Origin of the sequence: Schlegelella aquatica (genome assembly GCF_026013905.1) — a bacterium.
Lineage (GTDB): Bacteria > Pseudomonadota > Gammaproteobacteria > Burkholderiales > Burkholderiaceae_C > Caldimonas > Caldimonas aquatica.
In genome coordinates this window covers 1,524,850-1,582,056 of sequence record NZ_CP110257.1, presented here as the reverse complement: position 1 = coordinate 1,582,056, position 57,207 = coordinate 1,524,850, and the positions used below count along the sequence as shown (strand labels likewise).

Below are 57,207 nucleotides of genomic sequence, written 5' to 3'. Positions count from 1 at the left end.
CCTCCGCGGGTGTGTTCACCGTGCTGCTGCCGGTGAGCACCGCGCTCGTCGGTGTCGGGCTCCTCGGCGAGCGATTCACCGGGCTGCACGCCGTGGCCTTCGGCCTGGCACTCGCCGGCGTCATCCTCGCCACGTGGTCCGGCCGCCGGGCCTCTTGAAGAGGCCGCCCTGCCCGGCCGCCTCACCGTGCCCGGTCACTCCACGAGGGCACGGGCCCCGCGGAGGGCCTCCTGCGCCCGCTGCCAGACCTCGGCGGGCTTGTGGTGCTTGAGGGAGTGGTCCGACCACACCTGGCGCCAACGCCTGGCGCCCGGCTGTCCGTTGCGCAACCCCAGCACATGGCGCATCACGTGGGGCCAGGGCACGCCCAGGCTCTGCTGCCGCTCGCAGTAGCGCACCATGGCCTCCTCGACCTCGTCTTTGTCGACGGGAGGCCGCGACTCGCCGAAGAAGCGCTGATCCCATACCGCGAGCGCATAGGGCTCGTGGTAGGCGTGGCGGCCAACCATGGCGCCGTCCACGCGGGCGAGTTCGGCCTCGATCTGGTCGCCGCTCACCAACCCGCCGTTGAGAACGATCGTCAGCTGCGGGAAGTCCTCCTTGAGCCGCCGCACGATCTCGTAACGCAAGGGCGGTATCTCGCGGTTCTCCTTCGGGCTCAAGCCCTGCAACCAGGCGTTGCGCGCGTGGACGATGAAAACCTCGCACCCTGCATCGGCGACGGTGCCGACGAAATCTCGCACGAACTCATAGCTCTCCACACGGTCGATGCCGATGCGGTGCTTGACGGTCACGGGCAGGCTGACCGCATCGCGCATGGCCTTCACGCAATCGGCCACGAGCTGCGGCTCTCTCATCAGGCAGGCCCCGAAGGCTCCGCGCTGCACCCGCTCACTGGGGCAACCGCAGTTGAGGTTGATCTCGTCGTAGCCCCACCGCTGCGCGAGCCGCGCACAGACGGCGAGGTCGGCCGGCTCACTGCCGCCGAGCTGCAGCGCCACGGGGTGCTCACTCGCATCGAACCCGAGGTGTCGCGGCACGTCGCCATGCAGCAGCGCACCCGTGGTGACCATCTCGGTGTACAGGCGCGTGCGCTGAGTCAGCAGGCGGTGGAAGTAGCGGCAATGCCTGTCAGTCCAATCGAGCATGGGCGCCACGCTCAGGCGCCAGGGGTTGATCGGACGATGAGTAGGTGGGGGCGACACGAGGCGTATCCGTGAGGCTTTCCATGAGGGAAACCCCAGATTGTCGCCTGGAGCCCGGCAGGGCGGGCGATGTCGCCTGGATACCCCTGCCCTCCCGTGCCGGATCGCCGTGCAGCGTCGCGCGGCGCAGAAGGATCAGCACCGCGTCACGGCTGGTCGTCATGGCGAACAAGGTCCAGAACACGATGCCGGCCAGCTTTTGCACTTCTTCGACGAGCACGACATCCCGGTGGTCCATCCCGGGGGCCAGCTTCATGCCCGCAAGATCGACCAGGGTGCTCCCGCCGAAGAAGGCCAGGCTGAGGCCGAGGAAGAGCCACCGGTAGTTCCGGATGCGAGGCAAGGTGCTCGCGACGAACACGACGAGCCACAGCGCGTGCAGGCCGAAGACGACCTTCTCGCCTGACTGCAAGCCGAGTTGGCCGGCATGCTCGTGGATCATGAAAAGATCGTCGAGGCAGGCGAAGGCCGAGTAGCTGCCACCGAGCCACAAGCATCTGAGCAAGGCAGGCGGCGCCAGGGGCCGTGCCAAGGCGTAGGCGAACCAGTACCAGGCCGCGGCCACCGCCCAGGAAAGGATGCCAAGATTCGAGATCGCGCCGAACCAGGGAGGCTGCCCGGCAATGGCATTGGTGTCGCGGACCAAGTCGAAACTGTGGACGACCTGATGAGCCTGCAGCAGGAGCATGACGGCCGTCACCGCACCGAGTACGGCCATCACGATGAGAGAGGCGGTCAGGTCGTCCTTCAACTGGCGCACAGCGATCCTCGGTCCGTCGACCCTCCCCGGCTCGCGCCCAGTCCCCCTCCCTCATCCCTTCACGGATGTGTCCATGACGGCAACGTAAAGCACCGAGCAAGCGCCCGGAGTTTCAGGATGTTGCAGCGATCGAGTCGGTCGAACGGCCGTCTTCGCGGAGGGCGGCCTACGCCAAGTCCTTCAGAGGATGCGCGTGGACGGGCCAGGGGCTGCGGAAGAACTCCTGCACGGTCTGCGTCGTCACCCCCTCGATGGTGGCGGGGTTCCAGCGCGGGGCATGATCCTTGTCCACGGCGAGTGCGCGAATGCCTTCCACCGTCTCGCTGGCCGCGCCCGGCCGCAGGTGGAAACAATGACGGACGAGGTCGCGTTCCATGCGCAGGTCTTCGGCGAGCGACATACCGCGGGCGCGGCGGACTTGTTCGAGCGTCACCGCCTGCATCAGGGGTGAACGCTTCTGCAGTGCCGCCAGCACCGACAGGGCCCACTCGGAACCTTCGGCCTCGAGCGCCCGGTAGATCGATGGCACGTCCGCCTCGGCGAAGCACCGGTCGATCGCTTCGCGGTGCAGGGCGACCGCCCGCTGCGCGTCTGTGTGCAGGAGAGCCCGGCCTTGCCGAAGCAGCGCGTCGGCGCCTTCACGAGAGGCCTCGACGAGGGCGGCCAGGAAGCTCTCACGCTCGGTGCTGGGCAGATGGCCGTCGGCCAGCCCCCACTCCACCGCATCGCCAGCACCGAGCACTTGCCCGGTCAAGGCGAGGAACTCGCCCACCCGTCCCGGGCACCGGGCGAGGAACCAACCCCCGCCCACGTCGGGGAACAGGCCGATGTTGGTCTCTGGCATCGCCATCTTCGTGCGCTCGGTGACGACGCGAAGGCGCGCGCCCTGGCTGATCCCCATGCCCCCGCCCATCACCACGCCATCCATCCACGCGATGTAGGGCTTGGGGTAACGGTGGATGAGGTGGTTCAGCCAGTACTCCTCGGTGAAGAAGTCCTCCAGGCGGGGGTCGCCGGCGAGCGCGGCCTGGTGAAAGAAGCGGATGTCGCCGCCTGCGCAGAACGCCACGCTCTTGCCCTCTTCCAATGCACCCTGAACGAACACCCCGGCGATGGAGGGATCGTCCCGCCACGCGAGCAGTGCCGTGGTGAGGTCGCGGATCATGCCCAGCGACAATGCGTTCAGAGCCTGCGGTCGCCGAAGCGTGAGCACGCCGACCCGTTCGCGAACGTCGGCCTCCACATGGCCGCCGGAATGCACCAGAGCAAGAGTCATGGAGTCTCCTTCATGGTCCCAAGGTGTCGTCAGGAAAGGTCGGGGCGCAAGGCCCGGCGTCGCAGTCCCAGCCACTCGTTGAAGGCCAGGGCCCCCAGCACGAGCGCGCCGCCGCCGACCACGTGCACCGAGGGCGCTTCGTGGGCCCCCAGCCAAGCCCAGGCGACGCCGAACACCACTTCCAGCAACCCGAGCAGCGCCACCTCGGCGGCGGGCAGGATGCGAGCGACCTGCACCGCGAGCAAGCACGGCACCGCGAGCTGGAACACACCCAGCGTGGCGAGCCACCCCAGATCGCGGCCCGACGCCTGGAACGGCAGGGCCAGCGGCAAGGTCGCCGCGGCGGAGAGCACGGCGCCGATGAACACCGCGGGCAGCATGTCCTGCCCGGCGCCACTCGTCCGGTGCGAGGCTCGCTGGATCACCGTCCAGTTGACCGCCGCCGCGAGGGGCACGCCGAGCGCCACCACGGTGCCGAGCAGGTGACGCGCATCGGCGCTGCTGAACTCCTGACCGTACATCCAGGCAATGCCGGCGCCGGCGACCGCGATCGCCCACCAGGTGCGCACAGACAGCCGGGCCCCCAGGGTCAGCCGCGCCAGCAGAGCGGTCATGAGCGGACCGAGGGCCATCGTGACGAGCACGTTCGCCACAGTGGTCAGCGTCAGCGCCACCATGAAGCAGGTGTACATGACGGCCCACATGACGCCCGACAGCCACAGGCCCCAGCCGCCCTGGCGCAGCGACAAGAACAGGCCTCGCCCCCGCCAGACGAGCATCACCACCGCCATGCAGCAGGCGTTGAAGAAGCTGCGCCAGAAGGTGACCTCGAACGAGCGCGCGGCCTCGAGCTGCCGCGTGACCACCCCCGCGATGCTCCACAGCAGCGTGACCACGATCATCACCGCGGCCGCCTGGCCGTGGCTCAAGCGCCAGGGCTCGACGGGCGCACCGTCAAGCCGCTTCGCGCTGGGCCCGGCGCCGCTCATGTTCCTTCAGGAAGCGTTTGCGGATGCGGATCGACTTCGGGGTGATCTCCACCAACTCGTCGTCGTCGATGAACTCGACCGCGTACTCGAGCGTGAGCTCGATCGGCGGCGTGAGCCGGATCGCCTCGTCCTTGCCCGAGGCGCGGAAGTTGGTGAGCTGCTTGGTGCGCACGGGATTGACGACGAGATCGTTCTCACGGCTGTGAATGCCGATCACCATGCCCTCGTAGAGCGGGTCGCCCGGCTTGACGAACATACGGCCCCGGTCGTCGAGCTTGCCGAGCGCATAGGTCACCGCCTCGCCGTCGTCTTGGCTGATGAGCACGCCGTTCTTGCGCCCGGCCAGCTCGCCCTTGTAGGGCTCGTAGCCGTCGAAGATGTGGCTCATGAGACCCGTGCCGCGCGTGAGGTTCAAGAACTCGGTCTGGAAGCCGATCAGGCCCCGGGCCGGCACTCGGTATTCGAGCCGCACCCGGCCTCGACCGTCCGACTCCATGTTGACCAATTCGCCCTTGCGTTCGCCGAGCGCCTGCATCACGCCGCCCTGATGCTGCTCCTCGATGTCCACGGTGAGCAGTTCGATCGGCTCGTGACGCACGCCGTCGATCTCCTGGAACACGACCCGCGGGCGCGAGACGGCCAGCTCGTAGCCCTCGCGACGCATGTTCTCGAGGAGGATGGTCAGATGCAACTCGCCGCGGCCCGAAACTTCGAACACGCCGTCCTCCTCCGTCTCGCGCACACGCAACGCGACGTTGGATTGCAACTCGCGGTCGAGCCGGTCCTTGATCTGGCGGCTCGTCACGTACTTGCCCTCCCGCCCGGCCAAGGGCGACGTGTTCACGCAGAAGTTCATCGTCAGCGTCGGCTCGTCCACCTTCAGCATGGGCAGCGGACGCGGTTCGTCCGGTGACGTGAGGGTCTCGCCGATGCCGACGTCCTCGATGCCGTTGATGAGGACGATGTCACCCGGCCCGGCGCTGTCGGCCAACCGGCGTTCGAGGCCTTCGAACTTCAGCACCTGGTTGACCCTCGCCCGACGAGGCTCGCTGTCGGGCCCGGCATAGACGGCCACCTCCTGGAGCGGCTTCAGCGTTCCGCTGTTGATGCGGCCGATGCCGATGCGGCCCACATAACTCGAATAATCGAGCGAGCAGATCTGGAGCTGCAAAGGTGCCTGGGCGTCGCCCTCGTGCGGCGGCACGTGCTTCAGGATGGCATCGAAGAGGGGTGCCATGTCGGTGCCGACCTCGCCCTGCGTCAGCGTCGCCCAGCCGTTCAGCCCGGAGGCGTACACCACCGGGAAGTCGAGTTGCTCCTCGTTGGCGCCCAGCTTGTCGAACAAGTCGAACGTGGCGTTGATGACGAAATCCGGGCGCGCGCCCGGGCGGTCGACCTTGTTCACGACGACGATGGGCTTCAGGCCCAGGCCCAGTGCCTTCTTCGTGACGAAGCGCGTCTGGGGCATGGGCCCCTCGACGGCATCGACCAGCAACAGCACGCCGTCCACCATCGAAAGAACCCGCTCGACCTCGCCGCCGAAGTCGGCGTGGCCCGGCGTGTCGACGATGTTGATGTGCGTGTCCTTCCAGCGCACGGCACAGTTCTTGGCGAGGATGGTGATGCCGCGCTCTCGTTCGAGGTCGTTGCTGTCCATCACCCGCTCGGCCACTTGCTGGTTCTCACGGAAGGTGCCGGACTGCCTCAGCAGTTGGTCGACCAGGGTGGTCTTGCCGTGGTCGACGTGGGCGATGATGGCGATGTTGCGTATCGGTCTGCTCATGATGGGGGGGCCGGCGGTCACCGGCTCGTTCGGGTGTGGAGGATGGCTTCCACCTCCACGGGACTCAAAAGGCGCAGCGGGATCAGATCGCCCGCCTTCACGCGAGCGGTGCCGAGGAACGCCGCCGGCTGCGGTCCGTACACCCGGACGAGCTCGTCGTCCGGATGGTCGATCTTGCGGCGCATGCCGCTGAGAAAGCGCCCCGTCTCCTCGGCGCTCAGGCGCACGACGGGCCGATCGGCCACCAGCGCGTCCACGGGCAGCATCCGCGCTTCGATGGCGTCGGCGCCGGCGTCCTCGAGAGTGACGAGCGCCACGGCCCCCTCGAGGCCCAACGCCCCACTGGAAATGCGCCTGAGCGCCACGAGGTGCGCGCCGCAGCCCAGCGCCTCGCCGATGTCTTGCGCGAGCGTGCGCACGTAGGTGCCTTTGCTGCAGCGCACCTCGATCTCGAGCCGCTCGCCGTTCCAGTCCACCAGCCGCAGCGCGTGGATCGTGACACGGCGGGCCTCCCGTTCGACCTCCAGCCCGGCGCGCGCGTACTCGTAGAGCGCTTTGCCATCGCGTTTGAGGGCCGAATGCATCGGGGGCACTTGCTCGATCGGACCGAGGAACTGCCTGATCGCCGCCTCGATCTTCTCGAGGGTGAGTTGCACCGGCCGGGTGCGCAGCACTTCGCCTTCGGCGTCCCCCGTGGTCGTCGTCACGCCCAGCTGCATGACCGCCCGGTACCCCTTGTCGGCCTCCAGCCCGAGCTGCGCGAACTTGGTCGCTGCACCGAAGCACAACGGCAGCAAGCCCGTGGCCAACGGATCCAAGGTTCCGGCATGGCCCGCCTTCTCGGCGCGCAGGAGGCGACGCACGCGCTGCAACGCGTCGTTGCTCGACAGGCCCAGGGGCTTGTCGAGGAGCAGGACGCCATGAACCACCCGCTTGGGGCGGCGGCCGGGAGCGGGCGCGACGGAAGGAGCGCGAACGTGCACGGTCGGTCAGTCCTTCGCGCGCTCGGCGTTCGCCCGTGCGATCAGCGCGTTGAGGTCGGCGGCGCGTTCGGTCGTGCGGTCGAAAACGAAATGCAGTGTCGGCACGGTGTGGATCTGCAAGCGCTTGAACAGCCCGTTGCGCAGAAACCCCGCGGCCTCGTTCAGCCCTTCCTCGCACTGCTGCGGGTCCCCGACCAGCACCGAGAAGTACACCTTCGCATGGGCGTAGTCGGGCGAGACCTCCACGGCGTTGATCGTCACCATGCCGATGCGTGGGTCCTTCAGTTCGCGGATCAGCTCCGACACGTCGCGTTGGATCTGGTCCGCCACCCGGAAGCTGCGATTCGGAATCGATCTCTTGTGTCTCATCGTGAACCTCCAAACGGGAAGCCCCGCGGGGGCGGGGCTTCGAGGCGGCGCCCACTCCCTCGGCTCGGGACTGGCGCGGATGCGGCCCTGGCGACCGGTGACGGCCGTCAGGGCCGGGGCTCCGTGGTGCCAGAGGGCCTCATCACAGCGTGCGTGCCACTTCCTTGATCTCGAAGAACTCCAGCTGGTCGCCTTCGGCGATGTCGTTGTAGTTCTTGATGCTCAGACCGCACTCGAAGCCCTCCTTCACTTCGCGGACATCGTCCTTGAAGCGCTTGAGCGAATCGAGCTCGCCGGTGTAGATCACCACGTGGTCGCGCAGCAGGCGCAGGCGCGCGTTGCGACGCACGACGCCGGAGGTGACCATGCAACCTGCGATCGAGCCCACCTTGGAGATGCGGAACACCTGGCGGATCTCCGCCGTGCCGATGACCTCTTCCTTCTGCTCGGGAGCCAGCAGGCCGGACATCGCCGCTTTGATCTCATCCACCGCGTCGTAGATGATGTTGTAGTAGCGGATGTCCACCCCGTTGTGCTCGGCCAGCTTGCGGGCGCCCGCATCGGCCCGCACGTTGAAGCCGATGATGACGGCCTTCGACGCCAGTGCCAGGTTGACGTCGCTCTCGCTGATACCACCGACCGCCGCGTGCACGATCTGCACCTTGACCTCGTCGGTCGAGAGCTTGAGCAGCGAGGCGGACAGCGCCTCCTGGGAGCCCTGCACGTCGGCCTTGATGATGAGCGGAAGCGTCTTGACCTCGCCCTGCCCCATCTGCTCGAACATGTTCTCGAGCTTGGCGGCCTGCTGCTTGGCCAGCTTGACGTCGCGGTACTTGCCCTGACGGAAGGTCGCGATCTCGCGGGCCCGACGCTCGTCGGACAGCACGATGAACTCGTCACCCGCCTGCGGCACCTCGGTCAAGCCTTGGATCTCCACCGGAATGGACGGACCGGCCTCCTGCGTCTGCCGGCCGTTCTCGTCGAGCATCGCCCGCACCCGCCCGTAGCTGGCACCGGCCAGCACCACGTCGCCGCGCTTGAGCGTGCCCGACTGCACCAGCACCGTGGCCACGGGGCCCCGGCCTTTGTCCAGGCGTGCTTCGATCACCAACCCCTTGGCAGGAGCGTCCTTGGCCGCCTTCAGTTCCAGGACCTCGGCCTGGAGCAGCACGTTCTCGAGCAGCTCGTCGATGCCCTGGCCGGTCTTGGCGGAGACGGGCACGAACGGCGAATCGCCACCGTACTCTTCCGGCACCACCTCCTCGGCCACCAGTTCCTGTTTGACGCGGTCGGGGTTTGCCTCGGGCTTGTCGATCTTGTTCAGGGCGACGACGATCGGCACGCCGGCCGCCTTGGCGTGATGGATGGCCTCACGCGTCTGGGGCATCACGCCGTCATCGGCGGCGACCACCAGGATCACGATGTCCGTCGCCTTGGCGCCACGTGCCCGCATGGCCGTGAAGGCCTCGTGACCCGGCGTGTCGAGGAAAGTCACCGTCCCGCGGGGCGTGTCCACGTGGTAGGCCCCGATGTGCTGCGTGATGCCACCCGCCTCGCCCGCGGCCACGCGCGTGCGCCGGATGTAGTCGAGCAGCGACGTCTTGCCATGGTCGACGTGGCCCATGACGGTCACCACGGGCGGGCGAGGCAGGGCCTCGGCACCTTGGGCCGCCGCATGCTCCTCCAGGAAGGCCTCCGGATCGTCGAGCTTGGCGGCCAGCGCCTTGTGCCCCATCTCCTCGACCACGATCATGGCGGTTTCCTGGTCCAGGGCCTGGTTGATGGTGACCATCTGGCCGAGCTTCATCAGCTGCTTGATGACCTCCGAGGCCTTGACCGACATCTTGTGCGCCAACTCGGCGACGGTGATCGTCTCGGGCACGTGCACTTCGATGGTTTGCGGCTCGCTCGGCGGCACGAAGGTCGAGCCGCCCTCGCGCTCGCCGCGCTTGCCTCCGCCCTTGGCCGGCGCGCGCCAGCCGGAGCGGCTCGCGGCGCCCAGGGTGTCACCCCGCGTCTTGAGGGCCCGGCGCTTGGCGGCATCATCCGCCCAGCTGGACGACAGCTTCTCGGACTTGACGGACTTCTTGTCGCCCGGCTTCGCGGCAGCCGGGGCCGCTGCGGGCGCGCCTGCGCCGGCGGCCGTCTTGGGCTTGTGAATCGTGCCCTTGATGCCTTCCTTGGCCGCTTCGGGCTTGGGTTTTTCTTCTTCCGGCTTCTTGGCGGTCAGCACCTTCTTGGGCGCAGCCATCATCGCGCGGATCGCCGCCGCCTCGGCCTCGGCCGCGCGCCGGCGGCGCTCGAGGTCGGCCAGACGCTGCTTCTCCTCGGCCTCGATGTCGGCCGCCTTGACCACCCGCAGCCCGGGCTTGGGCCCCTCGGCCGGTGCAGGTGCAGGTGCAGGTGCCGGTGCGGGCGTCGGGGCGGAAGCCGGCGACGGTGCGGCGGCAGGCGCGGCCTCGGCCGACGCGGTCACCTCGGCGGGCTCGGCAGCGGCCGGGGCCGGTGCGACGGCTTGCGCGGCGGCGCGTGCTGCAGCCTCGGCGGCAGCACGCTCGGCTTCGCGGCGCGCCTCTTCCTCGCGGGCACGGGCCTCGGCTTCCTCGCGCTCGCGGCGCTCCTGCTCCTCGCGCTGACGCCGCTTCTCGGCCAATTCCTCCTCTTGCCGGCGCAGCAGCTCGGCCTGACGGCGAGCCTCTTCCTCACGGCGTTGGAGTTCGGCCTGATCCACCACCGGGCCGCGCGCAGGCTCGGCGGCAGGCACGGCGAGGGGCTCGTCACGCTTGACGAACACGCGCTTCTTGCGCACCTCCACCTGGATCGTGCGGGCCTTGCCGGAGGCGTCGGCCTGCTTGATCTCGGTGGTGGACTTGCGGGTGAGCGTGATCTTCTTGCGCTCGGTGCCGGCGGTGCCGTGGGCGGAGCGAAGGTAATCGAGCAGACGTTCCTTGTCCGCCTCGGTCAGCGCGTCCTCCGGCGAAGCCTTCGCCACCCCGGCGGCTTTCAGCTGCTCCAGCAGCGTCGTCGCGGGGCGGTTCAGTTCGGCGGCGAACTGTGCGACTGTGGTTACGGCCATTGTGTCAGTCCTTGGGCGAAGCGAGTTCCGTGTGGCAGTTGATGAGGCGGGGTGTGCGAACGACTCAAGCGGCAAACCAATGCTCCCGCGCCTTCATGATCAAGGTCTTGGCCTGGGCTTCGTCGACCCCGGTGATTTCCACCAGCTCGTCGACGGCCAGGTCGGCGAGATCGTCGCGGGTATGGATACCGGCATCCGCCAGCTTGGCGATGAGCTCGGCATTCAACCCCTCGAGATCGCGCAGGTCCTGCGACACTTCCTCGACCTTCTCTTCCTTGGCGATTTCCATCGTGAGCAGCACATCCTTGGCCCGGGTACGCAGCTCGTTGACGGTGTCCTCGTCGAAGGCTTCGATTTCCAGCATCTCCTGAATGGGCACGTAGGCCACTTCCTCCAGGCTGGTGAAGCCTTCCTCGATCAGGATGTTGGCGACTTCCTCGTCGACATCCAGCTTTTCCATGAACAGCTTGCGAACCGCGTTGGTCTCCTCGGCCTGCTTGGCCTCGGATTCTTCGGCCGTCATGATGTTGATGCGCCAGCCGGTGAGCTCGGAAGCCAGGCGCACGTTCTGGCCGCCACGACCGATCGCGATGGCGAGGTTCTCCTCGTCGACCACCACGTCCATCGCGTGCCGCTCTTCGTCGACGACGATGGACTGCACGTTGGCCGGGGCCAGCGCACCGATCACGAACTGCGCCGGGTCCTCGGACCACAACACGATGTCGACGCGCTCGCCGGCCAGCTCGTTGGTGACCGCGTTCACGCGCGAGCCGCGCACGCCCACACAGGTGCCGATCGGATCGACCCGCTTGTCGTGGGAGACGACGGCGATCTTGGCGCGCGAGCCGGGATCGCGTGCGCAGCTCTTGATCTCCAGCAGGCCCTGCTCGATCTCGGGAACCTCCTGGTGGAACAGCTCGATCATGAACTGCGGCGAGCTCCGAGAGAGCATGATCTGCGGGCCGCGGGCGGTGCGGTCGACCTCGAGAATGACGGCCCGCACCCGGTCGCCCGTGCGCAGGTTCTCCTTGGGGATCATCTCGGAGCGCTTGAGACGCCCTTCCACACGCCCGGACTCGACGATGATGTCGCCCTTGTCCATGCGCTTGACGGTGCCCACGAAGATGCGGTCGCCGCGGGCCAGGAAGTCGTTGAGCAGCTGCTCGCGCTCGGCATCACGGATCTTCTGCAGGATGACCTGCTTGGCGGCCTGCGCGCCGATGCGGCCGATGGGCACCGATTCGACCGGCTCCTCGATGTAGTCGTCGACCTCGATGTCGGGGATCTGCTCACGCGCCTCGAACAGCAGGATCTCGGAATCGGGCTGCTGCAAACCGGCTTCGTCCGGCACGACGTGCCAGCGACGGAAGGTCTCGTACTCGCCGGTGTTGCGGTCGATGGACACGCGGATGTCGACCTCGCCCTCGTACAGCTTCTTGGTCGCCGAGGCGAGCGCGGCCTCCACCGCCGCGAACACCACGTCGCGGTCGACGTTCTTCTCGCGCGAGATGGCGTCCACCAGCATCAACAATTCGCGGTTCATGATTACTGACCTCCGTCTTCTTGTTCGTCCGCCCGCGCGCGCGCCGGGTCCGCCTTGCGGCGGCCCTTGAAGTCGATCACCGGCACCAGGCGCGCCTCGCGCACCTCGTCGAGCGAGAAACTCAATGCTTGATCCTGCTTGCCGTCGCTCAGGACGAGCCGCCACCCTTCGCCCTCCGCCTCCAGGACACCGCGGTACTTCTTGCGGCCCTGGAACGGCAGCTTCAGGGTGATGTCCACCTCGTGACCGGCGAAACGCTGATAGTCGGCTGCCTTGCGCAGCGGACGGTCGAGCCCTGGCGAGGAAACCTCGAGGCGCTCGTAATCGACGCCTTCCACCTCCAGCGCATACTGCAGCTGGCGGGTGACGCGCTCGCAATCGTCGACGGTGATGAACTCCCCTTGGGGGTCACCGGGCAACCGGTCGATGAAGACGCGCAAAAGGCCCCGCGAGGACCGCTCGCATTCGACGAGCTCATACCCCAGACCAGCCACCGTCCGTTCGACCAAACCTTGCCAACTCACCGCCTGCCAACTCCTTCTCGCCCACGCTTGGGTGCGGCTCGACCGCCTTGCCGCCACACCCACCCCCAAGCCCACGTGTACACGCCTGCCAAGGAGCCGGAAAATGACCGGCAAGCAAAAAAAATGGGCTGGATTTCTCCGCCCACTGACTAAGACTTAGCGAAAGTTGCATTCTACTCCGCATCCGGCCGCCGAAGCAAGACCTGGGCCTGTGTACGCCCCGGCCGGGCCGGGCTGCCGCCAGACTGGGCACCCTCGTCGAGTACCGCCGGGTACCGAGCCTCAGGACCGGGGCGGCGAAGCCGCATGCGACAATCCGCCGCTCGTGCATTCAACGGAGACACCATGGGATTTCTCGCCGGCAAGCGTCTGCTGATCACCGGTTTGCTGTCCAACCGCTCGATTGCCTACGGCATTGCCAGAGCCTGCCACCGCGAAGGGGCCGAACTGGCCTTCAGCTACGTGGGCGAGCGCTTCAAGGACCGCATCACCGAGTTCGCGCGCGAGTTCGGCTCGGAGCTGGTGTTCGAGTGCGATGTCTCGGACGACGGCCAGATCGAGCGGCTGTTCGCCGAGCTGAAGCAGGCCTGGCCGACGTTCGACGGCTTCGTTCATTCCATCGGTTTCGCCCCCCGCGAAGCGATCGCCGGTGACTTCCTGGACGGCCTGTCGCGCGAGGCTTTCCGCATCGCGCACGACATCTCGGCCTACAGCTTCCCCGCCATGGCCAAGGCCGCGGCGCCGATGCTCAACCCCAACGCGGCCCTGCTCACCCTGACCTACCTGGGCGCCGTCCGCTACGTGCCCAGCTACAACACGATGGGCCTTGCCAAGGCCTCGCTGGAGGCGAGCGTGCGCTACCTGGCCGCCAGCCTGGGCCCCAAAGGGGTGCGTGTCAACGGCATCTCCGCCGGGCCGATCAAGACGCTGGCCGCCTCGGGCATCAAGGGCTTCGGCAAGATCCTGGACGTGGTCGAACAGAATGCGCCCCTGCGCCGCAACATCACCATCGAGGACGTCGGCAATGTGGCCGCCTTCCTGCTGTCCGACCTGGCCGCCGGCGTGACGGCCGAAATCACTTATGTGGACGCGGGTTTCAGCCAGGTGATGGGCGGCGTCCTCGAAGCCCCCGGCACCGGGGAGTGACGGGCGCGCCCGCGCTCCCGCACCCGCGCTCCCGTACCTGCGCGCGAACCGGTGGCAGGCGGCGAGCAGCCGCCCCCCCCTGCGCTTCATAGCGCGTCCAGGATTTCCTTGCGCTTGGCCCGGTACTCCTCCTCGGAGATCAGATCGCGCTCGCGCAACCGCTTGAGCGCTTGCAACCGCTGCTCCTGCTCCTCGTAGAAGTGAGCATCGCGCGGTGCCACGGCCCGGCCCGAGGCAGCCGCCCGGCCGGCTGCAGTCGGCCCGCCGCCCGGTGCACCGGCATTCACCCCGGCAGGTGCTGCAGGCGCAGCGGGGACCGAGGCACCGGCCCGAGCGACGCCGCCCGCAGCCGCTGTGGCCGCGCCCTCCGCGCCGCGAAACACCAACCAGTCCTGCCGCCGCAGCTCGGCCGCACTGCTCGCCAGCGTCACGGAGCCCGGACGCTCCCGGCTGCCGAAGTCGAACTCGGGCAACAGGCGCGAGCCCCGATAGGCGTTGACGAAGTCGAGCCGGGCGTCGTGGACGACGAGGTTCAGCGCGCCCGCGGGCTGCACGAACAGGCGGGCCGTGATGCCGAGTGGCGTCGCCAGCAGCCCGGCATCGCGACGCGACGTGCTGAGCAGGACCACGTCATCGCCCGGGGCGGCGAAAGCGAGTGCCTGGGCCAACGCCACGGGCAGCTCGGCGAGTTCGTCCGCCCCGAAGAGCGGCTCTTGCCGGCCATTGCGCAGGAAGGTGATCGTCTCCATCCAGCGGCGCAGCTGCTCCGGGGTGTACGCCGCCGGGTGCTGATTGGCCTGCGCCTGCGGCTCGCGGGGGACGAGCCGTACCTGTGTGAACTCACGCACCGACCAGACCCGCCGAGGGGTCGCTTCGCCAGGCCCCGCGCCGGCCCCGCCCGCCTCGCCCCGGCCGAACAAGACCTCACGGATACCGGCATGTGCCGGCGGCAAAGCGGCAGTGGCGCCCACCGCCAGGGCCAACGCGAGCATCGCGCGCTTGGGTTGCTTCATCGTGGTCTCCTCTCTTCCTCTCTTTGATGGGCGTGCGCCACGGGACGGGGGCTCGCCCTCGCGATGCCGCGCGCAGGCGGGCACGGTCACACCGGGTCCAGCTCCTCGAGCGCGCGGGCGGCCCCGAGCAAGGCGGGCGTGGGAGCGCACACCACGTAGGTGGGGATCTGCTCCAGGTAGGCCCTGAAGCGCCCCTTGGACTCGAAGCGCTCCCGAAACCGCGAGCGCGCGAACCACTCGCCCAGCCTCGGCACGATCCCTCCTGCGATGTAGACCCCCCCGCGGGCACCGAGCGTGAGAGCGACGTTGCCGGCCACGTTGCCAAGGAAGGCGCAGAACAGTTCCAACGCCTCCACACAGCGGGCGTCGCGTGACTGGAGCGCCCGCTCGGTGACGTGTGCGGCTTCCAGTGGTTGGGCACGCACGCCGTCGAGCTCGCACAGCGCGGTGTAGAGGTGAACGAGCCCCGGGCCCGAAACCGCGCGCTCGGCCGAGACGTGTCCGAAACGCCGGCGCAGCACGCGCAAGACCCCCTCCTCGCGTTCGTCGAAGGGCGCCAGCGTGGCATGTCCGCCCTCGCCTTGCAGCGGGACGTGGCGCCGCCCCCCACAGGGCAACAGGCCCGAGACCCCGAGGCCCGTGCCGGGCCCCACGAGAGCAAGAGGAGCGTCGGCTGCGGGCGCGCCCGCCCCCACCTGCCGCACGCCTTCGGGGCCGAGGACAGGCAGGGACAACGCGAGGGCGGCGAAGTCGTTGAGCACCAACAAGCGCTCCACCCCCAGGCTGCGACGCATGGCGTCGATGGAGAACGACCAGTGGTGATTGGTCATCTGCACCTGGTCGCCGACGACCGGGTTCGCGATCCCGATGGCGATCGAGGCGGGCAAGGGCTTGCGGCGCTCCTCCAGGTAGCGGCAGAGGACCGCCTCCAGCGAGGGATGGTCGGCGCAGCGATACGAGGCGACGTCGCTCAAGGCCGCGCCCGGCGCCTCTACCCAGGCGAATCGCGCGTTGGTTCCACCCACGTCTCCGACGAGGCGTGGATGCGTGAGGGTGGGGGTCATGCAGTCAAGAATGGGTGTAGTTGCACTACACGCTCATCCTACCGCGTCCCTCGGCGACTTGTCCAATGTCGCCGCATCTGCTGCCCATGGCGGGACCGTCAACTTGAAACAGTAGGGGATAACCCTCCTATGCGTGGAGTAGTTCCACTACTAGAGTTCGCGCCGTTGTCCAACTACATCCCTTCTTGTAGTCCTGTTACCAACCCTCCCATGGCTCGCCCTTCCCGCACCTCATTCGGTACCCCCGCCCTCGCCTGCGCAGCAGGGGCGAGGCCGTGTGGCTCGGGCAGCCTGAGCGCGGCCGAACGATTGCACCCGGCTCTGCGATTTCCCACCCTCCGGCCCTCGACGACATGTCGTGCGCCGGTCATTTCCCACCCAAGAACCACGAGGAGTTCACCGATGAGAGGCAAGTTCAAGCTGCTCGCAGCAGCCGCAGCCGTTGCGGGCGCTTTCGGCGCGATGCCGGCGAGCGCGCAGGGTCTGGAGTTCCACGGCTACCTGCGCACGGGCACCGGCTCGAGCAGCGAGGGAGGCAAGCAGGTCTGCTTCAGCGCACCCGGCGCCGGCGCCAAGTACCGCCTGGGCAACGAGTGCGAGACGTACGGCGAGGTGGCGTTCGCCCTGCCCTTCGGCAAGTCCGACGGTCCCTACGCGAAATACAACCTCATGCTGGCCACCATCGAGAACAACGCCGCGTCGGACTTCGAGAGCGTCAAGGGGGACAAGTTCGACATCGCCAGCCGGCAGAACTACTTCGAGGCCGGCGGCTTCTTCGGCCCCGGCGCCCTCCAGAACGCGAAGGTCTGGATCGGCAAGCGCTACTACAACCGCCACGACATCCACATCAACGACTACTACTACTGGAACAACAGCGGTCTGGGCGGCGGTATCGAGGACATCGCGCTGGGCGGCGCGGCCAAGCTGGCGCTGGCCTACCACAGCAAAGGCGACGACACCCTGGTCAACGACGCGGTCAATGGGCTCAACACTCGGCGCCTGTCGGCCCGCGTCTACGACATCCCGGTGAACCCGAATGGCAAGCTCGAGTTCGAGCTCGTGCTCCTGAAGGGCGACAGCGCGGGGAGTCCTGCCGGTGGCGAGGGCAATGGCTTCGCGCTGTTCGCCGAGCACATGCAAACCGGCATCCTGGGCGGCTTCAACAAGGCGGCCTTGGTGATCGGCAACGACGCCGGCTTCGGCGGCGCGTCGGTGCCGACCTTCCGCGATGCGAACCGCTCTGCCAAAGGTTCGAGCTGGCGCTTCATCGACCAGCTCTACATCGCGCCGCAGGGGTCGAACTGGTCGGGGATGGCCGCCTTCGTGGCCGAGCAGGTCAAGCCGGACAACGGCAACAAGACCACCTGGTACAGCATCGGCGTGCGTCCTCAGTACAACTTCAGCGATCACATGAGCCTGGCTTTCGAGCTCGGACACGATCGCACGAAGGAAGAAGGCAAGGCCACCGCTCACCTGACGAAGTTCACCGTCGCGCCTCAGCTGTCGCTGTCGCGGGGCTTCTGGTCGCGCCCGGTGTTTCGCGCCTTCGCCACGTACGCCAAATGGAACGACGCGGCCGGCAACGCCGGCACGGGCGGAGTGTTCGGCAACGACCGAGACGGCATGACCTACGGCATCCAAGTAGAAGCCTGGTGGTGATCGCCCGTGGTTGAGGGCCGTGCGGCCCTTTCCTTCGCCCTCCACGAGGAGGGCGCAACGTCCTGACCGGCACGCCGGCCAGGCCATTGCGTCCGATCCCGGAAAGCCTCTTCCATGTCCAAGACCGACGTTCGTCCGCTCGACGCCTGGTGGCGCGGCGGAGTCATCTACCAGATTTACCCGCGCAGCTTCGCCGACAGCAACGGCGACGGGATCGGCGACCTGCCGGGCATCATCGACAAGCTGCCCTATGTCGCCGGCCTCGGCGTCGATGCGATCTGGATCTCGCCGTTCTTCCGCTCGCCGATGAAGGATTTCGGCTACGACATCTCGGACTACCGGGACGTCGATCCGATGTTCGGCACCTTGCAGGACTTCGACCGGTTGGTCGCCCGAGCCCACGAACTGGGCCTCAAGGTGGTGATCGACCAGGTGCTCTCGCACACTTCCGACCAGCACCCGTGGTTCCAGGAAAGCCGCTCCAGCCGCAGCAACGCCAAGGCCGACTGGTACGTGTGGGCGGACCCGAAGCCCGACGGCACGCCGCCTACGAACTGGCTGAGTGTGTTCGGGGGGTCGGCGTGGCAGTGGGACGCGCGACGGCGCCAGTACTACCTGCACAACTTCCTCACCAGCCAGCCGGACCTGAACTTCCACTGCGAGGAAGTGCAGCGCCAGGTGCTGTCCGACATCCGGTTCTGGCTGGAGCGAGGAGTGGACGGCTTCAGGTTCGATGCCTGCAACTTCCACTTCCACGACCGCAAACTGCGCGACAACCCGCCAGCCAAGAAGCGCGACACCCAGTCGGTGCAGGACACCAACCCGTACGGCATGCAGCAGCACCTGTACGACAAGACGCAGTTCGAGAACCTGGCCTTTCTGGAGAAGGTGCGCGATCTGCTGGACGAGTACGGTGCGGCGAGCCTGGGCGAGATCGGCGACGACAACGCGTTGGCGACGATGGCCGCCTACACCGCGAGCGGCAACAAGCTGCACATGGCCTACAGCTTCAACCTGCTCACGCACGAGAACACGGCCACCTACATCCGCAGCCAGGTCGAAGAGCTGGAAGCGGCGATGGACGGCGGCTGGCCCTGCTGGTCTCTCGGCAACCACGACGTGGCGCGCGTGCGCACGCGCTGGGGCGGCCCCGACGCACCCGCGGCCTACAACAAACTGGCGCTGGCCATGCTCTTGTCGCTGCGTGGCAGCGCGTGCTGGTATCAGGGCGACGAACTGGGCTTACCCGAGGCCGAGGTGCCTTACGAGCGCCTGCAGGACCCGTACGGCATCAACTTCTGGCCCGAGTTCAAGGGGCGCGACGGCTGCCGCACGCCGATGCCCTGGGACAGCACCCTGCCCCACGCCGGCTTCAGCGGTGCGCGCGCCGTCGAGCCTTGGTTGCCGGTCCCCGAGACGCATCGCCAGCTGGCGGTGGACATCAACGAGGCCGACCCTGACTCCGTGCTGCACTTCACGCGCACCTTCCTGGCCTGGCGCAAGCAGCATCGCGCCCTCGTGTGCGGGTCGATCCGCTTCATCGACGTGCCGCAGCCCGTGCTGGCCCTCGAGCGCCTGCCCGAGCGAGCCGGCGAGGCCACCCGGATGCTGGCGGCCTTCAACACCGCGGCTCACCCCGTCAAGGTGCGCCTGCCGCGACTGCCCGGTGCAACGCCCTTGAGGGGACACGGCTTCGCACCCCGACAGTTCGGCCGCCTGGACGGCCGCGACCTGGAACTGCCGCCGTACGGCGCGTACTTCGCTGCCCTGGCCGACTGACCTTCCGATCGACATGGCCCATCTGCAACTCAAAGGACTGCGCAAGTCGTACGGCGAGATCGAGACCCTGCACGGGATCGACCTCGACATCGAGGACGGCGAGTTCATCGTGTTCGTCGGCCCCTCGGGCTGCGGCAAGTCCACGATGCTGCGCTGCATTGCCGGCCTGGAGGAGATCACCGCGGGCGATCTCTACATCGGGGGGCAGCGGATGAACGAGGTGCCCCCGGCCAAGCGAGGCATCGCGATGGTGTTCCAGAGCTACGCGCTCTACCCCCACATGACGGTGGCCGAGAACATGGCCTTCGGACTGCGTCTGGCGGGCTACAGCAAGGACGAGCAGCGCGCGGCGGTGCAGCGTGCGGCCCAGATCCTGCAGATCGAGCACCTGCTGGACCGCAAGCCGAAGGCCCTGTCCGGTGGACAACGCCAGCGGGTGGCCATCGGCCGCGCGATCGTGCGCAAGCCGGGTGTGTTCCTTTTCGACGAACCCCTCTCCAACCTGGATGCGGCGCTGCGTGTGCAGATGCGCGTCGAGTTGTCGAGGCTGCACCGCGAACTCAAGACGACGATGGTGTACGTGACGCACGATCAGGTCGAGGCCATGACGCTGGCCGATCGCATCGTCGTGTTCAACGCGGGCCGTATCGAGCAGGTCGGAGCGCCGCTCGAGCTCTATCACCGGCCGGCGAATCTCTTCGTCGCAGGCTTCATCGGCTCACCGAAGATGAACTTCGTGCCCGTGACCGTCGAGTCGGCCTCGGCCGAGCGGGTGCGCGTGCGGCTCGCCGATGGCAGCGCGGTGGACGCAGCCGCCAGCGCCCCCGGCTTGGCCCCGGGCACTTCGCTCACGCTGGGTGTGCGGCCCGAGCACCTCGTGGCCACCGGCGCGACGGCGGGCAACTCGCTGCGCGGCGTGGTTCAGGTGGCCGAGCATCTGGGGGATACGACCTACCTCTATCTGGAGGTGGCCGGCGCACAAGGCCCGGTGGTGGTGCGCGCCGACCCCGACAACCCGCTGACGCCGGGCGATGCGGCCCACCTGGCCGTCGCGCCCGCACGCGCCTACCTGTTCGACGCCCAGGGTGTCGCGCTCGCCCGCGCGCCCTCGTGAGCGGCGACACCAGAGTTCTGAGACGAGTCGAGACCAACGGCTCACACGAACGCCCGAGAGGCAACACCCAAAGGAGCACTGAAATGAGGATTCAACGTGGACGCATCCGTCTGGTCGCTGCGGCGGCCCTTGCGTTGGCTGGCGGCACGGCAGCCCCCGCGATGGCGGCCGAGCCTGGCAAGCTGCTGATCTGGATCAACGGCGACAAGGGCTACAACGGGCTGGCGAAAGTCGGTGAGGAGTTCGCGAAGAAGACCGGCGTGCAGGTGGTGGTCGAGCACCCGGAGGATGCCCCGAACAAGTTCCAGCAGGCCGCGGCGGCGGGCAAGGGACCGGACATCTGGATCTGGGCGCACGACCGCATCGGCGAGTGGATCGGCGCGGGTCTGCTCCAGCCGGTGAGCCCCTCCAAGAAGGTGCAGGCCGACATCGATCCGCTGGGCTGGAAGGCCTTCACCGTGGGCGGCAAGGTGTGGGGCTACCCCATCTCCATCGAGGCCGTGGCCCTCGTCTACAACAAGGACCTGGTCCCCACCCCGCCGAAGACCTTCGAGGAGGTCATCGCGCTGGACAAGAAGCTCTCGGCCCAGGGCAAGAAGGCCATCCTCTGGGACTACAACAACACCTACTTCACCTGGCCGCTGCTGGGCGCCAACGGCGGCTATCCGTTCAAGCAGAAGGCCGATGGCACGTACGACCCCGCGGACACCGGCGTGAACAACCCCGGCGCCCTGAAGGGGGCCGAGTTGCTGACCCGCATGATCAAGGAAGGCGTGATGCCCAAGGGGGCGGGCTATGCCGACATGGAGGCCGGGGTCAACCAGGGCAAGATCGCGATGATGATCAACGGCCCCTGGTCGTGGGACAACCTGCGCAAGTCGAAGATCAACTTCGGCGTCGCAAAGATCCCCGCCGTCAGCGGCAAGAAGGCGACGCCCTTCGTCGGCGTGCTGGGTGCGATGATCTCCAAGGCCTCCCCCAACCGGGACGTGGCCGTCGAGTTCATCGAGAACTACATGCTCTCGGTCAAGGGGCTGAAGACGATCAACGACGACGTGCCCTTGGGCACGCCCGCGTCCAAGACCTTCTTCGCCGAGCTCAAGAGCGACCCGAACATCCAGGCCACGATGGCCAGCGCCCAGGACGGCCACCCGATGCCCAACAACCCTGAGATGGGTCGCTTCTGGTCGTCGATGCAGTCGGCGCTGCAGAACATGACCGAGGGTCGTCAGAGCCCGAAGGAGGCTCTGGACGCCGCTGCCAAGCGCATCACCGCCAAGTGATGCACGGGGCGCCGGACGCGAGACGCGCCGCCGCGTCCGGCGCCCACTGGAGCTTCCCGCCGCACCTGCCGCTTGCGCGGCCCGCCACGACATGAATGCAACACCCGGCCTGCGACGCTGGATCGGCCCTGCTGCCGGCGCCGCGCTCGCGCTCCTCGCGCTGTACCTCGTGACTGCCGTCTACGCGGCGGGAGAGTTCCTGCTTGCCGGCACGATCCTCGTGATCGTCGGCTTGGCCGCGTGGGTGTACACCTCACAGCGCCTGTACGCCTACCGCTACCTCTTTCCGGGCATCGCGGCGGTGGTCATCTTCGTGGTGTTTCCCATCCTCTACACCGTGGCGCTCAGCTTTTCCAACTACAGCTCGCGCCATCTGCTGACCTACGAGCGGGCCCGCCAGTACTTCCTCGACGAGACGTACCAGAGTGAAGGCGAGAGTTACCAGTTCACGCTGTACGGCGACGGCCGTGAGTATCGCGCGCGCCTGGAGGATGAAGACGGCCAGAAGGCCTTCGTGACCCCGGCACTGGCCCTCTCGCGGTCCGAGCCGCTGCGCGTGGAGGCGCAGCCCGAGCCGGCCGGGGGGCTCGGCATCGTCAACCCGGTCGAGCTCAAGGAGGTGATCCGTCTGCAGCCGCAACTGCGCGCGCTGACGATCGCCTTGCCGGACGGTACCGAGTTGCGAATGACGGGCTTGAGGCGTTTCGGCCCAGTGGCTCACCTGTACCGCGAGGGTGAGGGCCACACGCTCGTCAACCAGCAAACGGGCGAGGTGCTGCGGCCCAACTTCGAGACCGGCTTCTTCGAGCGCCCCAGCGCAGAGGCGGTGCCGCCCGGCTTCCAGGTGCGCATCGGATGGGACCACTACCTGCGCGTGTTCACCGACGAAGCCTTCCGCCAGCCCTTCTTGCGCATCTTCGGCTGGACGGTGACTTTCGCGGCGCTCACGGTCTTCTTCGCAGCCTCCCTGGGCATGCTGCTCGCGGTGCTGCTCAGCTGGGAGGCGCTGCGCTTCCGGGGCTTGTACCAGACGCTGCTGTTCCTGCCCTATGCCGTGCCGGGGTTCATCTCGATCCTGGTGTTCAAGGGCTTGTTCAACAACAACTTCGGCGAGATCAATCTGATCCTCGATGCCCTCTTCGGCATCAAGCCCGCGTGGTTCTCGGACCCGTTCCTCGCCAAGGTGATGATCCTGATCGTCAACACCTGGCTGGGCTACCCCTACATGATGGTCGTGTGCATGGGGCTCATCAAGGCGATCCCGGCCGACCTGTACGAAGCCTCCGCAGTGGCCGGAGCGGGGCCGTTGACCAACTTCTTCCGCATCACGATGCCCTTGGTGCTCAAGCCGTTGACGCCCCTCCTGATCGCGGCCTTCGCGTTCAACTTCAACAACTTCGTGCTCATCAACCTGCTGACCAACGGGCGGCCGGACTTCCTGGACACCAAGATCCCCGCGGGCACGACCGACATCCTGGTCTCCTACACCTACCGCATCGCCTTCGAGGACTCGGGGCAGAACTTCGGGCTCGCGGCCGCCATCTCGACGGTCATCTTCGCGATGGTCGCGCTCCTGTCCTGGATCAACCTGCGCGCCACCCGCATCACGAAGGAAGAAGGACGCTGAAACCATGGCCATCGTTCTCGACAAGTCGCACCGCTGGCGCGTGTTCGCGGCGCACGCCTTCCTCGTCGCGCTGGTGTGCCTCATCACCTTCCCCTTCCTGATGATCCTGTCGATCTCGCTGCGGCCGGGCAACTTCGCCAGCGGCAGCCTCATCCCGGACCAGATCAGCCTGGAGCACTGGAAGCTGGCGCTGGGCATCTCCTATCAGGACGCCGACGGCCGGCTCGTGCAGCCGCCCTTTCCCGTCCTCAAGTGGCTGTGGAACTCGGTCAAGGTAGCCACGCTTTCCGCAGTGCTGATCCTGCTGCTGTCCACCACCGCGGCCTACGCCTTTGCGCGCATGAAGTTCCGCGGCAAGTCGCAGGCGCTTTCCGCACTCATGATGATCCAGATGTTCCCGGCCGTGCTCGCGCTGGTGGCCATCTACGCCATCTTCGACCGCATCGGCAACGTCTTTCCCCTCTTCGGCATCGACAGCCACGCCTCGTTGCTGCTCGCCTACGCCGGCGGCATCGGCCTGCACGTGTGGACGATCAAGGGCTACTTCGACACCATCCCGGCCGAGATCGAGGAAGCGGCCAAGGTCGACGGAGCCTCGCCGTGGCAGGCGTTCCGGCTGGTGCTCTTGCCCATGGCGGTGCCGATCCTCTTGGTCGTGTTCTTGCTCGCCTTCATCGGCGCCATCATCGAGTACCCCGTCGCGTCGGTGCTCCTCAACGAGGAAGGCAAGCTCACCCTGGCGGTCGGCTCGCGCCTGTTCCTCTATGAACAGCGCTACCTCTGGGGCGACTTCGCCGCGGCAGCCATCCTCTCGGGTCTTCCCATCACGGTGGTGTTCATCCTGGCCCAGAAATGGATGGTGTCGGGCCTGACCGCGGGAGGCCTGAAGGGTTGAAGGGGCGCGCGCCACAGACCCCTTCGGCCGAAGAGCCCGCCGCCCCCCGACTTCTTTCCCTCGTGAGACACGGCCCGTGCCCGGGTCGCCACGACCACTTCTCGCCTTGCCCCTCATGAGATTGCACGCCTTGATCGCCCTGGCCTCCGCTCTGTGCAGCGGCTGCACTGCGCCGCCTCCGGCCGCGCCCGCGGACTCGCGCGCCCCCTGGGCTGCAGCGGCGGCATCGGCGCCCGCCGCGGTGCCCGGCAGCTTCGCCGACAACCCGATCGTCTACTTCGTGGTGACCGACCGCTTCTACAACGGCAACCCGAGCAACGATCACTCCTATGGACGGCAGAAGGACGGGCAGCAGGAGATCGGCACCTTCCATGGCGGCGACCTTGCGGGCCTGACCGCCAAGCTCAAGGAGGGGTGGTTCAAGGAGCTGGGCGTCAACGCCCTCTGGATCACCGCTCCGTACGAGCAGATTCGCGGCTGGGTGGTGGGCGGCGACAAGGAGTTCAAGCACTACGCCTACCACGGCTACTACGCGCTGGACTACACCCTGCTCGACAAGAACATGGGCACGCCCGAGGAACTGCGCGAGATGGTCGACACCGCCCATGCGCAGGGCATCCGCGTGCTGTTCGACGTGGTGATGAATCACCCCGGCTACTTGGACTTGCAGACCGCCCGCGAGTTGCTGCCCCAGGTGTTGTGGCCTGGCAGCGAGAAAGCGACGCTGCGCGACTATCACAGCTACATCGACTACAACAACTTCGCCTTCGGCCAGTGGTGGGGGCGCGACTGGGTGCGGGCCGGGCTGCCCGGCTACATCGACGGTGGGCGAGACGACCGCACGATGCAGCTCGCCCATCTGCCCGACTTCCGCACCGAAAGCAAAGCGCCCGTGCGGCTGCCCGAGTTCCTGCGGCGCAAGACGGACACGCAGGCCACGGACCTCCCCGACACCCCGGTGCGGGGGTATCTCGTCAAGTGGCTGACGCACTGGGTGCGCGAGTACGGCATCGACGGTTTCCGGGCCGACACGGTCAAGCACGTAGAGCCCGAGGCCTGGGCTGAACTCAAGCGCGAAGCGGTCAAGGCCCTGGCCGACTGGAAAGCGCGCCACCCGACCAAGAAGATCGACGATGCGCCGTTCTGGATGGTGGGCGAGTACTGGGGCCACGGGCCGCAACGCTCGCACCTTCACGACGCCGGGTTCGACGCGATGCTCGACTTCGACTTCCAGAAGCGCGGCGCCCAGTATGCGCGGCCCGAGGCGTTGTACCAGGCTTACGCGCGGGTGTATGCCGGCCGACCCGGATTCACGAACCTGGCCTATATCTCCTCACACGACACCGAACTCTTCGATCGCGGGCGGCTGTGGGACGCGGCCACCGCGCTGATGCTCGCGCCCGGTGGCGTGCAGATCTACTATGGCGACGAGACGGCCCGTCCGGCCGGGCCGTCACCACGGGGCGACCCCCAGCAGGCCACCCGCTCGCCGATGAACTGGTGCTCCATGGACACGGCCCTGTTGCAGCACTGGCGCAAGCTCGGGCAGTTCCGCTCGCGACATGTCGCGCTCGCCCGCGGTGAACACCGGATGCTCCAGGACGAGCCTTACGCTTTCGCCCGGGTGGACGCCGCCTCCGGCGACCGCGTGCTCGTCGCACTGCGCCTGACGAAACCGGCCTCCGTCCCGGTGGGCGGTGTGTTCGCAGAGGGCGAACACCTGCACGACGCCTACACCGGCCAGCGTCACGTCGTGCGCGACGGAGCCGTTCATCTTCCGGCACAGCCCGTGGTGTTGCTGGAGCGTGCGCCCGGCGCGCGCTGACATGCGAGACCGCCCGATGGCCGCCGCGGACACATTCTTGGTTACAGTGCAGGTGGAGGCCGTCCACCCATGCCTGTCCTGCAGCTATCCGGCTATGCCGTTTCGGTGTCGTCCGACGCGCTGCCCAGCGTCGCCCAGGAGGCGCCGATGAGCGCGTCCCTCACGCCCTATCCCGACCCCCGGTTGCTGGCCGACATCGGCGCGACCTACGCCCGCTTCTGCCTCGAGCAGGTGCCCGGCCGCTTCGAGCAGGTGCGCGTGCTGCCGTGCGCCGACTACCCGGGGTTCCTCGACGTCATGCAGGCTTACCTGCAGACCCTGCCCGAGGGCGTGAAACCCCGGCACGCGGCGGTCGCGATCGCCAATCCGATCGAAGGCGACTGGGTGCGCATGACCAACCGGGATTGGGCGTTCTCGATCCAGGAGGTTCAGCGCCAGTTGGGGCTGGCCACGCTCCTGGTGGTGAACAACTTCACCGCCCTGGCCATGTCGCTGCCCCGCATCGGTGCCGAGGGCCGCGAGCAGGTCGGGGGCGGCGAGCCCGAACCCAACGGCGTGATCGGCTTGCTCGGCCCCGGCACGGGCTTGGGGGTGTCGGGCCTCGTCCCCACGGGCGATCGCTGGACGACGCTCGCCACGGAGGGCGGCCACGTCAGTTTCTCGCCCGGCGACGAGCGCGAAATGCGCATCCTCGCCTATGCGTGGAAGACGCTGCCGCACGTGTCGGCCGAGCGGCTCGTTTCGGGGCCGGGCCTCGAACTCATCTATGAAGCGCTGACCGAGGGAGACCCCGAGGCCGAGCGTCCGCTGCCCGCGGCCCGGATCGTGCAGCGCGCCATCGAGAAGAGCTGCCGCTGGTCCGCCGAGGCGGTCGAGTGCTTCTGCAACATGCTGGGCACCGTCGCGTCGAACCTGGCGCTCACCCTCGGCGCCACCGGCGGCATCTACATCGGCGGCGGCATCGTGCCCCGCCTCGGCCGCACGTTCGTGGAATCGGGCTTCCGTGCACGCTTCGAAAGCAAGGGGCGGTTCTCGGGGTACGTCGCGCGCATCCCGACCTACGTGCTCACCGCCGAGAACCCGGCCTTCCACGGCGTGTCGTCGTTGCTCGCCGAGCACGTGCCGGCACACGAAGGCGGCAACCCCCTGATGGAGCGAGTCCGCGCAGCCCGGGCTCAGCTGTCGCCCGCCGAGCGGCGCGTGGCCGACTTCGTCCTCGAAAACCCGCGCACGGTGCTCAACGACTCGGTCGCCGTGATCGCCCAGATGGCCGAGGTGAGCCAGCCCACCGTCATCCGCTTCTGCCGCTCGCTGGGGTTCCAGGGCCTGGCGGACTTCAAGCTCAAGCTCGCCTCCGGCCTCACCGGCAACATCCCCGTGCAGCGCACCCAGGTCCGCCGGCAGGACGCCACGCCCGACCTTTGCGCGAAGGTGCTCGACAACACCATCTCGGCCATCGTGCAGTTCCGTGAATCGCTCAACGTCGAGGCGGTGGACCGGGCGATCGAGATCCTGCGCGCGGCCCAGCGGGTGGAGTTCTATGCCAGCGGCAACTCCGCCGTCGTGGCGCTGGACGCCCAGCACAAGCTGTTCCGCTTCCGCATCCCTGCGGCCGCGCACACGGACGCGGCCCTCCAGGCCCTGGCCGCCGACCTGCTCGGCCCGCAGGACGTGGCCGTCTTCATCTCCAGCTCCGGGCAATCGACCGAACTCGTGCGGGCCGCCGCGCTCGCTCAAGAGCACGGCGCGGCGGTCATCGCGATCACCGCGAGCAAGTCGCCGCTGGCTCGCAAAGCGACCGTGTGCATTCCGGTGGACCACGGCGAAGACAGCACCACCTTCATCGCGATGATCTCGCGCATCCTGCACCTGCTGGTGGTGGACATGGTCGCGGTCGGCGTCGCGATGCGACGCGACCCGGCCGCCGCCCTGCCTCAGCTGCAAGCCGGCTCAGCCGGTGCAGGGCCAGGGGTGCTCATCTCGCACGTGGTGTGACGGTGCGGGGCGCTGCCTGCGTCAGTCCTGCCGCACGCAGTCCACGTAGTACTTGGCGTTGCCCGCCTCGTCCAGCTCTTCGACCAACCCGTGCACGTCGGTGTCGAAGCCCGGGAACTTGCGGTTGAACTCGCGCGCGAACCGCAGGTAATCCACGATCTTCTTGTTGAATCGCTCGCCCGGGATGAGCAGCGGGATGCCCGGCGGGTACGGGGTCAGCAGCGAGGTCGTGATGCGGCCCTCGAGCTCGTCGATCTCCACGCGCTCGGTCTCGCGGTGCGCGATGCGCGCGTAGGCGTCGCTCGGCTTCATCGCAGGCTGCAGATCCGACAGGTACATCTCGGTCGTCAGGCGCGCGATGTCGCCCTTGGCGTACGTCTCGTGGATGCTCTGGCACAGGTCGCGCAGGCCCATGCGCTCGTAGCGCGGGTGCTGCGCGCAGAACTCGGGCAGGATGCGCCACATCGGCTGGTTCTTGTCGTAGTCGTCCTTGAACTGCTGCAACGCCGTCAGCAGCGTGTTCCAACGGCCCTTGGTGATGCCGATGGTGAACATGATGAAGAACGAGTAGAGCCCGGTCTTCTCGACCACCACGCCATGCTCGGCCAGATACTTGGTGACGATCGAGGCGGGAATGCCCGTCTTGGAGAACTTGCCGTTCAGGTCCAGGCCCGGCGTCACGATGGTGGACTTGATCGGGTCCAGCATGTTGAAGCCGTCGGCCAGCTTGCCGAAGCCGTGCCAGCGGGCGTCGCCCTTGATGATCCAGTCGTCGCGTTCGCCGATGCCGGCCGGCGCGAGCTTCTCCGGCCCCCAGACCTTGAACCACCAGTCGCGGCCGAACTCCTTCTCCACCTTGCGCATCGCGCGACGGAAGTCCAGCGCCTCCATGATGCTTTCTTCCACCAGCGCGGTGCCGCCCGGGGGCTCCATCATCGCCGCGGCCACGTCGCACGACGCGATGATCGCGTACTGCGGCGAGGTCGAGGTGTGCATCAGATACGCCTCGTTGAACAGGTGCCGATCGAGCTTGCGCTCTTGCGACTCCTGCACCAGGATCTGGGAGGCCTGGCTCAAGCCCGCCAGCAGCTTGTGCGTGGACTGGGTGGCGAAGACCAGCGAGTCCTTGGTCTTCTGACGGTCCTTGCCCATCGCATGCATGCCGCGATAGAAGCCGTGGAACGCCGCGTGCGGCAGCCAGGCCTCGTCGAAGTGCAAGGTGTCGATGTAGCCGTCGAGCATCGACTTGATCGTCTCGGTGTTGTAGAGGATGCCGTCGTAGGTGCTCTGTGTGATCGTCAGGATGCGCGGCTTGATCTTCTTGGCATCCACGCCCTGCAGCAGCGGGTTGGCGGCGATCTTCTTCTCGATCGCTTCACGCGTGAACTCGCTTTGCGGGATCGGACCGATGATGCCGTAGTGGTTGCGCGTCGGCGTGAGGAACACCGGCACCGACCCCGTCATGATGATGGCGTGCAGGATGGACTTGTGGCAGTTGCGGTCCACCACCACCACGTCGCCAGGCGCCACGGTGTGGTGCCACACCATCTTGTTGGAGGTGGAGGTGCCGTTGGTGACGAAGAAGCAATGGTCCGCGTTGAAGATGCGCGCCGCATTGCGTTCCGACGCGGCCACCGGCCCGGTGTGGTCCAGCAGCTGCCCCAGCTCTTCGACGGCGTTGCACACATCGGCGCGCAGCATGTTCTCGCCGAAGAACTGATGGAACATCTGCCCGATCGGGCTCTTGAGGAAGGCCACACCGCCCGAGTGGCCCGGGCAGTGCCAGGAGTAGGAACCGTCCTGCGCGTACCCCACCAGCGCACGGAAGAACGGCGGCGCCAGCGAATCCAGGTAGCTGCGGGCCTCGCGGATGATGTGGCGCGCCACGAACTCCGGCGTGTCCTCGAACATGTGGATGAAGCCGTGCAGCTCCTTGAGCACATCGTTGGGAATGTGCTGGGAGGTGCGCGTCTCGCCATACAGGTAAATCGGGATCTCGGCGTTCTTGAAGCGGATCTCGCTCACGAAGGCACGCACGTTCTTGAGCGCGGCGTCCACCTCCTCCTTCGAGCCCGAGCCGAACTCCTCGTCGTCGATGGACAAGATGAACGCGCTGGCGCGGCTTTGCTGCTGCGCGAACTGCGAAAGATCCCCGTAGCTGGTCACCCCCAGCACTTCGAAGCCTTCTTTCTGGATCGCCTCGGCCAGCGCGCGTATGCCCAGGCCGGAGGCGTTCTCGGAACGGAAGTCCTCGTCGATGATCACGATGGGAAAGCGAAAGCGCATCATGAAAGCGGTCTCCGGCGCGTGAGCGGGGGCTGAAAGGAAAGCGCGAAGTGTAGAGCTTCGGGAAAGCCCTGGCCGGGGCTGTCCTCAGCAAACAACATGCGCCCGGGCGCCACCCCGGCTTACACTTGCCGGCATTCCGCCGTGCAGGCAGCGGCGCACAGGACTGCTGCTGGGTGAGCGGCAGCCGCGAGCCGGATCCCGCCGTGCCGACGCCGCTGGGGTGTCCGGCAGGGCCGACCACGGCAACCAACAAGATGGAGGGAAATCGTGACCGAACTGAGCGCCCCCATGGTGTGGTGGATTGCCGCGGGCCTCGCCGTGGCGCTGGAGCTGGCCACCGGCACCTTCTACCTGTTGATGTTCGCCCTCGGCCTGGCCTGCGCCGCGCTCGCCGCGCACGCCGGGGCCTCCTTCACGCTGCAGCTCGTCGTGGCCTCGGCCGTCGGCGGTGGCGCGGTGGCTGGGTGGCACGTCAGGCGGACCAAGCACCCCCAAAGCGCCCCTGCGCAGTCCAACCCGGACGTGAACCTCGACATCGGGCAACGGCTGCAGGTGGACACCTGGGGTTCGGACGGCACCGCGCGCGTGCAGTACCGCGGCACGGCGTGGACCGCCCGCTACGCCGGCCCCGGCAACCCGAGCGCCGGCTTGCACGTCGTGCGCGCGGTCGAGGGCAACGTGCTCGTCGTCGAGCGCGCGTGAGCCGAACAACAACGCAACAGAGAGCGAGTCATGGAAATCTTCGCCATCGTGCTGGTGGTCATCGCCGTCATCTTCATCGTGCGTTCGCTGAAGGTGGTGCCGCAGCAGCATGCCTGGGTCGTGGAGCGGCTGGGGCGCTACCACTCGACGCTGACCCCGGGCCTCAACATCCTCGTGCCCTTCATCGACCGCGTCGCCTACAAGCACTCGCTCAAGGAGATCCCGCTCGACGTGCCGAGCCAGGTGTGCATCACCAAGGACAACACCCAGCTCACGGTGGACGGCATCTTGTACTTCCAGGTGACCGATCCGATGCGGGCGAGCTACGGCTCCTCCAACTACATCATCGCGATCACGCAGCTCGCGCAGACCACGTTGCGCTCGGTGATCGGCAAGATGGAGCTGGACAAGACCTTCGAGGAGCGGGAGTCGATCAACGCGGCGGTGGTCAACGCCCTCGACGAAGCGGCACTGAACTGGGGCGTCAAGGTGCTGCGATACGAAATCAAGGACCTCACGCCCCCCAACGAGATCCTGCGTGCGATGCAGCAGCAGATCACCGCCGAGCGCGAGAAGCGGGCCCTGATCGCTGCCTCCGAAGGCCGCAAGCAGGAGCAGATCAACATCGCCACCGGCGAACGCGAGGCGTTCATCGCCAAGTCCGAGGGCGAGAAGCAGGCCGAAATCAACCGCGCCCAGGGCGAAGCCTCGGCCATCCTCGCCGTGGCCGAGGCCACCGCCGAGGCCATCCGGCGCATTGCCTCCGCCATCCGTGAACCGGGCGGCATGGACGCGGTCAACCTCAAGGTCGCAGAGAAAGCCGTCGAGGCCTTCGGCCAGCTCGCGCAGAAGAACAACACGATGATCGTGCCCGGCAACATGAGCGAAGTCTCCGGCCTCATCGCCACGGCGATGTCGCTTTACAAGGGAAGCGCCGGGCCCGAGGCGCGCCGCTGATCCCGTTGTCGCGCCGCGGCTTCTTGCTACAATCGCAAGCTTTCCCGAATCGGCGTCGGATCACGGCTTTGTTCGCATGACCGGGCCGCCGCCAGCCGGATTCCGGAGGGATGGATGAGTGGTTTAAGTCGCACGCCTGGAAAGCGTGTGTGGGTTAATAGCCCACCGCGGGTTCGAATCCCGCTCCCTCCGCCACTTGATTGACAGCCCGCATTCACGCGGACTGCGCTCACCCAGCCGCTACTCGAAACGCCCGCTGAATGCGGGCGTTTTGGTTTTGGTTCATGCGGGCGCTTCGCTCCTGGGGCTGCGGGGCCCGGTTCCAAACGAAAGGGCGCCAAACAGAAAGGGCGCCAAACGAAAAGGGCGCCTTGCGGCGCCCTTTCGTCCAGTCACTCGCCCGAAGGCGAGTGGCCCGGCATGCGATCAGCGGACCACGGCCAGCTGCTGGCGGTTGCCGCCCTTGTAGGTGTACAGGGTCAGCGCGCCGTTCTTGATGTCACCCTTCTCGTCGAAGCTGATGACACCGGTCACGCCCTTGTAGCCCTGGGTCTTGGCCAGCACCGGCAGGTACTTGGCCGGGTCGGACGAGCCGGCCTTGACCATCGCGTCGACCATGACGTTGACGGCGTCATAGACGTACGGGGCATAGATCTGGACGTCGACGCCGAACTTCTTCTTGAAGCGGGCCTTGAAGTCGTCCAGCGTCTTCTTCTGCTCGCCTTCGACGCCACCGGCCTCGGCGCAGTAGACCTGGTTGTCGGCCATCGTGCCGGCCGCCAGCTTCGGCAGCTCGCCGGTGCAGATGCCGTCGCCGCCCATGAACTTGGCGTTGATGCCCAGCTGCTTCATCTGGCGCAGCATCGGGCCGGCCACCGCGTCCATGCCACCGTAGAAGACGATGTCGGGGTTCTTGCCCTTGATGGAGGTCAGGATGGCGGTGAAGTCCGTGGCCTTGTCGTTCGTGAACTCGCGAGCGACGATCTGACCGCCGGCGGCCTTCACGCCCTTCTCGAACTCGTCGGCCACGCCCTGGCCGTAGGCGGTGCGGTCGTCGATGACGGCGATCGTCTTGCCCTTGAGCTGGGTGACGGCGTACTTGCCGAGCGTCTGGCCCAGATGCACGTCGTCAGCCACGACGCGGAAGGTCGTCTTGAAGCCCTGACGGGTGTACTTGGGGTTGGTGGCCGACGGCGAGATCTGCGGGATGCCGGCGTCGCTGTAGATCTTGGAGGCAGGAATGGTGGTGCCCGAGTTCAGGTGGCCGACCACGCCGTGAACCTTGGAGTCGACCAGCTTCTGCGCAGCGGCGGTGCCCTGCTTGGGGTCGGCCGCATCGTCCTCGGCCAGCAGCTCGAACTTCACCTTCTTGCCGCCGATGGTCACGCCCTTGGCATTGAGCTCGTCGATCGCCATGCGGGCGCCGAACTCGTTGTCCTTGCCCAGGTGAGCGATACCACCGCTGGTGGGGCCGACGTGGCCGATCCGCACCACGTCTTGAGCGAAGGCCGCACCGGCCATCGACAACGCGGCGGCGCCCACGATCAGGTTCAGTTTGAATTGCATGAGATTAGCCTCCTAGAACGGAATAAGTTGAGATTCAATGTATGACTCAACGGGCGGAACAATACTCGAAAAATTTCCACGCATCGTGCGGGAATCCTCTAGGAAAACCCGGATGGAGCGTGTCAACGCCGAGGTGGCGCGCTCGTTAGGCAGGCCCATCGGATACGCGAACCGCGAGCCGCCCCCGCGCGCAGCGGGAACCGCCGGGCCCCGGCCCGGCGTTGCTCCTCAGCCGCGACTGCGATGCCGGGCCAGTTCCTGGGCCACGGCACGGGAGACGACGTCCCGCAGCGTCGAGGCCAGCTCGGCCCGGGTATCGCGGATGAGTTGATCGGCCACCCGAGCGAGCGCGGGCGTGAGCGTCTCGCGCAGCCGGTACTCGAGCATCAGGTCGATCTGCCGCTGCAAGTCCGCCAGCACGCGCTGGGTGATCTCCTCCTCCTGCCCGGCGCCGACGGCCGCGACAGTGGGCCCGCTGCCCGGTGGGGGGGGCGCGGGCGCTGCCTCGGGCCCGGGCGTCTGCTCGCGCGCTGGGACCGGCGACAGAGGAATGACCTCGGTGAGCGTCGGCACGTGACGGGGCGGCGTGCGCGGTCCCTGGGTCATGCCGGAACCTCGTACCGCACGATGGCGTACCCGCGGTCGCTGTAGTGCTTCCAGCGGCGGCGCCCTGCCAGGCGGTCCCCCTCATCGGTGGTGACCACCTCGATCAGCCGCTCGAACCGCTCGAACCCGGGAGGCACGTCGTCGCCGAAGTTGACGAGCACCGCGTGGTGGGGCAGCTCCCCCGGCGTGCGGGCGAGCCACACGCGCGTCAGGGCCGCCACCGGCCCCGCGGCTCGCCCTGCCCAGGCATGCGGCACGAACTCCACCGGCTCGAAGCTCCACAGGGCGCGGTCCAGCTCGGCCAACCACGCCTCGTGCCCCACCACCCCGACCTGGGCGCCGCTGCGCCAGGCTTTGCGCAACAGACGGCACGCATAGGCCATCCTGTCGCGCACGTTGAAGTGGAAGGCGATCTCGGTCATGCCGTCAGGCGCGCGAGGGGGCGGCCGCGGTGTCGAGGAGATAGTGCGTCAGCAAGGGCACCGGGCGGCCGGTGGCGCCCTTGGCCGGCCCGCCCTTCCAGGCGGAGCCGGCGATGTCGAGATGCGCCCAGCGGTACTTGCCGGTGAACTTGCGCAGAAACATCGCGGCCGTGACGGAGCCGGCGGCGCGCCCGCCCACATTCGCCACATCGGCAAAGTTGCTCTTGAGCGCCTCGTCGTACTCCTCGTCCAGCGGCATGCGCCAGCACGGGTCCAGCGCCTTGTCGCCGCTGGCCTGCAAGGCGGCAGCGAGCTCGTCGTCGGGCGAGAACAGACCGCTGCGATGGTGGCCGAGCGCAATGACGCAAGCCCCGGTCAGCGTCGCGATGTCGATGACGGCGGCGGGCTTGAAGCGCTCGGCATAGGTGAGCGCATCGCAGAGGATGAGCCGGCCCTCGGCATCCGTATTGAGGATCTCGATCGTCTGGCCGGACAGGCTGGTGACGACGTCTCCGGGCTTGACCGCCTTGCCGTCGGGCATGTTCTCGCACGCCGGGATGAGGCCGACGAGATTGAGCTTCGGCTTGAGCTCGGCAATGGCGCGAAAAGTCCCGAGCACGCTGGCCGCCCCGCCCATGTCGAACTTCATCTCGTCCATCTCGGCGGCGGGCTTGATGGAGATGCCGCCCGTGTCGAAGGTGATGCCCTTGCCCACCAGCACGATGGGCGCCTTGCTGCGCGGCGCGCCGTCGTAACGCAGCACGATGAAGCGCAGAGGCTCCTCCGACCCTCTGGCGACGGCAAGAAAAGCGCCCATGCCGAGCTTCTCGACGGCCTTGCGGTCCAGCACCTCGACCTTCAGACCGTACTCCTCGGCCAGCGCCCGGGCCTCCTCGGCCAGGACCGTCGGCGTGCAATGGTTGCCCGGTCGGTTGGCGAGTTCCCGCGCGAAGGTGACTCCTGCCGAGATGGCCGCACCGCGGGTCAGGCCTTCCTGGACGCCTTTGGCCTCGGCCTTTTCTCCCAGCACGGTGATCTTCGTCCAGGCAGCGGGCTTGGGCGCGCTCGGCTTCGTATGGCGGTAAACGTAGGCGGCTTCGGCCGCCGCGGCGGCGAGGGCCTCGGCCTGCGCGGGTTGCCAGCCGGCCTCCCACGCAGCGGCCACTGCCACATGCCGGGTGCCGCCCTGCTTGAGCGCGCCGAAGGCGGCAGCGAACGCCGCACGCGCGGCCTTGGGGGATTCGTCGGCGGCCGCCACCCACACCAATCGCACGGCCTTCACGCCAGCGGCCCGATGCATGTAAAGGGTGCGTCCCGCCTTGAACTCGAAGTCGCCCTGCGCCACCGCCTCCTTCAGCAGCGTGGCCAGGGCCCCTTCGAGCTTGCGCTGCGTCTGGCTCGTGACGACGACCACCAGGGCGTCCGCGGCGACGTCGGCCCAGCTTGCAGGCGATGCGGATTGGAATCGAAAGTCCATAATGCGCAGTTCAACTGAATCCGTCGATGTTATTCGATTCCTCCTTGCGCCGAGAGCTGGCCCGCAGTTTCGGGGCGACCCTGGTGGTGTTGCTGACCATCGTCCTCACGATGATGCTCATCCGCACCCTCGGGCAAGCAGCCAGCGGCAGCATCGCCCCGCAGCACGTCGTGCTGCTGCTCGGCTACGTCGTGCTCGGCTACCTGCCTTTGATTCTGTGTCTGTCGCTGTTCGTGGCCACGGTCAGCACCTTGTCGCGCATGTACCGCGACAGCGAGACGACCATCTGGTTTGCGAGCGGCGTGCCGCTGACCCGCTTCCTGCGCCCCGTCTTGCGGACCGCCGCGCCGGTGCTTGCGGTCACCGCGGTGGCGGCGTTGCTGGTCTGGCCCTGGGCCAATCAGCGCAGTGCCGAGCTGCGTCAGCTCTACGAGCGCCGCTCGGATCTGTCCCGTGTGGCGCCCGGCCAGTTCCAGACTTCGAGCGACGGCCGGCGCGTGTTCTTCGTGGAGCGCAACACCGAGGGCGGTCAGGTGGGCCGCAATGTCTTCGTTCTGATCCGCGAGCCGGACCGGGAGACCGTTGCGTCGGCGAGCACGGGACGGGTGTCGTTCGAGGGCGAGGACCGCTTTCTGGTGTTGGAGCGGGGGCAGCGCTACGACCAGAACCTACAGACGGGGGCCAAGACGATCGCCCAGTTCGAGCAGTACCGCCTGCTGACCGGCGAGAAGGCCTCGACGGGGGCCGCCGACCTGCCCCCCAAGGCGCGCTCGACCCTCGAGCTGTGGCGCCGTCCGAGCGACCTGCATTGGGGCGAGCTGGTCTGGCGTCTGGGACTGCCGCTGGTCGCCTTCAATCTTCTGCTGATCGGCGTGGCGCTGTCGGCGTTCAATCCCCGACGGGCGGGCAGCTGGAACCTGCTGCTCGCGCTCCTGGTGTTCATCGTGTATTTCAATCTGCTCAATCTGTCGCAGGCCTGGGTGGCGGCGGGGCGCGTCCACCCGGCGGCGGCATTGCTGGCGGTGCATGGCGTGCCCGCCGTGATCGGTTGGTTCGGCGTGCGCTGGCGCGAAGCCGGCCCGCCCTGGCGACGCTGGGCGGCTGCCCGGGCGGCGCGCTGAGGAACACAGGCCATGCAGACCGTGCGCCGCCTCATCCACCGGGAGCTGCTGCAGGCCGTGGCGTTCGTCTCGGTCGCCTTTCTCGCGCTCTTCTTCTTCATCGACTTCATCGACCAGCTCGAGCGGGTCGGCCGCGACGGCCGCTATTCCGCGGGGCAGGCCTTGATCTACTGCCTGCTGCTCCTGCCGGGGCACCTGTACGAGCTGCTGCCCATCGGGTTGCTGATCGGAGGCATCTACTCGATGGCGCGGCTGGCGCAGTCGTCGGAGTTCACCATCCTTCGCACCAGCGGCCTGGGCCCCGGGCGGGCGCTGTCGCTGTTGGTGAGCATCGGCCTCGCGTTCACGGCCGTGACCTTCGTCATCGGCGACTACGTGGCTCCGCATGCGAACCGCTACGCCGAGCAGTTCAAGGCCCAAGCCCGAGGCACCGCCTTCGGGCGCAGCGGGGCTTGGCTGAAGGACCGGCGCGGCACGTCCGAGGGGGAGCGCACCTACTCCATCCAGATCCAGTCGGCCACGCCCGATGGAGAGCTGCGCGACGTTCGCCTGTACGAGTTCGACGCCCAGGGGCGGCTGCTGTCTCGCACCACCGCCGCGCAAGCGCAGATCGACGACGATGCCGTCTGGCGCTTGCGCGACGCGGTCGTCACCGACTGGCAGCCGGCCACGGACGCAGAACACCGTCCCGGGGAGCTGGTGGTGCGCGAGCGACGTGTCGCGGAGCTGGTCTGGCAAAGCTCGCTCACGCCCTCGGTGGTCGCCGCCGCGGTCCAGCCTCCGGACATGATGTCCACCCTCGATCTCTACCGCTATGCCACCCATCTGGCGGACAACGAGCAGTCGGCGCAACGCTATGAAATCCAGTTCTGGCGAAAGGCGCTCTACCCTTTCGCCTGCCTGGTGATGGCGGCCCTGGCCCTGCCCTTCGCCTACCTGCATGCCCGCTCGGGCGGCATCAGCCTCAAAGTGTTCGGCGGCATCATGCTCGGCATCAGTTTCGTGCTGCTCAACAACGTCGCGAGCCACGTCGGCCTGCTGCAGAACTGGACACCGTGGGTGGCCGCCGCCACCCCCAGCGTGCTGTACCTGCTGCTGTCGTTGCTCGCGTTCCAGTGGCTCGTGCGCTACCGCTGACCATGAAGACGGGCATCCTGCTGTTCGCTCACGGGGCGCGCGATCCTCGCTGGGCCGATCCGTTCCGTGAGGTGGAGCGCGAAGTGCGCCAGCTCGCCCCCCAAGCCGCCGTCGCGCTGGCTTTCCTCGAATTCATGCCTCCCACCCTGCGGGAGGCCGGCGCCAGGCTCGTGGAGGACGGCTGCACCTCGGTGGCCGTGGTGCCCCTCTTCCTTGGCGCCGGGGGGCACGTGCGCAAGGACGTCCCCGAGTTGCTCGGGCAACTGCGAGCCGCCCACCCCCAGGTCGCCTGGAGCCTGTGCCGCGCCGTCGGGGAACACCCCGAGGTGGTGCGGGCCCTGGCGCACGCGGCGGTGGAGCGCACCTGGGGTGGCGCTGGCCCTGCTAATTCCGAAATGACATAATTTCAGCAGAGCTCAAAACTCGCTGAAATATATGAACCTCCATCAGTTTCGGTTCGTGCAGGAGGCGGTGCGCCGCAACTTGAACCTCACGGAAACTGCCAAGGCGCTCTACACCTCGCAGCCCGGCATCTCGAAGGCCATCCTGGAGCTGGAGGAGGAACTGGGCGTCGACATCTTCGCGCGCCACGGCAAGCGGTTGAAGCGGGTGACGGAGCCCGGGCAGGAGGTGCTGCGCTCCATCGAGATCATCATGCGCGAGGTCAACAATCTCAAGCGCATCGGCGAGGAGTTCTCCAAGCAGGACGCGGGCACCCTCTCGATCGCCACCACCCACACGCAGGCGCGGTACGTCTTGCCCGCGCCGGTCGCCCAGCTGCGCAGGCGCTTTCCCAAGGTGAGCGTGAGCCTGCATCAGGGCACGCCCGAGCAGGTGGCGCAGATGGTGCTCGAGGAGACGGCCGAGATCGGGCTGGCCACGGAATCGCTCGCGAACTTCGACGATCTCGTGACCCTCCCCTGCTACGAGTGGCAGCACGTGGCCGTGTTGCCCGCGCAGCATCCGTTGGCGGCCGTGGAGCGCCTCGCGCTCGAGCAGCTGGCTCAGGAGCCGCTCATTTCCTACCACCCCTCGTTCACCGGCCGCACGAAGATCGACCACGCCTTCTCGCTGAAGCGCCTGAAGCCCAACATCGTGCTGGAAGCCATCGACTCCGACGTGATCAAGACGTACGTGCGTCTGGGCCTGGGCGTGGGCATCGTGGCCGAGATGGCGGTCAAGGAGGACCCGGCCTTCCAGCCCGGAGGCGAACTGGTGGCACGACCGGTGGGGCACTTGTTCGGCCAGAACATCGCGCGTGTGGCCTTCAAGCGCGGCGCCTATCTGCGCAACTTCGTCTACGCTTTCGCCGAGCTCCTGTCCGACCGGCTCAGCCGGCCCCTGGTGGTGCGGGCCATGAGCAATGAAGCGAGCAGCTACGACCTCTGAAGCGTCCCGAACCATGAACTCGATCCGACCCGCCTCCTCCTTCCCCGCGCCCGGCGATGTGACGGCCCACACCAGCCCGCGCACGCCCGCGGTCACGACCAAACTGCCCAAGGTCGGTACGACGATCTTCACGGTCATGTCCGCCCTCGCGCAGGAGCACGACGCGGTCAACCTCGGTCAGGGGTTCCCGGACTTCGGGTGCGATCCGAAGCTCGTCGACTGCTTGACGGCCGCCATGCAGGCGGGCCACAACCAATACCCTCCGATGGCCGGAGTTCCCGCGCTGCGGGAGGCGATCGCCGACAAGATCGAGAGGCTGTACGGCCGGCGTTACGACCCGACGCAGGAGATCACCGTGACCGCCGGCGCGACCCAGGCCATCTTGACCGCCATCCTGGCCGTCGTGCGGCCCGGCGACGAAGTCATCGTGCTCGAGCCGTGCTACGACAGTTACGTGCCGAACATCGAACTCGCCGGCGGCAAGGCCGTCTTCGTCCCCCTGGGCCGCAGCGGCGAACCGGGGGACTTCCGCCCGGACTTCGATCGCATCGCCGCGGCGATCGGCCCGCGCACGCGGGCCATCATCGTCAACACCCCCCACAACCCCAGCGCCACCGTATGGAGCGCGGCCGACATGCGTCGGCTTGCGGAACTGCTCGCCCCCACCGATGTGCTGCTCATCGCCGACGAGGTGTACGAGCACATGGTCTATGACGGGCGCGCCCACGAGAGCGTGGCCAGGCACCCGCTGCTTGCCGCCCGGGCGTTCATCGTGTCGAGCTTCGGCAAGACCTACCACGTCACGGGCTGGAAGGTGGGCTACGTGGCCGCCCCGGCGACGCTGATGCACGAGTTCCGCAAGGTGCATCAGTTCAACGTCTTCACGGTCCACACGCCGACGCAACACGCACTGGCCCAGTACATGGCCGATCCCCGGCCCTACATGGATCTCCCCGCGTTCTATCAGCGCAAGCGCGATCTGTTCCGCACCGGACTCGCATCCACGCGCTTTCGTCTGCTGCCCAGCGAGGGAAGCTACTTCCAGTGCGTCGACTACAGCGCCATCAGCGACATGGACGAAGTCTCGTTCTGCCGGTGGCTGACGACGGAGATCGGCGTGGCCGCCATTCCTCTGTCGGTGTTCTACGAAGCGGGACGCGAGCAGCGCGTGGTCCGCTTCTGCTATGCCAAGAAGGATGAAACGCTGCAGCTCGCGCTCCAGCGGCTCGCCCGTCTCTGAACACGCGCGCCGATCAGCCGCGGCCCGTGCGGCCGTCGCCGCCGCGGGCCGGGACGTTCACATCCAGGTCCACCGGCTCGAAATCGATGACACGTCCGGGAGGGTGGTCCACGGGAGCAGGTGACGGCGCGGGAACAGGCGGGAAGTCGTCCAGCGGCAGGTCGATCTCGAACTGAGGCGCGGGCGGTGCCGCGGGTCCAGTGTCCGGCCCAGGTGCCGCCCCCGCAGCCGTCAGCGGCTCCAGCATCGTCTGCCCAAAGCGAGGTGCGGGTTCGTCGAAAGGCAGCAGGATGTCCACCCCGCCTTCGTCGGCATGTTCCACCCGCTCGCCCGCGATGGAGTACAGCAGCAGCAACTCGCGATACGCGGGCAGGTCGAAGGTTTGGGCCGAGGCGTCGCGCCGCAGCAGCGAAGCCTGCAGCACCTCCAGTGCCCGCGCCGGCGTCTCCCACAGCCCCTGCAGCCGCGAGATCACGGCGGGGTAGTCCTCCAACGAGCGCCCGTCGGCCAGTGATTCTTCCCAGGCCGGCGCATACGCGTTGAACCGCTGGTTGAACTCGCCGCGCACCGACTCGTAGGCTTCGCGGTCGCCGCGCTGCTGGTGGAGCTCCATCAACTTCAGGTACGGCAGCGGGCTGCCGTCGGGGTGATGCTGCACATGACTCTGCAGCAACGCGATGGCGGACTCCTCCTGCCCGAGGGCCACGAAGAACTCCGCCTGCTGTTCCAGGTCGATCAGTTCCTCGACCGAGACCTTGCCGTTGTGAGCGTGGTCCTCGCGCAGGGGCAGCACCGCGCGCGGCGCAGGCGCGGCCGCGGCAGACGCCACCGGCGACGGGGCCTCCACGGCGGGCCCGGCCCTCGGCGCCGGTTGGGCCTCCTCGCAGAACGTGGCAGGGCCGGACGGGCGTCGGACGTCGGCCTTCGGCCGATCCGCCGAGTCGCGTCGCTCACTCTGCAACGCCGACACCTCCTCTTCCAGGGCGCGGCGCCGGCTCTCGGCCAGGGCCGAGGGAGCCCACCATTGACGCGCCGGCGGCGCACCGCGGCGCGCGAGCACCCACAGCAGAGCCGCGGCGAGCGCGGCGGACAGGGCCCCCAGGGCGTAGACGAGGGGGTTGGCGTAGCGGTCCTCTCGGGCTGCGCGCAACTGGGCTTGCAGCGACTCGAGGCTCTCTCGGGTGCGGGCCGACTCGGCGCGCAGCTGCTGCAGGCTCTGCTCCAGCGCCTGCATTCTTGCGCTGGCACTGGCCGCCTCTTCGGGGGTGGCGCTCATGCCGGCCCACAACGCTGCGGCAGCCTCGCGCTGCGCCGGGTCGCTGGTCGACGAAGCGCCGGACGGCTCGTGCGTCAGGCGCAAGGACGCGACCGACTCGAGTTCGAGCGGATCGAGCTTGAGTCGCGGGGCGGGCTGCGGCGCGGGTGTGCGGGGGGCCCCCGGACCTGCCTTCGCCTCGGAGCGCGGGGATGACGACGGCACCACCGAAGCTCGACCACGCGAGGCATCGGCCCGCTCGCGCGCCGCAGTCCGGGACGCCGCTCGACGCTCGTTCGTCTTGGAGGCCCCTTCGCCCGACGCCTGGGCAGAAGGGCCGGTGCGTGGGGCTTCGGCGCGAGGGCGCCGCCCTTCCTGCGCTGCCGCACCGCTCGTCGAAGGCAGCCCGGAAACGCCTGGCAGTGCCGTCCCGTCGGTGGCGACGAGAGGCGGGTCGGCGAAGGCCACGAACTTGCGCACGAGGCGAGCGCGGCAGCCCGTGCCGACCTGAATCGACACGATCGGCTCTTCGATGCTGGCCGTCGTCTGCACCCTGACGAGCCGCTCGCCCGCAGCGCCAGGGAGCGGTTCGACACGCACCTGCACCTGGGAACCGGAGACGCGAGACTCACCGAAGTGGACTTCCGCGTCCACGCATTCGGATGCGAACTCCTCACCGGGCTCGACACGCACAGGGACGGCGAAATCGAGAGGCCGGCCGAGCACGGCAGAGGTGCGCGGGTTGCCCCAGCCGAGGGCGGTACTCAGCGACGGAGCACCCAGCAGCGCGATCATGCAAGCGAGCTGGACGCGTTGAATCTTCATTCGGCTGCAGTATCAATTTGTGACGGACTCTAGCACGTGACCACGTGCCTTCTTGTAACGTCGCAGTAAGGACGTGGGGGTCGCGGCACGATCGTCGCATCGCCCGCAGGCGCCCCCTGGAGCGTGCCGGAGCCACCGGGGCGCTTGGCCCGCCCTCGGGCGGTTGCTCGGACCGTCCCCTCTCCCTCCCCTTTCAGCGGTTCGCCTCATGCACAATGGGACGGCCACGACGACGGAGCAGAACCCATGCCCAGCGAGCTTCGTACCGAACGCCAGGACAGCACGCTCGTCCTCATCATGAGCGACCCCGACACGCGCAACGCGCTGTCCGAGGAGATCACCGCCGGCGCCGTCGAGGCGCTCAACGTCGCCGAGTCGTCCGAGGAGATTCGCAGCGTCGTCATCACGGGGGCCCACGGGATCTTCTGCGCGGGAGGCAACCTGCACAAGCTGCGCGAGAACGCCCGCCTCGGGCCCGAGGTGCAGACGGCTCGCATCGAGCGCTTCCACCGGTGGATCGAAGCCATCCGCACCTTCCCCAAGCCGGTGATCGCTGCGGTGGAAGGAGCGGCGGCGGGGGCGGGCGTGTCGATCGCGCTGGCCTGCGATCTCGTCGTGGCGGCCCGCGATGCCCGCTTCTCGATGGCGTACTCGAGGGTCGGCCTCTCGCCCGACGGCGGGCTCACCTGGCATCTGATGCAAGCCCTGCCACGCCAATTGGTGGCGCAACTGCTGTGGACGGCCGAACCGGTCACGTCCGAGCAGCTTCATGCGTGGGGCCTTGTCAATCGAGTGACAGACACGGGACTCAGCCTGAGCGAAGCTCTCAAGCTGGCGCAGCAAGTGACCCGTCGGGCGCCGAACGTGCTCGCCTCCACGAAGGAACTCCTGAACCACTGGCCGACCCAGCCCCTGCCCCAGCAACTCGATGCCGAGCGTGACGCCTTCGTCGACAACTTGCTTCACCCCAACGGGGCGGAAGGCATCGACGCGTTCTTCGAGAAGCGCGAGCCGCGATATCGCTGAAGCGGTCTACAACCCCCAAGGCGGGCGAGCGATGTGCGCGCCTCTCCTCCGATGTCTCCCATGAACTTGCACGACTGGCAACCCAAGCGCCGCCGCATCTACCTGATGCGCCACGGCTCGGTGGACTACTTCCTGCCCGATGGCACGCCGGTGCCGCCCGAGACGGTCCCCCTCAACGACACCGGGCGCGAGCAGGCCGCAGCCGCGGGCGAGTTGTTTGCGGCGGTAGGGGTGCGCTTCGATCGCGTCGTCACGAGCGGCCTGCCTCGAACGGTGGAGACCGCGCAGCGCGTGCTCGAGGCCGCGGGCCTGCAAGTGCCCATCCACACCGACGAGCGACTCCAGGAGATCCGCCCCGGGCGGCTCTCGGACATCCCGCGCGAGGCTCTGAAGGATGCGTTCCTCGGGGTGTTCCAGGGCTTCGTGGACGAGTCGGCCCGATTCCTCGGCGGGGAGTCGGTGGGCGAGATGCTGGACCGCGTGCTGCCCCCCTTTCAGGAACTGCTGACCGACGACGGCTGGAAGCAGATGCTGCTGGTGCTGCATGGCGGCGTGAACCGGGCACTGCTGTCGTACCTGCTGGCGGGGCAGCGCTGCTTCCTGGGGCGCATGGAACAGGCCCCCGCTTGCATCAACGTGGTGGACGTAGGCCGGCGCGACTGCGTCGTGCGTGCCGTCAATCTCGCGCCCACGCAGTGGCTGCACGAGCGGGAGCGCTACACCACGATGGAGAAGCTGCTGGCGCAGTACCTGCGGCTGGAGGGCTCTTCGCCCAAGACGTGAACACGGCGAGGCCCTCAGCGCCTCGCCCCCCTCACTCGCCGTGGTCACTCGCGGAAGCCGGGATCGATCCGATCGAGCCGGCGCAGCAAGCCCGGCCACGTCAGCGCCCCGCCGCCCTGCCCGCGCGTCACCTGCCGCGCCTGCTCCTGCGCCGTGCAGACGATCGCCGGGTCCACGTGCACCAGCTCGCCGCCGCCGGCCATCGCCCTCACCTGGATCGCGCACACGGACTCGAACAGGTACATCGCCAGGAAGGCTTCTGCCACCGAGGGGCCCAGCGTGAGCAGGCCGTGGTTGCGCAGCATGAGGAAGTTCTTGTCGCCCAGATCGCGCACGAGGCGGGCCTTCTCGTCCTCGCGCAGGGCGACGCCTTCGTAGTCGTGGTAGGCCAGGCTGGACAGGACGAAGATCGACTGCTGCGACAGCGGCAGCACCCCCTGCTTCTGGGCCGAGACCGCCACCCCGTTCAGCGTGTGCGTATGCAGCACGCATTGCGCATCGTGCCGGGCCGCATGGATCGCGCTGTGGATCGTGAACCCGGCCGGGTTGACGGGATAGGGGCTGTCGTCGAGCTTGTTGCCCTGCACATCGATCTTCACGAGGCTGGACGCAGTGATCTCGTCGAACAGCAATCCATATGGGTTGATCAGGAACTGATCCTGTGTGCCCGGCACGCGCGCCGTGATGTGCGTGAAAACCAGATCGTCCCACCGGAAGGCCGCGACCAGGCGGTAGGCCGCGGCCAGGTCGACGCGGACCTTCCACTCCTCCTCGCTCACCTGCCCCCGGCGGCTGGGAATCTGCAATGTCGATGTCATCGTCGTCTCCTCTCGTCATGTGGGCGAGGCCGGCGACCCCCCGTTCCATGGGGGGCATTGCCCCCCGGGGCGAAACCGCGCGTCCTCCAGGGGAACATAATCTTCCTCAACTGCCGCCCCTGTCACGTCAGCGACAAAGCATGAACACCCCCGTTCTTACAATCGCCGAACGCAATGCCATCGAGTCCGGCCCGTGGTTCTCCAAGTTGTCGCCATCGCTGCGGTTTGCGATCCTCTCGCGAGCGACGGTACGTCGGGTGCCGGACGGCGCGCTGCTCTCGTCTCGGGGGCAACCCGCCGACGAGTGGATCGGCGTGGCCAAGGGCGCGGTGCGGGTGAGCTCGGTATCGCTGTCGGGCAAGCAGATCACCCTCACGTATGTGGAGCCGGGTACGTGGTTCGGCGATATCGCGCTGTTCGATGGCCTGCCTCGCACGCACGATGCGAACGCGCATGGCGACACCACGCTGCTCGTCGTGCGCAAGCCCGACTTCAAGGAGTTGCTGCAGCAACACACGGAGCTGTACGACGCCTTGTTGCGGCTCAACTGCCGTCGTCTGCGACTGATGTTCAATCTGATCGAGGACCTCAACACCCTGCCGCTGGCCGCCAGATTGGCCAAGCAGTTGCTGCTGTTGGCGCGCAGCTACGGCGTGCCGCAGGGCGAAGAGATCCGCATCGGGCTGCAACTGGCGCAGGAGGACCTGGCGCAGTTGCTGGGCGCCTCCCGGCAACGTGTCAACCAGGAGCTGAAGGCCTTCGAGCGCGAAGGTGCGGTGCGCATCGAGCCCACCCGTCTCGTCGTGCTGTCGAAGTCGAGATTGATGGCGATCGCGGAAGGCGTCTGAGCGAGGCCTCTCGGGCAGGCACGGCCGGCTTGCGCCGATCGCACGGCACACGGGCGCCCCGCGGGCAGAACGTGCGCCACAGCACCCCAGGGGGAGCACACTGATGGATGCCTATACCGGGACTCGGCCCGTGGCCGCGCAGCATGCATTCGACATCGCGCGGCTCGAACAGTACCTCACGCAGCACCTCGCGGGCTTCCAAGGCCCGTTGACGGTGGAGCAGTTCAAGGGGGGGCAGTCCAACCCCACGTACAAGCTCAATACGCCCTCGCGCAGCTACGTGATGCGGGCCAAGCCGGGCCCGGTGGCCAAGCTGCTGCCTTCGGCGCACGCCATCGAGCGGGAGTTTCGCGTCATGCAGGCGCTGCACGGCACGCCGGTGCCCGTGGCGCAGATGCACCTGCTGTGTGAGGACGAGTCCATCATCGGGCGTGCCTTCTACGTGATGGAGTTCGTCGAAGGCCGCGTGCTGTGGGACCAGTCGCTGCCCGGCATGACGCCCGCCGAGCGCGATGCGATCTACGATGAGATGAACCGCGTCATCGCGGCGCTGCACTCGGTCGACTTCCGTGCGCGCGGGCTGGCTGATTACGGCAAACCGGGCAACTACTTCGAGCGGCAGATCGCGCGCTGGACCAGGCAGTATCAGGCGTCCATCACCGACCCCATCGAGGCGATGGATCGCCTCATCGAGTGGCTGCCTGCGCACATCCCGGCGAGCGCACGCGACGAGAGCCAGGTGTCGATCGTCCACGGGGACTACCGGCTCGACAACCTGATCTTCCACCGCAGCGAGCCGCGCGTGCTGGCGGTGCTGGACTGGGAGCTCTCCACGCTCGGCCATCCGCTGGCCGACTTCAGCTACCACTGCATGTCCTGGCACATCCCCCCGGGCGCGTTCCGCGGCATCGGCGGCCTCGACCTGGCGGCGCTCGGCATCCCCGATGAGCGCGAGTACGTGCGCCGCTATTGCCAGCGCACGGGCCGGGGCGACCCGGCCGCGGTGATGGCCGACTGGAACTTCTACCTCGCCTACAACATGTTCCGCATCGCCGGCATCCTGCAAGGCATCGCCAAACGTGTGGTGGACGGCACGGCCTCCAGCGAGCAGGCGCGACAGGCCGCCGCTGGTGCCCGCCCGATGGCTGAGCTGGCCTGGAAGTACGCCCAGCAGGTCTGAGACGACCGCGACCTTTCCCCCCTCACGGAGATCCCCCATGGACTTCGACTACTCCCCGCGCACGAAGGAGCTGCAGGCCAAGCTGCGCGCCTTCATGGACGAACACATCTACCCGAACGAAGGCCGCTACTGGGCCGAGATCGAGGCCAACACTCGCGCCGGCAAGCGCTGGACGCCCCTGCAGCTGATCGAGGAACTCAAGCCCAAGGCCCAGGCCGCAGGGCTGTGGAACCTGTTCCTGCCGGAAAGCGAATACGGCGCGGGGCTGACCAACCAGGAGTACGCGCCGCTGGCCGAGATCATGGGCCGCGTGCCGTGGGCGAGCGAGGTCTTCAACTGCTCGGCTCCCGATACCGGCAACATGGAAGTGCTGGTGCGCTACGGCACGCCCGAGCAGAAGAAGCAGTGGCTGGAGCCGCTTCTGGCAGGCAAGATCCGCAGTGCCTTCGCGATGACGGAGCCCGAGGTGGCCTCGTCCGACGCGACCAACATCTGCGCGCGCATCGAGCGCGACGGTGACGGCTACGTCATCAACGGCCGCAAGTGGTGGACCTCGGGTGCCGGTGACCCGCGTTGCAAGATCATGATCTTCATGGGCAAGACGGACCCCGGCGCGCCGAAGCACCAGCAGCAGTCGATGATTCTGGTGCCCGCCGACGCACCGGGCGTGAAGATCCTGCGCCCGCTGAACGTCTTCGGCTACGACGACGCCCCGCACGGCCACATGGAGGTGTTGTTCGAGAACGTGCGGGTGCCGGCGAGCAACATGCTGCTCGGCGAAGGCCGCGGGTTCGAAATCGCCCAGGGGCGCCTGGGCCCCGGCCGCATTCATCACTGCATGCGCCTGATCGGGCTGGCGGAGCGCTCGCTCGAGTTGATGTGCAAGCGGGTGAGCACACGCGTGGCGTTCGGCAAACCCATCGCCGCGCAGACGGTGACGCAAGAGCGCATCGCGGAGGCGCGGTGCCTGATCGAGCAGGCCCGCTTGCTGACCCTCAAAGCCGCATGGATGATGGATGTGGCCGGCAACAAGGCGGCCAAGGCCGAGATCGCGATGATCAAGGTCGTCGCACCTTCGATGGCCTGCAAGGTCATCGACTGGGCGATCCAGGCCCACGGCGGCGCGGGCGTGTGCGACGACTTCCCGCTGGCCAACTACTATGCCGGCGCTCGCACGCTGCGGCTGGCCGACGGGCCGGACGAGGTGCACCGCAACTCGATCGCCAAGATGGAACTGGGACGCTACGCGCAGTGAAGAGCCAGACGGTGCGCCGCACACCCAGCCCGCCTCGGCGGGCTTTTTCTTTTGCCGGGGGCGGCCGTCCCGAGGGCCGAAGGGGGCCGCCTGCAAGCCCGCACGCAGCCTGCTAGATTGCGGCCTACCCATGCCACCCGGAGGGAACAATGATCGAAGTCTATTCCTGGGCCACGCCCAACGGCCACAAGGTCCACATCATGCTGGAGGAGTGCGGACTGCCCTACAAGGTGATCCCCGTGGACATCGGGGCTGGCGAGCAGTTCGACCCGAAGTTCCTCGAGATCAGTCCGAACAACAAGATTCCCGCCATCGTGGACCCGGTGGGGCCGGACGGGCAGCCGATCTCGTTGTTCGAGTCCGGTGCCATCCTGGTGTACCTCGCCGCCAAGACGGGCAAGTTCCTGCCTGCCTCCGACCGCGGCAAGTTCGAGACGCTGCAATGGCTCATGTTCCAGATGGGCGGCGTGGGCCCGATGCTGGGGCAGGCGCACCACTTCCGCATCTACGCGCCGCAGAAGATCGACTACGCGATCGAGCGCTACACCAACGAGGCCAAGCGGCTCTATGCGGTGATGGACAAGCGGCTGGCCAAGAGCACGTACATCGCGGGGCCCGAGTACACGATCGCGGACATCGCCATCTTCCCCTGGCTGCGCTCGTGGAAGAACCAGGGCGTCGACTGGAACGATTACCCGCACCTCAAGGGCTGGTTCGACGAGATCGCGGCGCGCCCGGCCGTACAGCGCGGCGTGGAGGTGTTGACCGACCGGCGCAAACCGCTCACCGGCGACAAGGAACGCGAGATCCTGTTCGGCGCCAAGCAGTACGAGCGCCGCTAGCCCCCCGCCGGCCCTTCAGTCGCCGCTGTCGGCGAGGGGCTGGAGGAAGCGCAGACCCACGGCTCGGATGTCCGGGCCGTTCATCTCTCGCACGCTGAGATGGGCGGGCCCCAGCACCAACATGTCGCCGACCACGGGCGGGCGCCCCAGCTCTTGCGCCAGCCAACGGCCGAGCGGCTCGTGCCCGCGCTCGGGCGCCGGCAGCCCGTAGAACGCACAGACCTCGCCCACGGGCATCCGGGCATCGAGCACGAAGTCGCCGTAGACGGCGCGCGCCAGCCGTTCCTCGCCTTTACCCGGCAACGCCACGTGCAGTTTGCGCGCGGCATAGGCGATGGTGGTGCCTTGCAGCAGCAACGAGGTCAGCACGACGACGAAGGCGACGTTGAAGAAGAGCGCCGCGCCGGGCACCCCCGCCATCACCGGGAACACCGCGAGCACGATGGGCACCGCGCCTCGCAGACCCACCCAGGACACGAACCACACCTCGCGGGCACGGAACCGGAACGGCGCGAGGCACAGCCACACCGCCACGGGCCGCGCCACCACCATCAGCACCACCGACACCCCGAGCGCCGGCCACAACGTCTGCAGCATCTGAGAGGGCGTGACCAGAAGGCCCAGCAGCAGGAACATCGCGGCCTGCGAGAGCCACGCGTAGCCGTCCATGGCCCACAGCGCATCTCGCACCAACGCCGCGCTGCGGTTGCCGACGACGAGGCCGAACAGGTACACCGCCAGGAAGCCCGACCCGCCCAGCCAGCCGCTGGCGGAGAACACGGCCAGTCCGGCCGAGACGAGCAGCAGCGCCAGCGGCCCGGCCCGAAGCTCGGTGCGCGCGGCCAGACGAGGCAACAGCCACGAGAGGGCGAAACCCCCTCCGAGCCCGACCACGGCGCCCCAGCCGAACTGCTGCACCATCAGGGCGAGCAGGCCCGTCAGGCCCAGGTCCTCGCCCCCGAGGCTTGCCTTCACCCAGGCGATCATCGCCAAGGTGAGGTAGACGGCCATGGGGTCGTTCATGCCGGACTCGATCTCCAGCGTGGCTGCCACCCGTTCGTTCAGCGACACCCCGGACGACTTGAGCAGCGAAAACACCGCTGCCGCGTCGGTGGAGCCGACGATGGCCCCGAGCAGCAGCGCCATCGGCCACTGCAAGTCCAGCAGCCACATCCCCGCCATGCCGGTGATCCCCGCGCTGAGGACCACTCCCGCCGTCGCGAGCCCGGTGGCGGGCTTGAGGCCGGTGCGGAAGGTGGGGTAGGCGGTCCGCAAGCCGCCGTCGAGCAGGATGACCGCCAGCGAGACGTTCGCGACCCAGAAACTCAGGACGAAGTCGTCGAAGCGCAACCCGCCGGGGCCGTCCTCGCCGGCCAGCATGCCGCCGACGAGGAAGACGAGCAGGAAGGAAAAGCCCACTCGGGCCGACACGAGCCCGGACAGGACGCTGAGAAAGACGAGGGCACCTGCCGAAAAGAGCGGTATGTTGATGAAATCCATGGGCGATGCGCGGCAACATCGCCGACGTTAGCAGACGCTCGGCGGCCGAGGGCTGGGGGCGCCCTGTCGAGCGGCAGCGCGCCTCCTCAAGAGCAGGCTCAGGGCTCGAGCGCGTAGATCAGCGCCGCCTCACGTTCGGAGCTGCTGTGGCCGGCCAAGGCGGCATCCCACTCGGGCCGGTGGGCCTCGCGCACCGGCTGCAGGCCCTCGGTCATCATGCCGACCTCCTCGGAGCCCGCGTCGAACTCGGCCAGCAGCCGCCGCTGCACGTCGAACAGCCGCGCCACCATGGCACCGCCGGATTCGATGAGTACCAGATACCGGGCAGGAGGATTGGGATGCATGCGTCGCAGGCGGTCGAGGTCGTGATCCCGCAAGCCTAGCATGGGGCGGGCCTGGCGCATCGAGGGATGGCGGGCGCGCCCTCGGAACGGCCGGGGCGTGGCGCTCGTGCGGCGCGGCTGTGGCGCGGGTGTGGCGCGGGGTGTGGCGGGCGGCAGCGGGCCCCTGTGCACTTGCGCTGCTGGCCTGCCCGGGAGGACTCGAACCTCCGACCTACTGCTTAGAAGGCAGTTGCTCTATCCAGTTGAGCTACGGGCAGACAGCGCGATTCTAAGGCCCGTGTTCGGCGCGCAACGCCGCGTCCCGTCGCGGGCATCCTGCTTGCCCGGAGGGCGGCGTGGAGCCTTCCGACCGGTCCTCGACCTCCCCTGCCGGGCCTGTGCGTGCGCGGCCCGCGCCGTGGCGCGCCTTCAGCGCGCGGTGGCGGCGTCTCGGGAAATGGCCTCGACGGGCGGCGGCGGCAGTGCTTGCCGTTCTCATCGCGCTCGTGGCGGGCGAGGTGTCGGGCTGGCCCTTCCTGCGCGCCCCGCTCGAAGCACGGCTTTCGTCGGCGCTGAAACGGGAGGTGCGACTGGAAGGCGACTTCCGCATGCGCCTGCTCGGCTCGGTGCGGCTGGCGACGCAGCGGTTGACGATCGGCCCGCCGGCCTGGGCGGGCGAGCAGCGGCCCAAGTTCGTCTCGGGCGAGCACGTACGGCTCGTGCTGCCCTACAGCACGGTGCTCGCGGCGCTGCGGGGCGGCTCGCACGAGCCCCTGCGCGTGCGCGCTCTGGAGGTGGGCCGCTTCGACGCCGAACTGTGGCGCGACGCCGAGGGGCGGGCGAACTGGCAGTTCCGCGAGGAACCTCCTCCACCTTCGCGCGAGGACGCGTCGGTGCCCGTGTTCGACCGGCTGGTGGTGGGCAACGGCCAGATCGCCTACGACGATGCGATGCGCGGGCTGCGCGTCTCCGCGCGGGCCCGCACCGAAGAAGGCGCCCGGGCCGAGGACGCGGCCGGCCTCGTCGTGGAAGGCCAGGGCCGCTTTCGTGACGCCGACTTCGAGTTCCATGCGGCCTCGCGAGGTGTCATGCCGTTGATCGCCTCGGAAGGCGCCGCCACGCCGGTGCCCCTCGCGCTGCGTGCGAGCACGGGTCGCACGCGCCTTGCGTTCGAGGGGCAGGCGGTCGACATCCTGCGCCTGCATGGCTTCGATGGACGCTTCCAGGCGTCGGGCCCCTCGCTGGCGGCGGTGGGCACGCCGTTCGGCCTCACCTTGCCGAGCACGCCCGAGTTCGAGCTCGACGGTCGCTTGCGCAAGGAAGGCGAGGTGTGGAAGGCCGACGTGGCCCGGTTGCACGTGGGGAGCAGCCGGTTGGCGGGCCGCTTCACGTACGATCGCCGCCCCGAGCGGCCCCTGCTCACCGGCTCGCTGGAAGGCGAGCGTCTGGTGCTGCGCGATCTGGGGCCGGCCTTCGGTGCGCCGGCCGGGCCCAGAGGCGGCGCTTCCCCGCGTGCGGCTTCCGACGACGGCCAGATCCTGCCGGAGCGCGAGTTCAACCTGCCCTCGCTGCGCCGCATGGACGCCGATGTGCGGGTGAACCTGCGACAGTTGGACCTCGGCACGCCCTACCTCGGCGACCTGAAGCCGCTGGAGGGTCACGTGCGGTTGCAAGACGGCGTGCTGCGCATCAGCGACCTCGTCGCCAGTGCATCCGGTGGCCGGGTGACCGGTGCCATCGGACTCGACGGCCGCAAGCGCACTCCCAACTGGGACATCGACCTGCGTTGGGCAGGCGTGAGGCTGGAACAGTGGCTGAAGGTGCGCAATCCACGCGACAAGCGCGGCGACGGCTCCCCTGCGCCCTACATCAGCGGGGTGCTGGGGGGCCAGGCGAAGTTCGTCGGTGCCGGCCGCTCCACCGCGGACATGCTGGGTTCGCTCGACGGAGGGACCACGCTTTGGATCCAGAACGGCGAGTTGTCGCATCTCGTCATCGAAGCGCTCGGCATCGACATCGCCGAGAGCCTGGGCATCCTGGTGCGCGGTGACGAGAGCCTGCCCGTGCGGTGCGCGGTCGCGCAGTTCACGGCCCGCGACGGTCACCTCAAGACCGAGGTCGGCCTCATCGACACGCCCGACACCACGCTGCTCGTGGAGGGCACCGTCTCGCTGCGTCAGGAACGCCTGGCCCTGCAGGTGAAGGCCCGCCCCAAGGATTTCACGCCGCTTTCGCTGCGCGCGCCCATCCGCATCGAAGGCAGCTTCGCGGACCCCGCCATCCGGCCCGAGGGCAAGACGCTGGGCCTGAAGCTGCTCGGCGCCGCGGCGCTGGCCGCCGTCACGCCCCTGGCGGCCATCATCCCGCTCATCGACCCGGGCGAACGCACCCCGGGAGGTTGCCACCTCGCCCTGGAGCGGCTGCGCGGGGCGCCGGCACGCCGCTGAAACCGAGGCCCCGTCGCATGGACACCGTGACCGAAGCGATCGGGTGGATCAGTGCCTTGATCCTCCTGTGGACCATCTTCCATCAGGTGCGCAAGCAATGGCGCACGCGCGACAGCTCCGGAGTCTCCTCGTGGCTGTTCGTCGGTCAGTCGGCCGCCTCGCTCGGCTTTTCGATCTATAGCGCGCTGCTGCAGAACTGGGTGTTCCTGTTCGTCAACGTCGCGCTGCTCGCCAGCGCGATCGCCGGGCAGTTGATCTACCGCCGCAACGCCCGGCTCTCGCGCAGCCGGCGGCAGGCCTCTTCGGCCTGACAGCGGCGGCAGGCACGCACGTTGCTCCCCTGCGGTTGCGGCATGGTGCCGCGAGCAGGTCCCGCACATGGCAGCACGCGTCGTCTGGAAAGGCGCGATCACCTTCGGCCTGGTGCACATCCCGGTCACGCTGCGGGCCGCCTCCCGCCGCCAGGACCTCGACTTCGATTGGCTCGACAAGCGCGACATGGCCCCCGTGGGCTATCGGCGCATCAATAAACGCACCGGGCAACCCATCGAGGGGGAGCACATCGTCAAAGGCTACCGCTACGAAGGCGACGAGTACGTGCTGATGTCGGACGAGGACTTCCGCCAGGCCAACCCCGAAGCGACGCAGACCGTGGACATCCTGGCCTTCGTCGACGCGGCCGAGGTGTCGCCTTCGTACTTCGAGACGCCTTACTACCTCGAAGCCGGCAAACGTGGAGAAAAAGGTTACGCGCTGCTACGCGAGGTGATGAAGCGCAGCGGGCGCATCGGCATCGCCACCGTCGTGATGCACACCAAGCAGCACTTGGCGGCCGTGCGCGTGGAAGGTCCGGTGCTGGTGCTCAACACGATGCGATTCGCCGACGAGATGCTCTCTGCAGACGACCTCTACGTGCCGCAGGAAGATCTCGAGGCGGTCGGGGTGGGCGCGCGCGAGCTCGAGATGGCGCAGCAGCTCGTCGATCAGATGACCGAGCCCTGGCGCCCCGAGCAGTATCGAGATACGTATCGAGAGGACCTGCTCGCGCGGATCGAGGCCAAAATCCGGGCCGGGCAGACACACACGCTGGCTGCGGTGGGCGAGGAGGAGACTCCCGCCCGGCGAGGGGCCGAGGTCATCGACCTCATGGCCGCCCTGCGGCAAAGCGTACAGCGCGCGCAGCGCGATACGTCTGCGGGCGATGGCCGCGGCGCGGTCAAGCCGATGCGTGGGGATGGCAAGACTTCCTCCGCGCCATCGCCCGCGCCCGCCACGCGCCCCGCTCGCGGCAAGCCCCACGAGGAGGAGGCCACGGCGGGTGAACGCACGCGCAAGACCCCCGCGTCGCGCAAGCCGACGGCGCCCACCTCCGGGCGTGTGGAGGCTGCCCGCAAGCCCGCCTCCACACCACGGCGCAAGCGCGCATGAGTGCCCCCCGCGATGCCGCGCCCCGACCCGCTCGCCCCCTACCACGCCAAGCGCGATTTCGCCGCCACGCCCGAGCCCACCGGCCGACCTGAAAGCCGTAGCGAACCGCAGGGCTTGCAGTTCGTGGTGCAGCGACATGCGGCGCGGCGGCTCCATTACGACTTCCGGCTCGAGTGGGGCGGCACGCTCAAGAGCTGGGCGGTCCCCAAAGGCCCGAGCCTCGATCCCGACATCCAGCGGCTGGCCGTGCAGGTGGAGGACCACCCCCTCGAGTACGCCGACTTCGAAGGCACCATTCCACCCGGACACTACGGGGCCGGAGAAGTGGCGGTCTGGGATCGCGGCGTCTGGATTCCTCGAGGCGACGTGGACGAGGGGCTGCGGCGCGGCAAGCTGCAGTTCGAGTTGCGCGGCACCCGTCTGCATGGCGAGTGGACGCTGTACCGGCTCGCTCACGAACCCACGCAGTGGATGCTGCGCAAGCGCCGGGACCCCCACGCACGTCCCGGCGATGGCGACGCCGTGCTTCATGAAGAACCCACCCCGCTGCCCGCCGGCCCGCCCACGCCCCCCACGCGCGCCCGCAACGGCAGGTGGGCCGCCGGCGCAGCACCCCCGCAGATCATCGAGCCCCAACTCGCCACGCTCGTGGACCGCCCGCCGGCGGGCAACCGCTGGGTCTACGAGATCAAGTACGACGGCTACCGGATGTTGGCCCGCCTGGAGGGTGAGCACGTCAGGCTGTTCAGTCGCAACGGCCTGGAGTGGACGGATCGGCTATCGGCCCTCGTGCGAACGCTGTCCGTCTTGCGGCTCGGCTCCGGCTGGCTGGACGGCGAGATCGTCGTGATGGACGCACAAGGCCGCACCGACTTCCACGCATTGCAGGCGGCCCTGGACCGCGATGCCTCGCAGGTGGAATACGTGGTCTTCGACGTGCCCTGGTGGGGCGGCCGCGACCTGCGCGAGGAACCGCTGCACGCACGACTGGAGGTGCTGGACCGCGTGTTCGAGCAGCTGCCACCGGGCGTGCCCCTGGCGCGCAGCCGCCCGCTCGACCCCCAGTACGTGGGACAGGCCGTGCTGCAAGCGGCCTGCCGCATGGGCCTGGAAGGCCTGATCGGAAAGCACCTGGACGCCCCTTACCGCGCCGGCCGCAGCCCGCACTGGATCAAGCTCAAGTGTCGCGGCGAGCAGGAGGTGGTCGTGGGGGGCTACACCGAGCCAGGCGGCAGCCGGGGCCACCTGGGCGCGCTGCTGGTGGGCATCCACGACGAGGAAGGGAAGCTCCGCTATGCGGGGCGCGTGGGCAGCGGATTCGACGAGCGCACCCTGGCACAGATGTGGCAGCGCCTGCAGCCGCTGCGTGCGCCCCGCTGCCCCTTCGTGCCGCGCCCCACCCTGCCGCGGGCCACCACCGTGCACTGGGTCCGGCCCGAGCTGGTGGTGCAGGTGCGCTTTGCCACCTGGACGCATGAAGGCCTCTTGCGGCAGGCCTCCTTCGTCGGGGTGCGCGAGGACAAGCCGGCCAAGGAAGTCCGCCGAGAAGTCGCCGAGCCGCGCTCTGCTCCCGACGATCCTGCATCCGGGCCGACGGCTTCCCCCGCGGCAGCGGCGGGCACCGCTCCCCGCGCCTCTGCGAAGGAGCGGCGAGCCGACGTGCGCGGCATCCCCGTGTCCAACCCGCACCGTCTGGTCTACTCGGTGCCGCGGGTGACCAAGCTCGAGGTCGTGCGCTACCACGAAGCGATCGGCGAACATCTCCTGCCTCACCTGCTGAGCCGACCGCTCAGCCTCGTTCGCTGCCCGCAGGGCACGGGAGGCGACTGCTTCTTCCAGAAGCACGTGCAGACCCGATTGCCG

Annotated in this window: 48 protein-coding genes and 2 tRNA genes (2 of these 50 cut by a window edge); 28 read left to right on the top strand and 22 right to left on the bottom strand. The window is 68.1% G+C overall.

The features are described from left to right. Positions 1-158: the end of a DMT family transporter gene (locus tag OMP39_RS07110; RefSeq protein ID WP_342454886.1), read on the top strand. Its footprint begins 778 nt before the window's first position; only the last 158 of its 936 coding nucleotides appear in the window; the start codon falls outside the window, past its left edge; its stop codon occupies positions 156-158. 36 nt (positions 159-194) lie between these two features. Here OMP39_RS07110 and dusA read toward each other — a convergent pair whose 3' ends face one another. The 10 genes from dusA to rimP all read right to left on the bottom strand — a co-directional run bounded on the left by dusA (position 195) and on the right by rimP (position 12,508). Then, entirely contained in the window at positions 195-1,148 is a 954-nt protein-coding gene (gene dusA / locus OMP39_RS07105; protein ID WP_264894284.1) for a tRNA dihydrouridine(20/20a) synthase DusA, read from the bottom strand. After that, positions 1,132-1,965: a hypothetical protein gene (locus OMP39_RS07100; RefSeq protein ID WP_264894283.1), complete on the bottom strand. Its 834-nt coding sequence runs from the start codon at positions 1,963-1,965 to the stop codon at positions 1,132-1,134. The genes dusA and OMP39_RS07100 overlap by 17 nt, the downstream gene beginning before the upstream one ends. Before the next feature lie 166 nt (positions 1,966-2,131). Beyond that, complete coding sequence (locus tag OMP39_RS07095) at positions 2,132-3,241, bottom strand: enoyl-CoA hydratase/isomerase family protein (protein ID WP_264894282.1); 1,110 nt, start codon at positions 3,239-3,241, stop codon at positions 2,132-2,134. A 29-nt stretch (positions 3,242-3,270) separates the two neighbouring features. Continuing rightward, positions 3,271-4,230 carry a DMT family transporter gene (locus tag OMP39_RS07090; RefSeq protein WP_264894281.1) on the bottom strand — a complete coding sequence of 320 codons (960 nt, stop codon included), beginning with the start codon at positions 4,228-4,230 and terminating at the stop codon, positions 3,271-3,273. Beyond that, positions 4,196-6,013 (bottom strand): translational GTPase TypA, encoded by a 1,818-nt coding sequence (typA, locus tag OMP39_RS07085; protein ID WP_264894280.1) that lies wholly within the window; start codon positions 6,011-6,013, stop codon positions 4,196-4,198. Before typA ends, OMP39_RS07090 begins: the two co-directional genes overlap by 35 nt. 17 nt (positions 6,014-6,030) lie before the next feature. Next, positions 6,031-6,996: a tRNA pseudouridine(55) synthase TruB gene (gene truB / locus OMP39_RS07080; RefSeq protein WP_264894279.1), complete on the bottom strand. Its 966-nt coding sequence runs from the start codon at positions 6,994-6,996 to the stop codon at positions 6,031-6,033. A gap of 6 nt (positions 6,997-7,002) precedes the next feature. After that, positions 7,003-7,365, bottom strand: coding sequence for a 30S ribosome-binding factor RbfA (rbfA, locus tag OMP39_RS07075; protein WP_264894277.1), 363 nt, complete (start codon positions 7,363-7,365; stop codon positions 7,003-7,005). Between the two features lie 142 nt (positions 7,366-7,507). Then, a complete protein-coding gene (gene infB / locus OMP39_RS07070; protein ID WP_264894276.1) occupies positions 7,508-10,441 on the bottom strand; it encodes a translation initiation factor IF-2 in 2,934 nt (977 codons plus the stop codon). Between the two features lie 64 nt (positions 10,442-10,505). Then, on the bottom strand, positions 10,506-11,984 hold the full coding sequence (gene nusA / locus OMP39_RS07065) for a transcription termination factor NusA (RefSeq protein WP_264894275.1): 1,479 nt from the start codon (positions 11,982-11,984) through the stop codon (positions 10,506-10,508). Between the two features lie 2 nt (positions 11,985-11,986). Further along, positions 11,987-12,508 (bottom strand): ribosome maturation factor RimP, encoded by a 522-nt coding sequence (rimP, locus tag OMP39_RS07060; RefSeq protein ID WP_264894273.1) that lies wholly within the window; start codon positions 12,506-12,508, stop codon positions 11,987-11,989. Between the two features lie 345 nt (positions 12,509-12,853). Here rimP and fabI point away from each other — a divergent pair, with 345 nt between their 5' ends. Next, positions 12,854-13,654: an enoyl-ACP reductase FabI gene (fabI, locus tag OMP39_RS07055; protein ID WP_264894271.1), complete on the top strand. Its 801-nt coding sequence runs from the start codon at positions 12,854-12,856 to the stop codon at positions 13,652-13,654. Between the two features lie 86 nt (positions 13,655-13,740). On the opposite strand, the gene OMP39_RS07050 is transcribed toward fabI, so the two are convergent. Then, positions 13,741-14,667: an SHOCT domain-containing protein gene (locus OMP39_RS07050; protein WP_264894270.1), complete on the bottom strand. Its 927-nt coding sequence runs from the start codon at positions 14,665-14,667 to the stop codon at positions 13,741-13,743. Positions 14,668-14,753: 86 nt separating this feature from the next. Next, complete coding sequence (locus tag OMP39_RS07045; RefSeq protein ID WP_264894268.1) at positions 14,754-15,731, bottom strand: glucokinase; 978 nt, start codon at positions 15,729-15,731, stop codon at positions 14,754-14,756. Positions 15,732-16,133: 402 nt separating this feature from the next. Between OMP39_RS07045 and OMP39_RS07040 the strand changes: the two genes are divergently transcribed. From OMP39_RS07040 to OMP39_RS07005, 8 genes are all read left to right on the top strand, one after another. Then, complete coding sequence (locus tag OMP39_RS07040) at positions 16,134-17,390, top strand: maltoporin (protein WP_264894267.1); 1,257 nt, start codon at positions 16,134-16,136, stop codon at positions 17,388-17,390. A 114-nt stretch (positions 17,391-17,504) separates the two neighbouring features. Continuing rightward, positions 17,505-19,169, top strand: a complete 1,665-nt coding sequence (locus tag OMP39_RS07035) for an alpha-glucosidase family protein (RefSeq protein ID WP_264894265.1) — start codon at positions 17,505-17,507, stop codon at positions 19,167-19,169. Between the two features lie 13 nt (positions 19,170-19,182). Beyond that, positions 19,183-20,283 (top strand): ABC transporter ATP-binding protein, encoded by a 1,101-nt coding sequence (locus tag OMP39_RS07030; protein ID WP_264894263.1) that lies wholly within the window; start codon positions 19,183-19,185, stop codon positions 20,281-20,283. Positions 20,284-20,366: 83 nt separating this feature from the next. After that, positions 20,367-21,566, top strand: a complete 1,200-nt coding sequence (malE, locus tag OMP39_RS07025) for a maltose/maltodextrin ABC transporter substrate-binding protein MalE (protein ID WP_264894262.1) — start codon at positions 20,367-20,369, stop codon at positions 21,564-21,566. 91 nt (positions 21,567-21,657) lie between these two features. After that, entirely contained in the window at positions 21,658-23,193 is a 1,536-nt protein-coding gene (gene malF, locus OMP39_RS07020; RefSeq protein WP_264894261.1) for a maltose ABC transporter permease MalF, read from the top strand. Between the two features lie 4 nt (positions 23,194-23,197). Further along, positions 23,198-24,088 (top strand): maltose ABC transporter permease MalG, encoded by an 891-nt coding sequence (gene malG / locus OMP39_RS07015; protein WP_264894258.1) that lies wholly within the window; start codon positions 23,198-23,200, stop codon positions 24,086-24,088. A gap of 115 nt (positions 24,089-24,203) precedes the next feature. Then, positions 24,204-25,913 (top strand): alpha-amylase family glycosyl hydrolase, encoded by a 1,710-nt coding sequence (locus OMP39_RS07010; protein WP_264894257.1) that lies wholly within the window; start codon positions 24,204-24,206, stop codon positions 25,911-25,913. Positions 25,914-26,060: 147 nt separating this feature from the next. Continuing rightward, a complete protein-coding gene (locus OMP39_RS07005) occupies positions 26,061-27,908 on the top strand; it encodes a glucokinase (protein WP_425340673.1) in 1,848 nt (615 codons plus the stop codon). A gap of 21 nt (positions 27,909-27,929) precedes the next feature. Here the strand turns inward: OMP39_RS07005 and OMP39_RS07000 are convergent, their stop codons facing one another. Further along, positions 27,930-30,197: an arginine/lysine/ornithine decarboxylase gene (locus OMP39_RS07000; protein WP_264894253.1), complete on the bottom strand. Its 2,268-nt coding sequence runs from the start codon at positions 30,195-30,197 to the stop codon at positions 27,930-27,932. Between the two features lie 267 nt (positions 30,198-30,464). On the opposite strand from OMP39_RS07000, the gene OMP39_RS06995 reads away from it, so the two are divergent. The 3 genes from OMP39_RS06995 to OMP39_RS06985 all read left to right on the top strand — a co-directional run bounded on the left by OMP39_RS06995 (position 30,465) and on the right by OMP39_RS06985 (position 32,051). Next, positions 30,465-30,899, top strand: coding sequence for an NfeD family protein (locus OMP39_RS06995; protein ID WP_342454885.1), 435 nt, complete (start codon positions 30,465-30,467; stop codon positions 30,897-30,899). A gap of 30 nt (positions 30,900-30,929) precedes the next feature. Then, positions 30,930-31,856 carry an SPFH domain-containing protein gene (locus OMP39_RS06990; protein ID WP_264894251.1) on the top strand — a complete coding sequence of 309 codons (927 nt, stop codon included), beginning with the start codon at positions 30,930-30,932 and terminating at the stop codon, positions 31,854-31,856. A 104-nt stretch (positions 31,857-31,960) separates the two neighbouring features. Then, positions 31,961-32,051: transfer RNA gene (locus OMP39_RS06985), tRNA-Ser, on the top strand. A gap of 231 nt (positions 32,052-32,282) precedes the next feature. Here the strand turns inward: OMP39_RS06985 and OMP39_RS06980 are convergent. The 4 genes from OMP39_RS06980 to OMP39_RS06965 all read right to left on the bottom strand — a co-directional run bounded on the left by OMP39_RS06980 (position 32,283) and on the right by OMP39_RS06965 (position 35,927). Next, positions 32,283-33,422, bottom strand: a complete 1,140-nt coding sequence (locus OMP39_RS06980) for a branched-chain amino acid ABC transporter substrate-binding protein (protein WP_264894250.1) — start codon at positions 33,420-33,422, stop codon at positions 32,283-32,285. 228 nt (positions 33,423-33,650) lie between these two features. Next, the gene (locus OMP39_RS06975) at positions 33,651-34,028 is read right to left on the bottom strand and encodes a hypothetical protein (protein WP_264894247.1); all 378 of its coding nucleotides are present in this window, start codon (positions 34,026-34,028) and stop codon (positions 33,651-33,653) included. Further along, a complete protein-coding gene (locus tag OMP39_RS06970) occupies positions 34,025-34,450 on the bottom strand; it encodes a DNA polymerase III subunit chi (protein ID WP_264894245.1) in 426 nt (141 codons plus the stop codon). Before OMP39_RS06970 ends, OMP39_RS06975 begins: the two co-directional genes overlap by 4 nt. A gap of 4 nt (positions 34,451-34,454) precedes the next feature. Continuing rightward, complete coding sequence (locus OMP39_RS06965; RefSeq protein WP_264894243.1) at positions 34,455-35,927, bottom strand: leucyl aminopeptidase; 1,473 nt, start codon at positions 35,925-35,927, stop codon at positions 34,455-34,457. Positions 35,928-35,953: 26 nt separating this feature from the next. On the opposite strand from OMP39_RS06965, the gene lptF reads away from it, so the two are divergent. Genes lptF through OMP39_RS06940 form a run of 5 tightly spaced genes read left to right on the top strand, consistent with a single transcriptional unit; the run spans position 35,954 to position 40,814 of the window. Further along, the gene (lptF, locus tag OMP39_RS06960; RefSeq protein WP_264894241.1) at positions 35,954-37,048 is read left to right on the top strand and encodes an LPS export ABC transporter permease LptF; all 1,095 of its coding nucleotides are present in this window, start codon (positions 35,954-35,956) and stop codon (positions 37,046-37,048) included. A gap of 12 nt (positions 37,049-37,060) precedes the next feature. Continuing rightward, positions 37,061-38,185: an LPS export ABC transporter permease LptG gene (gene lptG, locus OMP39_RS06955; RefSeq protein ID WP_264894240.1), complete on the top strand. Its 1,125-nt coding sequence runs from the start codon at positions 37,061-37,063 to the stop codon at positions 38,183-38,185. A gap of 2 nt (positions 38,186-38,187) precedes the next feature. Further along, positions 38,188-38,589: a sirohydrochlorin chelatase gene (locus tag OMP39_RS06950; protein WP_264894239.1), complete on the top strand. Its 402-nt coding sequence runs from the start codon at positions 38,188-38,190 to the stop codon at positions 38,587-38,589. A gap of 31 nt (positions 38,590-38,620) precedes the next feature. Then, a complete protein-coding gene (locus OMP39_RS06945) occupies positions 38,621-39,574 on the top strand; it encodes a CysB family HTH-type transcriptional regulator (RefSeq protein ID WP_264894237.1) in 954 nt (317 codons plus the stop codon). A 13-nt stretch (positions 39,575-39,587) separates the two neighbouring features. Then, the gene (locus OMP39_RS06940; protein WP_264894236.1) at positions 39,588-40,814 is read left to right on the top strand and encodes a pyridoxal phosphate-dependent aminotransferase; all 1,227 of its coding nucleotides are present in this window, start codon (positions 39,588-39,590) and stop codon (positions 40,812-40,814) included. Positions 40,815-40,827: 13 nt separating this feature from the next. Here OMP39_RS06940 and OMP39_RS06935 read toward each other — a convergent pair whose 3' ends face one another. Beyond that, positions 40,828-42,894: a type IV pilus assembly protein FimV gene (locus tag OMP39_RS06935; protein WP_264894234.1), complete on the bottom strand. Its 2,067-nt coding sequence runs from the start codon at positions 42,892-42,894 to the stop codon at positions 40,828-40,830. Between the two features lie 246 nt (positions 42,895-43,140). Here OMP39_RS06935 and OMP39_RS06930 point away from each other — a divergent pair, with 246 nt between their 5' ends. Both OMP39_RS06930 and OMP39_RS06925 read left to right on the top strand, forming a co-directional pair. After that, on the top strand, positions 43,141-43,920 hold the full coding sequence (locus OMP39_RS06930; RefSeq protein WP_264894232.1) for an oxepin-CoA hydrolase, alternative type: 780 nt from the start codon (positions 43,141-43,143) through the stop codon (positions 43,918-43,920). A gap of 60 nt (positions 43,921-43,980) precedes the next feature. Continuing rightward, a complete protein-coding gene (locus tag OMP39_RS06925) occupies positions 43,981-44,703 on the top strand; it encodes a histidine phosphatase family protein (protein WP_395142298.1) in 723 nt (240 codons plus the stop codon). Between the two features lie 44 nt (positions 44,704-44,747). On the opposite strand, the gene OMP39_RS06920 is transcribed toward OMP39_RS06925, so the two are convergent. Continuing rightward, complete coding sequence (locus OMP39_RS06920; RefSeq protein WP_264894230.1) at positions 44,748-45,521, bottom strand: class II aldolase/adducin family protein; 774 nt, start codon at positions 45,519-45,521, stop codon at positions 44,748-44,750. 140 nt (positions 45,522-45,661) lie between these two features. Here OMP39_RS06920 and OMP39_RS06915 point away from each other — a divergent pair, with 140 nt between their 5' ends. The 4 genes from OMP39_RS06915 (at position 45,662) to OMP39_RS06900 (ending at position 49,646) form a co-directional block, all read left to right on the top strand. Beyond that, a complete protein-coding gene (locus tag OMP39_RS06915) occupies positions 45,662-46,369 on the top strand; it encodes a Crp/Fnr family transcriptional regulator (RefSeq protein WP_264894229.1) in 708 nt (235 codons plus the stop codon). A 103-nt stretch (positions 46,370-46,472) separates the two neighbouring features. After that, positions 46,473-47,549 carry a phosphotransferase gene (locus OMP39_RS06910; RefSeq protein WP_264894227.1) on the top strand — a complete coding sequence of 359 codons (1,077 nt, stop codon included), beginning with the start codon at positions 46,473-46,475 and terminating at the stop codon, positions 47,547-47,549. Positions 47,550-47,586: 37 nt separating this feature from the next. Continuing rightward, positions 47,587-48,804, top strand: coding sequence for an acyl-CoA dehydrogenase family protein (locus OMP39_RS06905; RefSeq protein ID WP_264894225.1), 1,218 nt, complete (start codon positions 47,587-47,589; stop codon positions 48,802-48,804). 149 nt (positions 48,805-48,953) lie between these two features. After that, positions 48,954-49,646: a glutathione binding-like protein gene (locus tag OMP39_RS06900; RefSeq protein ID WP_264894224.1), complete on the top strand. Its 693-nt coding sequence runs from the start codon at positions 48,954-48,956 to the stop codon at positions 49,644-49,646. A gap of 15 nt (positions 49,647-49,661) precedes the next feature. Here OMP39_RS06900 and OMP39_RS06895 read toward each other — a convergent pair whose 3' ends face one another. From OMP39_RS06895 to OMP39_RS06885, 3 genes are all read right to left on the bottom strand, one after another. After that, entirely contained in the window at positions 49,662-51,146 is a 1,485-nt protein-coding gene (locus OMP39_RS06895; protein WP_264894223.1) for a potassium/proton antiporter, read from the bottom strand. 98 nt (positions 51,147-51,244) lie between these two features. After that, positions 51,245-51,532, bottom strand: a complete 288-nt coding sequence (locus OMP39_RS06890) for a hypothetical protein (protein WP_264894221.1) — start codon at positions 51,530-51,532, stop codon at positions 51,245-51,247. Between the two features lie 138 nt (positions 51,533-51,670). Then, positions 51,671-51,747 (bottom strand) — tRNA-Arg (locus OMP39_RS06885). 204 nt (positions 51,748-51,951) lie between these two features. Between OMP39_RS06885 and OMP39_RS06880 the strand changes: the two genes are divergently transcribed. The 4 genes from OMP39_RS06880 to ligD all read left to right on the top strand — a co-directional run. Beyond that, complete coding sequence (locus tag OMP39_RS06880; protein WP_264894219.1) at positions 51,952-53,916, top strand: AsmA family protein; 1,965 nt, start codon at positions 51,952-51,954, stop codon at positions 53,914-53,916. 17 nt (positions 53,917-53,933) lie between these two features. After that, positions 53,934-54,227: a PQ-loop repeat-containing protein gene (locus OMP39_RS06875; protein WP_264894217.1), complete on the top strand. Its 294-nt coding sequence runs from the start codon at positions 53,934-53,936 to the stop codon at positions 54,225-54,227. A 67-nt stretch (positions 54,228-54,294) separates the two neighbouring features. After that, positions 54,295-55,344 carry a non-homologous end joining protein Ku gene (gene ku / locus OMP39_RS06870; protein WP_264894216.1) on the top strand — a complete coding sequence of 350 codons (1,050 nt, stop codon included), beginning with the start codon at positions 54,295-54,297 and terminating at the stop codon, positions 55,342-55,344. Positions 55,345-55,356: 12 nt separating this feature from the next. Beyond that, positions 55,357-57,207: the 5' portion of a DNA ligase D gene (gene ligD / locus OMP39_RS06865; protein ID WP_264894214.1), read on the top strand. It continues 687 nt past the right edge of the window; only the first 1,851 of its 2,538 coding nucleotides appear in the window; the start codon lies at positions 55,357-55,359; the stop codon falls past the right edge of the window.

What these genes read in the sequence shown, in the direction of transcription:
- OMP39_RS07005 (WP_425340673.1), top strand. Translation starts at nt 26,061, where the DNA reads ATGAGCGCGTCCCTCACGCCCTATCCCGACCCCCGGTTGCTGGCCGAC.
- OMP39_RS06890 (WP_264894221.1), bottom strand. Translation starts at nt 51,532, where the DNA reads ATGCTAGGCTTGCGGGATCACGACCTCGACCGCCTGCGACGCATGCAT.
- rbfA (WP_264894277.1), bottom strand. Translation starts at nt 7,365, where the DNA reads ATGAGACACAAGAGATCGATTCCGAATCGCAGCTTCCGGGTGGCGGAC.
- OMP39_RS07010 (WP_264894257.1), top strand. Translation starts at nt 24,204, where the DNA reads ATGAGATTGCACGCCTTGATCGCCCTGGCCTCCGCTCTGTGCAGCGGC.
- OMP39_RS07045 (WP_264894268.1), bottom strand. Translation starts at nt 15,731, where the DNA reads ATGACCCCCACCCTCACGCATCCACGCCTCGTCGGAGACGTGGGTGGA.
- OMP39_RS06875 (WP_264894217.1), top strand. Translation starts at nt 53,934, where the DNA reads ATGGACACCGTGACCGAAGCGATCGGGTGGATCAGTGCCTTGATCCTC.
- OMP39_RS06895 (WP_264894223.1), bottom strand. Translation starts at nt 51,146, where the DNA reads ATGGATTTCATCAACATACCGCTCTTTTCGGCAGGTGCCCTCGTCTTT.
- fabI (WP_264894271.1), top strand. Translation starts at nt 12,854, where the DNA reads ATGGGATTTCTCGCCGGCAAGCGTCTGCTGATCACCGGTTTGCTGTCC.
- malF (WP_264894261.1), top strand. Translation starts at nt 21,658, where the DNA reads ATGAATGCAACACCCGGCCTGCGACGCTGGATCGGCCCTGCTGCCGGC.
- OMP39_RS06935 (WP_264894234.1), bottom strand. Translation starts at nt 42,894, where the DNA reads ATGAAGATTCAACGCGTCCAGCTCGCTTGCATGATCGCGCTGCTGGGT.
- malG (WP_264894258.1), top strand. Translation starts at nt 23,198, where the DNA reads ATGGCCATCGTTCTCGACAAGTCGCACCGCTGGCGCGTGTTCGCGGCG.
- OMP39_RS06980 (WP_264894250.1), bottom strand. Translation starts at nt 33,422, where the DNA reads ATGCAATTCAAACTGAACCTGATCGTGGGCGCCGCCGCGTTGTCGATG.
- OMP39_RS06950 (WP_264894239.1), top strand. Translation starts at nt 38,188, where the DNA reads ATGAAGACGGGCATCCTGCTGTTCGCTCACGGGGCGCGCGATCCTCGC.
- OMP39_RS06970 (WP_264894245.1), bottom strand. Translation starts at nt 34,450, where the DNA reads ATGACCGAGATCGCCTTCCACTTCAACGTGCGCGACAGGATGGCCTAT.
- dusA (WP_264894284.1), bottom strand. Translation starts at nt 1,148, where the DNA reads ATGCTCGATTGGACTGACAGGCATTGCCGCTACTTCCACCGCCTGCTG.
- OMP39_RS07090 (WP_264894281.1), bottom strand. Translation starts at nt 4,230, where the DNA reads ATGAGCGGCGCCGGGCCCAGCGCGAAGCGGCTTGACGGTGCGCCCGTC.
- OMP39_RS06990 (WP_264894251.1), top strand. Translation starts at nt 30,930, where the DNA reads ATGGAAATCTTCGCCATCGTGCTGGTGGTCATCGCCGTCATCTTCATC.
- OMP39_RS07050 (WP_264894270.1), bottom strand. Translation starts at nt 14,667, where the DNA reads ATGAAGCAACCCAAGCGCGCGATGCTCGCGTTGGCCCTGGCGGTGGGC.
- nusA (WP_264894275.1), bottom strand. Translation starts at nt 11,984, where the DNA reads ATGAACCGCGAATTGTTGATGCTGGTGGACGCCATCTCGCGCGAGAAG.
- OMP39_RS06910 (WP_264894227.1), top strand. Translation starts at nt 46,473, where the DNA reads ATGGATGCCTATACCGGGACTCGGCCCGTGGCCGCGCAGCATGCATTC.
- OMP39_RS06915 (WP_264894229.1), top strand. Translation starts at nt 45,662, where the DNA reads ATGAACACCCCCGTTCTTACAATCGCCGAACGCAATGCCATCGAGTCC.
- OMP39_RS06930 (WP_264894232.1), top strand. Translation starts at nt 43,141, where the DNA reads ATGCCCAGCGAGCTTCGTACCGAACGCCAGGACAGCACGCTCGTCCTC.
- OMP39_RS06975 (WP_264894247.1), bottom strand. Translation starts at nt 34,028, where the DNA reads ATGACCCAGGGACCGCGCACGCCGCCCCGTCACGTGCCGACGCTCACC.
- OMP39_RS06920 (WP_264894230.1), bottom strand. Translation starts at nt 45,521, where the DNA reads ATGACATCGACATTGCAGATTCCCAGCCGCCGGGGGCAGGTGAGCGAG.
- typA (WP_264894280.1), bottom strand. Translation starts at nt 6,013, where the DNA reads ATGAGCAGACCGATACGCAACATCGCCATCATCGCCCACGTCGACCAC.
- ku (WP_264894216.1), top strand. Translation starts at nt 54,295, where the DNA reads ATGGCAGCACGCGTCGTCTGGAAAGGCGCGATCACCTTCGGCCTGGTG.
- malE (WP_264894262.1), top strand. Translation starts at nt 20,367, where the DNA reads ATGAGGATTCAACGTGGACGCATCCGTCTGGTCGCTGCGGCGGCCCTT.
- OMP39_RS07095 (WP_264894282.1), bottom strand. Translation starts at nt 3,241, where the DNA reads ATGACTCTTGCTCTGGTGCATTCCGGCGGCCATGTGGAGGCCGACGTT.
- OMP39_RS06940 (WP_264894236.1), top strand. Translation starts at nt 39,588, where the DNA reads ATGAACTCGATCCGACCCGCCTCCTCCTTCCCCGCGCCCGGCGATGTG.
- OMP39_RS07030 (WP_264894263.1), top strand. Translation starts at nt 19,183, where the DNA reads ATGGCCCATCTGCAACTCAAAGGACTGCGCAAGTCGTACGGCGAGATC.
- OMP39_RS06905 (WP_264894225.1), top strand. Translation starts at nt 47,587, where the DNA reads ATGGACTTCGACTACTCCCCGCGCACGAAGGAGCTGCAGGCCAAGCTG.
- OMP39_RS06900 (WP_264894224.1), top strand. Translation starts at nt 48,954, where the DNA reads ATGATCGAAGTCTATTCCTGGGCCACGCCCAACGGCCACAAGGTCCAC.
- lptG (WP_264894240.1), top strand. Translation starts at nt 37,061, where the DNA reads ATGCAGACCGTGCGCCGCCTCATCCACCGGGAGCTGCTGCAGGCCGTG.
- infB (WP_264894276.1), bottom strand. Translation starts at nt 10,441, where the DNA reads ATGGCCGTAACCACAGTCGCACAGTTCGCCGCCGAACTGAACCGCCCC.
- OMP39_RS07000 (WP_264894253.1), bottom strand. Translation starts at nt 30,197, where the DNA reads ATGATGCGCTTTCGCTTTCCCATCGTGATCATCGACGAGGACTTCCGT.
- OMP39_RS06925 (WP_395142298.1), top strand. Translation starts at nt 43,981, where the DNA reads ATGAACTTGCACGACTGGCAACCCAAGCGCCGCCGCATCTACCTGATG.
- OMP39_RS06965 (WP_264894243.1), bottom strand. Translation starts at nt 35,927, where the DNA reads ATGGACTTTCGATTCCAATCCGCATCGCCTGCAAGCTGGGCCGACGTC.
- OMP39_RS07040 (WP_264894267.1), top strand. Translation starts at nt 16,134, where the DNA reads ATGAGAGGCAAGTTCAAGCTGCTCGCAGCAGCCGCAGCCGTTGCGGGC.
- OMP39_RS07035 (WP_264894265.1), top strand. Translation starts at nt 17,505, where the DNA reads ATGTCCAAGACCGACGTTCGTCCGCTCGACGCCTGGTGGCGCGGCGGA.
- OMP39_RS06945 (WP_264894237.1), top strand. Translation starts at nt 38,621, where the DNA reads ATGAACCTCCATCAGTTTCGGTTCGTGCAGGAGGCGGTGCGCCGCAAC.
- lptF (WP_264894241.1), top strand. Translation starts at nt 35,954, where the DNA reads ATGTTATTCGATTCCTCCTTGCGCCGAGAGCTGGCCCGCAGTTTCGGG.